This window comes from Pusillimonas caeni, from assembly GCF_003545815.1.
Taxonomy (GTDB): domain Bacteria; phylum Pseudomonadota; class Gammaproteobacteria; order Burkholderiales; family Burkholderiaceae_B; genus Pusillimonas; species Pusillimonas caeni.
The window spans coordinates 110503-166341 of sequence record NZ_PDUW01000004.1; the positions used below are offsets into that span (position 1 = coordinate 110503).

Annotated in this window: 54 protein-coding genes, 2 tRNA genes and 1 riboswitch (2 of these 57 cut by a window edge); of the genes, 22 read left to right on the plus strand and 34 right to left on the minus strand. The window is 62.2% G+C overall.

Annotated features, from left to right (window positions below):
- The 5 genes from cheA to flhD form a co-directional block, all read right to left on the minus strand.
- Nucleotides 1-750, minus strand: partial view of a chemotaxis protein CheA gene (cheA, locus tag CSC67_RS10405; RefSeq protein ID WP_118994464.1) — the 5' end (the start) only. It extends 1350 nt beyond the left edge of the window; 750 of the gene's 2100 nt are visible here — the first part of the coding sequence; it begins with the start codon at nt 748-750; the stop codon falls past the left edge of the window.
- A 47-nt stretch (nt 751-797) separates the two neighbouring features.
- Nucleotides 798-1748, minus strand: a complete 951-nt coding sequence (gene motB / locus CSC67_RS10410) for a flagellar motor protein MotB (RefSeq protein ID WP_118994465.1) — start codon at nt 1746-1748, stop codon at nt 798-800.
- Nucleotides 1749-1760: 12 nt separating this feature from the next.
- Nucleotides 1761-2636 (minus strand): flagellar motor stator protein MotA, encoded by an 876-nt coding sequence (gene motA, locus CSC67_RS10415; protein ID WP_118994726.1) that lies wholly within the window; start codon nt 2634-2636, stop codon nt 1761-1763.
- Nucleotides 2637-2815: 179 nt separating this feature from the next.
- Nucleotides 2816-3397 carry a flagellar transcriptional regulator FlhC gene (gene flhC, locus CSC67_RS10420; protein ID WP_118994466.1) on the minus strand — a complete coding sequence of 194 codons (582 nt, stop codon included), beginning with the start codon at nt 3395-3397 and terminating at the stop codon, nt 2816-2818.
- An 18-nt stretch (nt 3398-3415) separates the two neighbouring features.
- On the minus strand, nt 3416-3772 hold the full coding sequence (gene flhD / locus CSC67_RS10425; protein WP_118994467.1) for a flagellar transcriptional regulator FlhD: 357 nt from the start codon (nt 3770-3772) through the stop codon (nt 3416-3418).
- Between the two features lie 633 nt (nt 3773-4405).
- Here flhD and CSC67_RS10430 point away from each other — a divergent pair.
- Complete coding sequence (locus CSC67_RS10430) at nt 4406-4819, plus strand: C40 family peptidase (protein WP_245220198.1); 414 nt, start codon at nt 4406-4408, stop codon at nt 4817-4819.
- Nucleotides 4820-4878: 59 nt separating this feature from the next.
- Here the strand turns inward: CSC67_RS10430 and CSC67_RS10435 are convergent, their stop codons facing one another.
- The gene (locus CSC67_RS10435) at nt 4879-6465 is read right to left on the minus strand and encodes a glycerol-3-phosphate dehydrogenase/oxidase (protein ID WP_167752841.1); all 1587 of its coding nucleotides are present in this window, start codon (nt 6463-6465) and stop codon (nt 4879-4881) included.
- A 113-nt stretch (nt 6466-6578) separates the two neighbouring features.
- Here CSC67_RS10435 and glpK point away from each other — a divergent pair, with 113 nt between their 5' ends.
- From glpK to CSC67_RS10455, 4 genes are all read left to right on the plus strand, one after another.
- A complete protein-coding gene (glpK, locus tag CSC67_RS10440) occupies nt 6579-8087 on the plus strand; it encodes a glycerol kinase GlpK (RefSeq protein WP_118994470.1) in 1509 nt (502 codons plus the stop codon).
- Nucleotides 8088-8208: 121 nt separating this feature from the next.
- Entirely contained in the window at nt 8209-9312 is a 1104-nt protein-coding gene (locus CSC67_RS10445) for a 50S ribosomal protein L11 methyltransferase (protein ID WP_245220199.1), read from the plus strand.
- Nucleotides 9313-9416: 104 nt separating this feature from the next.
- A complete protein-coding gene (locus tag CSC67_RS10450; protein WP_118994472.1) occupies nt 9417-9890 on the plus strand; it encodes a TM2 domain-containing protein in 474 nt (157 codons plus the stop codon).
- Nucleotides 9891-10052: 162 nt separating this feature from the next.
- Nucleotides 10053-10256, plus strand: a complete 204-nt coding sequence (locus CSC67_RS10455; protein ID WP_118994473.1) for a CopG family transcriptional regulator — start codon at nt 10053-10055, stop codon at nt 10254-10256.
- On the opposite strand, the gene CSC67_RS10460 is transcribed toward CSC67_RS10455, so the two are convergent.
- Nucleotides 10234-11895 carry a SulP family inorganic anion transporter gene (locus CSC67_RS10460; protein WP_118994474.1) on the minus strand — a complete coding sequence of 554 codons (1662 nt, stop codon included), beginning with the start codon at nt 11893-11895 and terminating at the stop codon, nt 10234-10236. The two genes, CSC67_RS10455 and CSC67_RS10460, sit on opposite strands and share 23 nt — an antisense overlap.
- A gap of 408 nt (nt 11896-12303) precedes the next feature.
- Between CSC67_RS10460 and panD the strand changes: the two genes are divergently transcribed.
- Together panD and CSC67_RS10475 are read left to right on the plus strand one after the other, a co-directional pair.
- The gene (gene panD, locus CSC67_RS10470) at nt 12304-12717 is read left to right on the plus strand and encodes an aspartate 1-decarboxylase (RefSeq protein ID WP_118994476.1); all 414 of its coding nucleotides are present in this window, start codon (nt 12304-12306) and stop codon (nt 12715-12717) included.
- A gap of 78 nt (nt 12718-12795) precedes the next feature.
- A riboswitch (TPP riboswitch) is annotated at nt 12796-12890 on the plus strand.
- A 69-nt stretch (nt 12891-12959) separates the two neighbouring features.
- The gene (locus tag CSC67_RS10475; RefSeq protein WP_118994477.1) at nt 12960-14261 is read left to right on the plus strand and encodes a purine-cytosine permease family protein; all 1302 of its coding nucleotides are present in this window, start codon (nt 12960-12962) and stop codon (nt 14259-14261) included.
- Nucleotides 14262-14324: 63 nt separating this feature from the next.
- On the opposite strand, the gene CSC67_RS10480 is transcribed toward CSC67_RS10475, so the two are convergent.
- From CSC67_RS10480 to CSC67_RS10510, 7 genes are all read right to left on the minus strand, one after another.
- On the minus strand, nt 14325-15599 hold the full coding sequence (locus CSC67_RS10480; protein ID WP_118994478.1) for a c-type cytochrome: 1275 nt from the start codon (nt 15597-15599) through the stop codon (nt 14325-14327).
- Complete coding sequence (locus tag CSC67_RS10485) at nt 15589-16149, minus strand: (2Fe-2S)-binding protein (protein ID WP_118994479.1); 561 nt, start codon at nt 16147-16149, stop codon at nt 15589-15591. The genes CSC67_RS10480 and CSC67_RS10485 overlap by 11 nt, the downstream gene beginning before the upstream one ends.
- Nucleotides 16146-19217 carry a xanthine dehydrogenase family protein molybdopterin-binding subunit gene (locus CSC67_RS10490; protein WP_118994480.1) on the minus strand — a complete coding sequence of 1024 codons (3072 nt, stop codon included), beginning with the start codon at nt 19215-19217 and terminating at the stop codon, nt 16146-16148. The genes CSC67_RS10485 and CSC67_RS10490 overlap by 4 nt, the downstream gene beginning before the upstream one ends.
- Nucleotides 19218-19503: 286 nt before the next feature.
- Nucleotides 19504-20067, minus strand: coding sequence for a DUF924 family protein (locus CSC67_RS10495; RefSeq protein WP_118994481.1), 564 nt, complete (start codon nt 20065-20067; stop codon nt 19504-19506).
- 241 nt (nt 20068-20308) lie between these two features.
- Nucleotides 20309-24466, minus strand: a complete 4158-nt coding sequence (locus tag CSC67_RS10500) for an autotransporter outer membrane beta-barrel domain-containing protein (RefSeq protein WP_167752843.1) — start codon at nt 24464-24466, stop codon at nt 20309-20311.
- A 746-nt stretch (nt 24467-25212) separates the two neighbouring features.
- Nucleotides 25213-25587 carry a tautomerase family protein gene (locus tag CSC67_RS10505; RefSeq protein ID WP_118994483.1) on the minus strand — a complete coding sequence of 125 codons (375 nt, stop codon included), beginning with the start codon at nt 25585-25587 and terminating at the stop codon, nt 25213-25215.
- 45 nt (nt 25588-25632) lie between these two features.
- Complete coding sequence (locus tag CSC67_RS10510) at nt 25633-26322, minus strand: MOSC domain-containing protein (RefSeq protein WP_118994727.1); 690 nt, start codon at nt 26320-26322, stop codon at nt 25633-25635.
- Between the two features lie 189 nt (nt 26323-26511).
- Between CSC67_RS10510 and CSC67_RS10515 the strand changes: the two genes are divergently transcribed.
- A complete protein-coding gene (locus CSC67_RS10515; protein WP_118994484.1) occupies nt 26512-26886 on the plus strand; it encodes a SirB2 family protein in 375 nt (124 codons plus the stop codon).
- An 81-nt stretch (nt 26887-26967) separates the two neighbouring features.
- On the opposite strand, the gene alkB is transcribed toward CSC67_RS10515, so the two are convergent.
- Complete coding sequence (gene alkB, locus CSC67_RS10520) at nt 26968-27615, minus strand: DNA oxidative demethylase AlkB (RefSeq protein ID WP_118994485.1); 648 nt, start codon at nt 27613-27615, stop codon at nt 26968-26970.
- 101 nt (nt 27616-27716) lie between these two features.
- A complete protein-coding gene (locus CSC67_RS10525; protein ID WP_118994486.1) occupies nt 27717-28838 on the minus strand; it encodes a 5-methyltetrahydropteroyltriglutamate--homocysteine S-methyltransferase in 1122 nt (373 codons plus the stop codon).
- A 280-nt stretch (nt 28839-29118) separates the two neighbouring features.
- Between CSC67_RS10525 and CSC67_RS10530 the strand changes: the two genes are divergently transcribed.
- A complete protein-coding gene (locus CSC67_RS10530; RefSeq protein ID WP_118994487.1) occupies nt 29119-29655 on the plus strand; it encodes an AAA family ATPase in 537 nt (178 codons plus the stop codon).
- Between the two features lie 106 nt (nt 29656-29761).
- On the opposite strand, the gene CSC67_RS21355 is transcribed toward CSC67_RS10530, so the two are convergent.
- Nucleotides 29762-29843 (minus strand) — tRNA-Asn (locus tag CSC67_RS21355).
- 118 nt (nt 29844-29961) lie between these two features.
- On the opposite strand from CSC67_RS21355, the gene CSC67_RS10535 reads away from it, so the two are divergent.
- The 8 genes from CSC67_RS10535 to CSC67_RS10570 all read left to right on the plus strand — a co-directional run bounded on the left by CSC67_RS10535 (nt 29962) and on the right by CSC67_RS10570 (nt 35966).
- The gene (locus CSC67_RS10535; protein ID WP_118994488.1) at nt 29962-31260 is read left to right on the plus strand and encodes a tyrosine-type recombinase/integrase; all 1299 of its coding nucleotides are present in this window, start codon (nt 29962-29964) and stop codon (nt 31258-31260) included.
- A 29-nt stretch (nt 31261-31289) separates the two neighbouring features.
- The gene (locus tag CSC67_RS10540) at nt 31290-31700 is read left to right on the plus strand and encodes a hypothetical protein (RefSeq protein WP_118994489.1); all 411 of its coding nucleotides are present in this window, start codon (nt 31290-31292) and stop codon (nt 31698-31700) included.
- A 13-nt stretch (nt 31701-31713) separates the two neighbouring features.
- Nucleotides 31714-32073 carry a Rap1a/Tai family immunity protein gene (locus tag CSC67_RS21235; protein WP_135227458.1) on the plus strand — a complete coding sequence of 120 codons (360 nt, stop codon included), beginning with the start codon at nt 31714-31716 and terminating at the stop codon, nt 32071-32073.
- A 569-nt stretch (nt 32074-32642) separates the two neighbouring features.
- Nucleotides 32643-32987 (plus strand): hypothetical protein, encoded by a 345-nt coding sequence (locus CSC67_RS10545; protein WP_118994490.1) that lies wholly within the window; start codon nt 32643-32645, stop codon nt 32985-32987.
- Nucleotides 32980-33525 (plus strand): hypothetical protein, encoded by a 546-nt coding sequence (locus CSC67_RS10550; RefSeq protein WP_118994491.1) that lies wholly within the window; start codon nt 32980-32982, stop codon nt 33523-33525. The genes CSC67_RS10545 and CSC67_RS10550 overlap by 8 nt, the downstream gene beginning before the upstream one ends.
- Entirely contained in the window at nt 33518-33763 is a 246-nt protein-coding gene (locus CSC67_RS10555; RefSeq protein ID WP_118994492.1) for a hypothetical protein, read from the plus strand. Before CSC67_RS10550 ends, CSC67_RS10555 begins: the two co-directional genes overlap by 8 nt.
- Nucleotides 33764-34219: 456 nt before the next feature.
- A complete protein-coding gene (locus CSC67_RS21240) occupies nt 34220-34507 on the plus strand; it encodes a hypothetical protein (protein ID WP_135227459.1) in 288 nt (95 codons plus the stop codon).
- Between the two features lie 769 nt (nt 34508-35276).
- Entirely contained in the window at nt 35277-35966 is a 690-nt protein-coding gene (locus CSC67_RS10570) for a hypothetical protein (RefSeq protein ID WP_118994495.1), read from the plus strand.
- Nucleotides 35967-36222: 256 nt separating this feature from the next.
- Here CSC67_RS10570 and CSC67_RS10575 read toward each other — a convergent pair.
- Nucleotides 36223-36298: transfer RNA gene (locus CSC67_RS10575), tRNA-Asn, on the minus strand.
- A gap of 174 nt (nt 36299-36472) precedes the next feature.
- Here CSC67_RS10575 and CSC67_RS21360 point away from each other — a divergent pair.
- Together CSC67_RS21360 and CSC67_RS10580 are read left to right on the plus strand one after the other, a co-directional pair.
- The gene (locus tag CSC67_RS21360; protein ID WP_167752844.1) at nt 36473-36622 is read left to right on the plus strand and encodes a hypothetical protein; all 150 of its coding nucleotides are present in this window, start codon (nt 36473-36475) and stop codon (nt 36620-36622) included.
- Nucleotides 36623-36774: 152 nt separating this feature from the next.
- Nucleotides 36775-37029 carry a hypothetical protein gene (locus tag CSC67_RS10580; RefSeq protein ID WP_118994496.1) on the plus strand — a complete coding sequence of 85 codons (255 nt, stop codon included), beginning with the start codon at nt 36775-36777 and terminating at the stop codon, nt 37027-37029.
- A 45-nt stretch (nt 37030-37074) separates the two neighbouring features.
- On the opposite strand, the gene ligD is transcribed toward CSC67_RS10580, so the two are convergent.
- The gene (gene ligD, locus CSC67_RS10585; protein ID WP_118994497.1) at nt 37075-38058 is read right to left on the minus strand and encodes a non-homologous end-joining DNA ligase; all 984 of its coding nucleotides are present in this window, start codon (nt 38056-38058) and stop codon (nt 37075-37077) included.
- A 190-nt stretch (nt 38059-38248) separates the two neighbouring features.
- On the opposite strand from ligD, the gene CSC67_RS21365 reads away from it, so the two are divergent.
- Nucleotides 38249-38422: a hypothetical protein gene (locus tag CSC67_RS21365; RefSeq protein ID WP_167752845.1), complete on the plus strand. Its 174-nt coding sequence runs from the start codon at nt 38249-38251 to the stop codon at nt 38420-38422.
- 13 nt (nt 38423-38435) lie between these two features.
- Here the strand turns inward: CSC67_RS21365 and CSC67_RS10590 are convergent, their stop codons facing one another.
- A complete protein-coding gene (locus tag CSC67_RS10590) occupies nt 38436-39323 on the minus strand; it encodes a DNA/RNA non-specific endonuclease (RefSeq protein WP_118994498.1) in 888 nt (295 codons plus the stop codon).
- Between the two features lie 186 nt (nt 39324-39509).
- On the opposite strand from CSC67_RS10590, the gene CSC67_RS10595 reads away from it, so the two are divergent.
- Nucleotides 39510-40574, plus strand: coding sequence for an FUSC family protein (locus CSC67_RS10595; protein WP_118994499.1), 1065 nt, complete (start codon nt 39510-39512; stop codon nt 40572-40574).
- Here the strand turns inward: CSC67_RS10595 and CSC67_RS10600 are convergent.
- The 12 genes from CSC67_RS10600 to CSC67_RS10655 all read right to left on the minus strand — a co-directional run bounded on the left by CSC67_RS10600 (nt 40571) and on the right by CSC67_RS10655 (nt 52364).
- Nucleotides 40571-40843: an I78 family peptidase inhibitor gene (locus CSC67_RS10600; protein ID WP_118994500.1), complete on the minus strand. Its 273-nt coding sequence runs from the start codon at nt 40841-40843 to the stop codon at nt 40571-40573. The genes CSC67_RS10595 and CSC67_RS10600 overlap by 4 nt on opposite strands.
- A 252-nt stretch (nt 40844-41095) precedes the next feature.
- Nucleotides 41096-42436: a TRAP transporter large permease gene (locus CSC67_RS10605; RefSeq protein ID WP_209304309.1), complete on the minus strand. Its 1341-nt coding sequence runs from the start codon at nt 42434-42436 to the stop codon at nt 41096-41098.
- Nucleotides 42433-42939, minus strand: coding sequence for a TRAP transporter small permease subunit (locus CSC67_RS10610; RefSeq protein ID WP_118994501.1), 507 nt, complete (start codon nt 42937-42939; stop codon nt 42433-42435). The genes CSC67_RS10605 and CSC67_RS10610 overlap by 4 nt, the downstream gene beginning before the upstream one ends.
- Nucleotides 42940-43080: 141 nt before the next feature.
- The gene (locus tag CSC67_RS10615; RefSeq protein ID WP_118994502.1) at nt 43081-44139 is read right to left on the minus strand and encodes a TRAP transporter substrate-binding protein; all 1059 of its coding nucleotides are present in this window, start codon (nt 44137-44139) and stop codon (nt 43081-43083) included.
- Between the two features lie 48 nt (nt 44140-44187).
- Entirely contained in the window at nt 44188-44589 is a 402-nt protein-coding gene (locus CSC67_RS10620; protein ID WP_167752846.1) for a RidA family protein, read from the minus strand.
- Nucleotides 44590-44684: 95 nt separating this feature from the next.
- Nucleotides 44685-45296, minus strand: coding sequence for a DUF1989 domain-containing protein (locus CSC67_RS10625; RefSeq protein WP_118994504.1), 612 nt, complete (start codon nt 45294-45296; stop codon nt 44685-44687).
- 106 nt (nt 45297-45402) lie between these two features.
- On the minus strand, nt 45403-46056 hold the full coding sequence (locus tag CSC67_RS10630) for a GntR family transcriptional regulator (protein ID WP_167752847.1): 654 nt from the start codon (nt 46054-46056) through the stop codon (nt 45403-45405).
- 165 nt (nt 46057-46221) lie between these two features.
- Nucleotides 46222-47199 (minus strand): bile acid:sodium symporter, encoded by a 978-nt coding sequence (locus CSC67_RS10635; protein ID WP_118994506.1) that lies wholly within the window; start codon nt 47197-47199, stop codon nt 46222-46224.
- Nucleotides 47200-47375: 176 nt separating this feature from the next.
- The gene (locus tag CSC67_RS10640; protein ID WP_118994507.1) at nt 47376-48959 is read right to left on the minus strand and encodes a DHA2 family efflux MFS transporter permease subunit; all 1584 of its coding nucleotides are present in this window, start codon (nt 48957-48959) and stop codon (nt 47376-47378) included.
- A 2-nt stretch (nt 48960-48961) separates the two neighbouring features.
- Nucleotides 48962-50158, minus strand: coding sequence for an HlyD/EmrA/EmrK family protein (locus CSC67_RS10645; RefSeq protein ID WP_167752848.1), 1197 nt, complete (start codon nt 50156-50158; stop codon nt 48962-48964).
- A gap of 16 nt (nt 50159-50174) precedes the next feature.
- Nucleotides 50175-51572 carry an efflux transporter outer membrane subunit gene (locus CSC67_RS10650; protein WP_118994509.1) on the minus strand — a complete coding sequence of 466 codons (1398 nt, stop codon included), beginning with the start codon at nt 51570-51572 and terminating at the stop codon, nt 50175-50177.
- Nucleotides 51573-51827: 255 nt separating this feature from the next.
- Entirely contained in the window at nt 51828-52364 is a 537-nt protein-coding gene (locus CSC67_RS10655; RefSeq protein ID WP_118994510.1) for a MarR family winged helix-turn-helix transcriptional regulator, read from the minus strand.
- A 171-nt stretch (nt 52365-52535) separates the two neighbouring features.
- Here CSC67_RS10655 and CSC67_RS10660 point away from each other — a divergent pair, with 171 nt between their 5' ends.
- Entirely contained in the window at nt 52536-52781 is a 246-nt protein-coding gene (locus tag CSC67_RS10660) for a hypothetical protein (protein ID WP_118994511.1), read from the plus strand.
- Between the two features lie 67 nt (nt 52782-52848).
- On the opposite strand, the gene CSC67_RS10665 is transcribed toward CSC67_RS10660, so the two are convergent.
- Both CSC67_RS10665 and CSC67_RS10670 read right to left on the minus strand, forming a co-directional pair.
- On the minus strand, nt 52849-54855 hold the full coding sequence (locus CSC67_RS10665) for a ligand-gated channel protein (protein ID WP_118994512.1): 2007 nt from the start codon (nt 54853-54855) through the stop codon (nt 52849-52851).
- 211 nt (nt 54856-55066) lie between these two features.
- Nucleotides 55067-55839 carry the 3' portion of a glycosyltransferase family 39 protein gene (locus tag CSC67_RS10670; RefSeq protein ID WP_118994513.1) on the minus strand. It continues 787 nt past the right edge of the window, so the window shows 773 of its 1560 coding nt (coding positions 788-1560); the start codon falls outside the window, past its right edge; the stop codon is at nt 55067-55069.

A 55839-nucleotide genomic window follows, 5' to 3' on the forward strand; every position in this document is an offset into this window, starting at 1 on the left:
CTCCGGCGCCACGCGGACCTGGTCCGCGTTGACGATGAAGCAGCACACCGCCTCGAGATCGTCGGTGCTGCAGGTGGTGCGCAGCCAGACCGAGAGCGTGCCCGCGCCCTGCTCGTGGTGCAGCACTTCGCCCAGCAGTCCCATTTCCGTCAGCAATGCCTGTGCGTCGTTGGGCTGGATGCGCTCGATATGCACCCGCAGCGGCAAGTCGCCGCTCGCATTCGACCCGACGGCCTCACCGGGCTCCAAGCCGGCGCCCGGTTCGAGGCCGGTCTCGGAGGCAGCCGCCGGCATGGAGGACGCCGCATGCCCGGTCACAGCCGCGGCCGCGGCGGCCGGCGCATCGCCCTTGTGCTCCAGCGCCAGCTCCCGCAATTGCGCGCAGATGCGTTCGTAGGCCTGCTGATCGGGTTCCTGAGAATTCCGGTATGCGGAGACTTGTTCTGTAAGCACGTCCTTGGTTTCCAGGAAGAGGTCTATCATGTCCTTGCGCAAGGCGAGCTCGCCTTGCCTGAGGGCGTCCAGCAGGTTTTCGAGAAGATGGGTGGTATCGGCCAATTGCCCGAAGCAGCCGAATGTGCCCGCGCCGCCCTTGATGGAATGGGCCGCGCGGAATATGGCGTTCAATTGATCCGGATCGGGATGGTCGATGTCGACATTGAGCAGAATTTGCTCCATGTCGGCCAACAGCTCGTCGGCCTCGTCGAAAAATGTCTCGTAGAACTGGCTTAAATCGACACCCGCACTCATGTTCGTTCCTATGACGACGCCAAAAGCCGCGGCGCGGCTTCCCTGTTTCAGCGCTGTTGAGCGGCCTCCCCGGCCTCGTCGCCGGGCAGCGGCGAAAGATGCTCGTCCACCGGCGCAGGCTGGAGCGCCTCGTAGAAGCGAGGATCGGAAGAGCCGGCCGCGTTCTGGGCGTCTATACGCTCTTCCGCCACCCGGTTCAGCACAACAATGCTTATACGGCGGTTAACGGCAGCGTTCGGATCGTCTTTAACCAGGCTGACGGTGGACGACAGGCCCAATACCCGCTTTATCTTCCTTTCTTCCATCCCGCCGGCCACCAGTTCCTGGCGCGCCGCGTTGGCCCGGTCCGCGGACAGCTCCCAGTTGCTGTAGAGCCGTTCGCCGGAGGCATACTGCACGGCATCGGTATGACCCGAGATGGTGATGGAGTTGGGCAGGCGGTTGAACACCGGCCCCAGCTCGCGCAGCACGTCGCGCATATAGGGCTGCACCTGCGCGCGGCCGGTGGCGAACATGGGACGGTTCTGCCGGTCGACGATCTGTATGCGCAGGCCGTCCGGCGTCATGTCCAGCAGCAGCTGCGGCCGGAACTCCTGCAGGACGGGATTGGTGTCGATCAGGGCCTCGAGGTCGGTCTTGAGGTCTTCCAGCCGCTCGGTGTCGCGCCGCAGCTCCGACCCCCGGCTGCTGTCGACCGGAGGCTGGGTGATCGGATGCTTGCTGGGGATGGGGCTGGGCGAAGCGCCCGGTATGACGCTGCTGCCCGTATCGATGTTCGGTCCGCCCTGGATGGCGGTCATGAGCGGCATGCGGAAATACTCGGCGATGCCCGTCAGGTCGTCGCGCGGAATCAGCGACAGTATCCACATGATCAGGAAAAAGGACATCATCGCCGTCATGTAGTCGGCGTAGGCGATCTTCCAGGCGCCGCCATGATGGGGCTGCTCGGGCGCGCGCTTGCGCCGGATGACGATGCGGTCCGTGGCGGTAGGCTTCATGGCGCTTGGAACCTATGCGGCCTTCTTGAGCGGCGCCTTGGTCTGCCGGACATGGTCCTCGAGCTCGGCGAACGAAGGACGGATCATGGCATACAGCACCTTGCGTCCGAATTCGACCGCGAGCTGGGGCGGATAGCCGTTCATGCTGGCCAGCAGGGTGACCTTGATGCATTCCAGCACCTTGACCGACGCCACCGTGCGGCGCTCGACCGACTGCGCCAGGGGCGAGACGAAGCCATAGGCCAGCAGAATGCCCAGAAAGGTGCCCACCATGGCCTTGGAAATGAGGTCGGCCAGGATGGCCGGCGGCTGGTCCACCGATGCAAGCGCCTTGATCACGCCCAGCACCGCGGCCACGATGCCGAAGGCCGGTAGCGCGTCGGCCACCGACGCCAGGGCGCGCGCCGGGATATTGCGTTCGGTTTCGTGCGCTTCGATTTCCTGGTCCATCAGGGTTTCGATTTCATAGGGGCTCATATTGCCGCTGATCATCAGGCGCAGATAGTCAGTGATGAACTCGAGCAAATGCGGATCGCGGACGATGCGCGGATACTGCGAGAAGATAGGGCTTTTTGCCGGATCTTCGATATCCGATTCGATGGCCATCAAGCCGTCGCGGCGCGCCTTGTTCAGCAGTACGTACAGCAGGGCCATGAGCTCCATGTAGAGCTCTTTGTCGTAGGGCGTGCTTTTGAACACCGAAGGCAGCGCACGCACCAGCAGGCCGACCGACTTGCCGCTGTTGGACGAAATATAGGCGCCCAGCGCGGCGCCGCCGATCAGAATGAATTCGAAGGGCTGGTACAAGGCGCCCATATGCCCGCCCAAAGCCACAAAACTGCCGAATACGGACAATATGACGATGACGAAGCCCAGAAGAATCAACACGAGCGTATCCTCGATAAATGCATAGTGCCCTATGATCGCCCCGAACGGCTGCGACAAAAGCGTCCGTCAACGGGGTTTTTCGAAGCTAGATCAGCGTTCTGGCCGCCGCGGGCGGCCGCGCCCACCCCCCGGCCTCGGATCCACAAGCGTTTGCGCGCCGGGAGCCGGCGGCGGTCTGGTCAGACTGCGCGCACCCGGCTGCGGGTCTTGCCCGCGCGCGGGGGCGGCCGGCAGATGGCGCAGACGAAATTCTGCTGCGGATCGTGCGCGTGCGCGACGAAGCCGCCGGTGCAGCGCGTGCAATGAGAGAGCTGGATCATGCCGCTTTCAACGAAGCGGATCAGCATCCAGGCACGGGTGAAACTGAGCACGGGCTCGTCGAGAGCCTCGGCCGGCCGGCCCACCGACGCCTGCTCCAGATAGAGGCGGTAGGCCTCGATCAGGGCGCGCGTCTTTTTGGCGGGCGTATAGGTGTCGAGATAGCGATAGACGCCATAGAAGACGCTGGAGTGGATGTTGGGCAGCCAGGTCATGAACCAGTCGACCGAAAAAGGCAGCATGCCCTTCGGGGGAGAACACCCCTTGATCTCGCGGTACAAGCGCGAAAGGCGATCATAGCTGAGCGAGGTTTCGGCCTGCAGCACCTGCAGGCGGGCGCCCAGGCGGATCATGTCGCTGGCCAGCAGGATTTCCTCTGCTTCCCTGCTCACGCTTTTGCCGGCGCTTTTCGCGGCGCCGGGATTTACGCTTTTGACGGTCATGGGGTTTCCCGGCAGCGCCTAGACGGCGGGTTCGATAATGGTTTCGGGGGCGCGCTGGGAAAGGAGAATGGTGGAATGGGCCTGCTGCAGGGCCCCGCCCAGCACGTCCTGGCTGAGCGCGGAAAGCAGGCCATAGTCGTCGAGCCGGAAGCCGCAGATGAGCAGGCCCGAGCTGGCGAGCTTGACGATCTGCGCCGGCGAAAGCTGCATGACGGTGGTGGCGACGTCTTCACAAAAACCAAGACGGAACATCCCTGCCGCGAAATTTTCACGCAAGAGACGCTGGGCAAGCATCAGATAAGTAAGGTTGACTTCTTGGATATCTTTTAATGCCGAGCTGCTCTCGTATGGGGGCAGGTTGTCGCTGCTGGACACGATGTACTCCTTGGAGGGTGCGGAAACCGAAAAAATGTAACTGCTTATACCGAAAATGAAACGGTACGTTTGAATACAAACGTTGTAAATCTAACCCGAAATTATGAAAATGTCGCGTCAGAATCGTATGGTTACTTTATTGAAAATAGCAGTTACCTAAGCTCTGAACTGATAAATTTCTGATAAACGGCTTTTTATCAAATATTTAGGCCGAATTTGCGTTAAAAAGCTGGCGAAATAATACAACTTGCCGAGTTTCTGTATTTTGACAATTATCAATCCGTCACAGTTATGACTGCATGGATTTTGTAAGTAAACGTATAAATAACGTAACTTTGTACGAATTTTAAGGAAGTTTGTGTCAATATAACGTAATTAAGCGTTCATACAATAAAAAATTGATCAGGATTTACCCCTATTTTTATATGTAATTGTATGAAAAGGTGTCTTTATTTGGACGCCCTGGTGTGAACCGCGGCCAATTCCGCAATTGACGAGGGCGTCTTGCAAGCCTAATGTTGTATTTTCAACTCACGGCCCGCCATGCGAACAAAGCTATTTTCATTGCTGGCTGCATTGATCGCCTTATTACTGGCAGGGTGCGCCGGCCCGAGGCCTTCCTCCGTAGACGGAATGAGCCGTCACCCCGCCATCTCCGTCGATCCCGCCAAGCGCAGCGAGGTCGCCATGGCGGCGCTATCCCTGCTCGACACACCTTACCGCTATGGCGGCCGCTATCCAGAGCAAGGCTTCGACTGCAGCGGCCTGGTGGCGTATGTCATGCGTTCCGCCGCCGATGTGCGGCTGCCCCACAACAGCGCCGAGATCGCACGGCTGGGCCGACCGGTATCCAGCCGCAAGCTCAATCCCGGTGATCTGGTGTTCTTCAATACCCTGGATCGGCCGTTATCGCATGTCGGCGTCTATATCGGCGAAGGCCGGTTCGTCAACGCGCCGTCCAGTGGCGGCCGGGTGCGTATCGACAGCCTGGCCAATCCCTATTTCGCCCAGCGTTTCGAGGGTGCGCGCACGCTTTTCGCGGAATAGGCCTGCCGGCCACCGCCGCCGGGCCTCCCGTTGCCTTGACGGTCCCGCCCGTACCGGCTTCAAACCATGCCCAGGCCGTAGCGCCGGGCGAGAAGCAGAAAATCGTCCAGCCCCGCATCCACTCCGGTTTCGGATTGCAGGATACGGGCCGCGTCGGGTGCCGCCCGCGCGGCCAGCGCCGCATCGAGGAACAGGAGCCGCGAACGCCTGGCCAGCACGTCTTCGACCTTGCGGGCGTACTCGTGTCGTGCGGCATGGCGGATCATGGCCGGCGTCAAGCCCGCCGAGCCGAGCACATCGCCTCCTCGCTGCGCTCCATGAGCCGGCCCGGCCCGGGGTCCGGCCGCGGCCGCAAGAACGAAGTCCTGCGTGCGGCAAGGCGGCAATGTGGCCAACAGGCCGGCGCGGGCGCAGGCTTCCAGCGCGTCCTGCGCCATGGCGCGATAAGTCGTCCACTTGCCACCCGCCACGGTGACGAGTCCGGCGGCGCTGATCTCGACGGTATGTTCGCGGCTGATGCTGCGCGTCGCCACGGGGCCGGCGGCGGCGCCCTCGGCCGCCGGATCGACCAGCGGCCGCAGGCCGGCCCAGGCGCTGCGGATGTCACGCCTCGCAGGCTGCACCTGCAGGTAGCGGCCGGCCTCCTGCAGGATGTAGTCGATTTCGGCGTCGTCGGGGCGAGGCTCGCGCGTCAATTCGTCCGTCGCCACGTCGGTAGTACCCAGCAGCACCTTGCCCAGCCACGGCACGGCAAACAACACGCGGCCGTCCGCCGTACGCGGCACCAGCAAGGCCCGGTCGGACGGAAAGAAAGACCGATCGACCACCAGATGCGTGCCGCGGCTCGTCCTGATCAGGTCTTGCACGGGCCGGTCCGAAGCCTGGGCGTCGAGACGGCGAAGCGCGTCGGACCAGACCCCGGCGGCATTGACGACGCAGGGCGATCGCAGCATGAAGTCCTGCCCCGTTTCTGTGTCTTGCGCCCGTACGCCCGCCACCCTGCCCCGTTCATGGATCAGGCCCGTCACGCGAACATAGTTGAGCACCACCGCGCCCGCCGCCTCGGCCGCGCGTGCCAGCGCCACCGCCAGTCGGGCATCGTCGAACTGGGCGTCCCAATACTCGATGCCTCCGACCAGACCCTTCATGCATACCCCGGGCAGACGCTTTCCGGTCTGCCGGCGGCTCAGCACATGGGTCGCGCCCAGTCCGTCGCGGCCGGCCAGCACGTCGTACAGGCTCAGGCCCGCCGTATAAAAGGGGATCTCCCAAAAGTGGTAGGCGGGCACGACGAAAGGCAGCGGCCGGACCAGTTCGGGCGCGTTGTGCAATAAAGCCGAACGCTCGCGCAAGGATTCGCGCACCAGGCCGATGCGGCCCTGGGCCAGATAGCGGACGCCGCCGTGCACCAGCTTGGTGGCGCGGGACGATGTACCCTTGGCAAAATCATGGGATTCGAGCAAGGCTACCTTCAGCCCTCGCAAGGCGGCGTCCAGGGCCACGCCCAGGCCCGTTGCGCCTCCGCCCGCCACCACCAGGTCGAAGGGCCCGTTGTCCAGACGGCCCAGCATGGACGCCCTGCCGGTCGCCGCGCCGGACGACGGGCCAAGAGGCGCCAGGGAGTCCGTAGTGGTGGATGCCGTCATTGTGATCCCGCCCTCGCAGATGCCTCCGTTCACAGCTTCCCTAGCGTAACACCCCGAGCCGGGTTACGCTTGAGCCGTCACGACGGCCATCACAACATCGCTACCACACCGCCATGCCATATATCCTCGCTCTGGACCAGGGCACCTCCAGTTCCCGCAGCATCGTGTTCGACGACCAGGGCCGCATCGTGGCCAGCGCCCAGAAAGAGATCCGCCAGATATTTCCGCGCTCGGGCTGGGTCGAGCACGATCCGGCCGAACTCTGGCAGACGCAGCTGGATACCGCGCGCGAGGCCATCGACAAGGCCGGAGTCGGCGCCGCCGGCATCCACGCCCTCGGCATCACCAACCAACGCGAAACCACCGTGCTCTGGCATCGCGACACCGGCGAACCGCTGGGCAATGCCATCGTCTGGCAAGACCGCCGTACCGAACCCCTGTGCGCGCGGCTGCGCGAACAGGGGCTGGAATCGCGCATACTCGACAAGACGGGCTTGCGCATCGATGCCTATTTTTCGGCCACCAAGCTGCAATGGATGCTGGACGAGACGCCCGACGCACGCCGCCTGGCTCAGGCCGGCAAGCTGGCTTTCGGCACGGTCGACAGTTGGCTGATCTGGCGCCTCACGGGCGGCGGCGTGCATGCCACGGACATCACCAATGCCTCGCGCACCATGCTTTTCAATGTGCGCGAAGGCCGGTGGGACGACGAGCTGCTGCGTCTTCTGGACATTCCGGAAAACCTCTTGCCCGACGTGCTGCCTTCCTGCGGCGAATTCGGCGTCACCGACACGGCCTTGCTGGGCCGGCCGATTCCCATCTGCGGCGTGGCCGGCGACCAGCAGGCCGCCCTGTTCGGCCAGGCCTGCTTTCAGGACGGCATGGCCAAGAACACTTATGGCACCGGCTGCTTCGCCCTCATGCACACCGGGGAACGCTTCCAGGTCTCGCAGAACGGCCTCATCACCACGCCCACCGCGCAGGCCGGCGCGGTGCGCCACTACGCGCTCGAAGGCGGCGTATTCGTCGGCGGCGCCGTGGTGCAATGGCTGCGCGACGGCCTGCACGCCTTCGAGAAGAGCCCGCAGATCGAGGCGCTGGCGCACAGCGTGCCCGATTCGGGCGGCGTGGTGCTGGTCCCCGCCTTCACCGGCCTGGGCGCCCCCTACTGGCAGCCCGACGCCCGCGGCACGGTGACGGGCCTTACGCGCGGCACCACCATGGCTCACATCGCGCGCGCCGCGCTCGAAAGCATTGCATTCCAAAGCACCGCGCTGCTTCAGGCCATGGAGCGCGACGCCGCGGCCGCGGGGTCGGCGCCGCTGTCCGAAGTCAGGGTCGACGGCGGCGCGAGCGCCAACGACCTTCTCATGCAGTTCCAGGCCGACCTGCTGGGCTTGCCCGTGGTGCGCCCCGAAGTCATAGAGACCACGGCGCTGGGCGCAGCCTTGCTGGCCGGCCTGGCCAGCGGCGTGCATTCCGGACTGGATGAATTGAGCCGGCTGTGGCGCGCCGAAAAAACCTTCACGCCCCGGCTCGATCGCAAGGAGGCCGCCGAACACATGCAGCGCTGGGAGCACGCCGTGCGCCAAACCTGCCTGCCCAGGGACGCGGTCGATTGAAGCCGTTGCGGAATGCTGCGCACAAACGCCGGCCTTCCCATACAATCACGCTTGTTTCGTCACGGCCTCTCGTTCCATGCAGACCCAGTCTCGTCCAACTCCTCCTCTTCACGTGTCCTGGATGGAAAACGGCGAATCACGCACCGCCTTGTGGCTGGGCGAACATGCGGGCAATCCGCCCCGGCGCATCGTCGTGGTGGACGACACCTTGACCGCCGACGCCGCCTTTCAATTGGCCAATCAGGGCGCCCACATGCTGTGGCGGGGAGACTTCCACAACGCCCGCCAATTGCTCGACGCGCTCGCGCGCCGGGTCGACAAGAAAAAACGCAGCAAGGCCGCCGTGACGCCCCAACAGGCTTTCAACCAGCACCGCCTGGCGCAGTCCCGTCGCGCGCGCCTGCTCGGTTCGCTCTTGCTGCCTCTGGATGAAGGCCTGCGCATCCCGCTGCGCCGCGCGCCCGACGTCCAGGCCGCCTGCGGCGCCGTGCTAGGCCGCATCGACGAGGCGGCCCTGCTGCCGCTGCGCGTGCTGCAAGGCATACTGGGCGCGGCCGAATGGCAGCGCAAGGGAGTCATCATCCCGGCCCTGCAGCAAAGCATCCATGTCCATTACGGCGTCTTCTCGCCCATACGCGGCGAATACATCGACCTGGTGGCCAACGCACCCCTGCCGGACACCCGGCTGGCCTTCGACATCGGCACGGGCAGCGGCGTGCTGGCGGCCGTGCTGGCGCACCGCGGCGTAGAACGCGTGGTCGCCACCGACGTCGACGAGCGCGCACTCGCCTGCGCCCGCGACAATATCGAGCGGCTCGGGCTGGCCGACCGCGTCGTGCTGGAACATGCCGACCTGTTTCCCGAGGGCCGCTGCGGCCTGATCGTCTGCAACCCGCCCTGGCTGCCCGCGCGTCCCACATCGTCCATAGAAACCGCCATCTACGATCCCGACAATCGCATGCTGGCGGGCTTTCTGGGCGGGCTGGGCCAACATCTGCTGCCCGGCGGTGAAGGCTGGCTGATACTTTCCGACCTGGCCGAACACCTGGGGCTGCGCAGCCGCGACTTCCTGCCCCAGGCCATCGAAGCCGGCGGGCTCAAAGTGCTGGGCAGGCTGGACGCGCGTCCCAAGCACCCCAAGGCACTGGACCCTTCCGACCCGCTGCACGAGGCGCGCGGCGCCGAAGTGACCACGCTGTGGCGCCTGGGGCGGCGCGGTCCATAGTGCGCCGCGCTATGCGCGCCGCCGTCCGGCGCCCTGCCCGAGCAAGCGGCGGCGCCCCATGATGCACGTATACTGAGAGCACCCTCTGCAAGCCCACAGCCGCCATGCTAAAGAAAATCTCCCTGATCATTGCCGTATTCCTGATCGTCCTGGTCGCCCTGACCTTCGGCGAAACCATTGTCCATCAGGCCCTGGCATGGTTCAGCTATCTCACCGGCATCGTGTTCCACAATTTCGCCGACCTGTACTACGCCGTCCATGACTACGTGCTGCGGCACAGCGGCAAGATCCTCATCGCGTTGGCGCTGACCGTGCCCATCAGCTACTGGATCATCAAGAACAAGGACAGCGAACTGGGACGGCGCTACAGCCCCCGCAAGATCGCCATCGTGCTGGCCATTTTTCTGGGCTGGCTGGGCGCGCACCGCTTCTACCTGGGCCAGATAGGCTGGGGCATCATTTACCTGATCATTCTGTATGTGTTTGCGCCGCTGGTGGTGGCCCTGGCCCTGATCGACGCGGTGCGCTATCTGTTCATGACGGACGAGGATTTCGTCGTGCCCGCCGCCCGCCGCTAAGCCCGACGCACGCCCCGCTTTGCGTCCAGAGCGGCGCCAGACACCCGCGCCAGGGCCGGTCCGGCCGGATGAGCGCTTGCAGGCCGGCCGGGCGCCGGGACAATGGTCGCCTGCGATGCGCATTGAATTACAATGGCAAGCACATCATCGTCCCTACACGCCATGGAAAACAAGACCGCCCGCCTGACCGTCCTGATCGACCCGCGCAAGAAAAAAGCATTCGAACAGCTCTGTGCCAGCCAGGATCTGACCCCGTCGCAGGTGGTGCGCCAATTGATACGCGACTACCTGGCCCAGCACGGCGTCAGCTACGGCGCCCGCGGCGCCCTGGACAACCCCAAGCTCAAGCGGCCCGATTCTCGATAAGCCGGCCCACCGCCTGTTCGAACGAAGCGCCCGGATCCCCGCCCTCGATCTTCTCGATCAGGCCCATGCGCTGCAGCTTGCTGCGGACCCGATCGTTGGCCTCGGCCAGCACCACCCTTCCGCCTTTTGCACGCTGGGCGTCCGCCAGGTTTTCCAGCGTGCGCAAGCCGGTCGCATCGATGAAGGGCACGCGCCCAAGCCGGATCAGCAATACGGCGGGCGCGCCGCCCGTGTCGGACAGCGCCTGCTCGAAGGTTTCGACCGCGCCATAGAAAAGCGGGCCATCGATCTGATAGATCATGATGTCGTCGGGCAGGCGCGCCAGGCCGCGGTCCCGCAGCAGGCCGGCCAGCTCCTGATCGAGCGAGGGCCCGCCTTGCCGCGACACCGCCACGCTGCCCGCCATGCGCCGCAGGAAATGCAGCATGGCCAGCACCACGCCGATGTTGACCGCCACGACGAGATCGGCGAACACGGTCAGCCCAAAGGTGACCAGCAGGATCACCACGTCGGCGCGCGGCGCGCGCCGCACCATGCGCAGGAAGTGCCTGGCCTCGCTCATGTTCCACGCCACCACGAAAAGGATCGCGGCCAGGGCGGCCAGGGGCACATTGGCCGCATAAGGCGCCAGCGCCAGGATGATGAGCACGAGCGTGACGCAATGCGCCACGCCCGCGATGGGGCTGCTGCCCCCGTTGCGGATGTTGGTCGCGGTGCGCGCAATGGCGCCGGTGGCCGCGATTCCGCCGAACAGCGGCGCAGCCATGTTGGCGATGCCCTGGCCGACCAGTTCCTGGTTGGAGTTGTGCCGGGTGCCGGCCATGCCGTCGGCCACCACCGCCGAAAGCAGGGACTCGATGGCGCCCAGCATGGCGATGGCGAAGGCGGGTCCGATGAGCTCCACGACGCGGTCGAGCGTGACGGGCAGCCATTGCATGCGCGGCAGCTCGCGCGGGATTTCACCGAAAGCGGATCCTATGGTGGCCACGCCCTCGAACTGGAATAAAGCCTGCAGCACAGTGGCCGCCACCAAGGCGACCAGCGGCCCCGGCACACGGCGCATGCCGGGCAGGCGCGCCGAATACAGCACCAGCAGCAGCGACAGCACGGCCACGCCCGTCGTGGCCAGGTGCAAGGAAGGCAGGGCCTGCGCCAGCGTCCACAGCTTCTGGTGGAAATGGCCGGCGGGCGACACGGGCAGCCCGAAGAAATCCTTCCACTGCCCCACCCAGATGATGACGCCTATGCCGCTGGTAAAGCCGATGATGACCGGACGCGGGATGAACTTGATGGCGCCGCCCAGCCTGGCCAGCCCGAACAGAAGCAGTATGACGCCCGCCATGAAAGTGGCGATCTGCAGGCCTTGCACACCATGCTGGGCCACGATGCCGGACAGGATGACGATGAAGGCTCCGGTCGGCCCGGCGATCTGCACGCGGCTGCCGCCCAGCAGCGAAACCGCCAGCCCGGCGATGATGGCAGTATAAAGGCCCTGCTCGGGCTTGACGCCCGACGCAATGGCGAAGGCCATGGCAAGCGGCAGGGCGACCACGCCCACGATGACTCCCGCCACGATGTTGGCGTACCAGTGCTTCCAACCCAGCAAGCCCGCGCGCTGCGCTTCCAGAAGAGCAATCATGATGTCCGTTCCATGGGATGTGCCCTTGATTATAATATGGTGCACATGCTCATCGTCGGCCGACATGGCCGACCCCGTACGGAACACGGACTCGAAAATGCCCCCGCGTTGCGCAGACTGCGCCTGCTTGCTGTCCGCCTCGCGGCCTGCATGCCGCTCGGATTCGCCAGGCGCCGAACCTTGGGGCGGCCCGGCGGCAAAAAAGCCCCCACGCTGCGCAGGCTCGCGCCTGCTTGCTGCCCCCGAGGGGGCGCTTTTTGCCTTGGGGCGGCCCGGCGGCAAAAAAGCCCCCACGCTGCGCAGGCTCGCGCCTGCTTGCTGCCCCCCGAGGGGGCGCTTTTTGCCTTGGGGCGGCCCGGCGGCAAAATAACTACAATAACGGTTGCATTCATTTCTTCTGAGATCAACGTGAGAAAAGTCGTACGGGGCAAGCTCCATGGCATCCGCGTCACCGGTGCCGACCTCAACTACCATGGTTCCATCACGCTGGACCCCGACCACTGCGAAGCCGCGGGCATTTTGCCCATGGAGTTCGTCGACATCTGGAACAAGGCCTCGGGCGCCCGCATCAGCACCTACGTCATCTACGGAGAACGCGGCTCGCGCTGCTGCATCCTGAACGGCGCGGCGGCCCGCACCTGCCAGCGTGGCGACGAAGTCATCATCTGCAACTCGGTCTACGTCACCGAGCCCGAAATCGAGCAGATCAAGCCCGTCGTCCTTACCTTTCACGACGACAACCGCATCCACGAGCGCCTGGGCTACGACGTCTCGCGCGACGATCAGGGCCGCCTGGCCTTCAACATCGTCAAGTTCGATTAGCCTTCGCGCCGCCGCCCGCTGCACCGGCCCATGGCCTTCGGCCGGCAAACTGGGTACAATCTGGCGCTGATTCATCCAAGCATTCGCTAGGGGTGCCGCGTTTCACCGCGGCTGAGACAGTCCCTTTGAACCTGTGAGATCATCCTCGCGCAGGAAAGCGACCATGCACGCCGAAGCACCGCGCCCGCGCGCACCCGCTTCCCGCCATGCCTGCCGCTCCTGCCTTTACGGACGGCAACGACATGACAAGCTCCACCTCTTCTACATCGGGCAATCACGCCCTGACTCCCGTTTCGGCACACGAACGCGTATTCGGCTGGCATGAGCACGCCTCGCTGTGGTTCAGCCTGGGCGTCGGCCTGCTGGTCATGCAGGTGGGCGCCTACCTGGTGCCGGCCACCGGCCTGCGCGAAGCCGTATTCGCCATCCTGCTGGGCTCCCTCCTGGGGGCGGCCCTGCTGGCCTGGGTGGCCAAGCTGGGATGCGACAGCGGGCGGTCCAGCGCGGGGCTCATGCACCGCAGCTACGGCAGCCTGTTCGCGCGGCTGCCCGTCTTCCTGAACATCGTGCAGCTGCTCGGCTGGACCACCTTCGAGCTCGTGATCATGCGCGAAGGAACGGCCGCCATCGCGCGTGAGGCCTTCGGCCTGAACCTGGGCGCGCTCGCCGCCGTCGTGTTGCCCACCTTGCTGTGGGGCGGGGTGCTGATCGCCCTGCTGTCGGGCTCGATGATAGGGCTGGTGCGGCGTTTCGTCGCCCGCTTCGGCCTGCCGCTGGTCGTGCTGTCGCTGATCTGGCTGAGCTGGCAGTTCGCGGGCCAGCTCCGCGCGAGCGGCCTGGCCGAACTCTGGCACCGGCCCGGCGACGGGAGCATGAGCCTATTCTCGGCGCTGGACCTGGTCATCGCCATGCCGGTTTCCTGGCTGCCCCTGGTGGCCGACTACGCCCGTCACGGCCGCAGCGGCCGCGGCGCGCTGGGCGGAGTCTGGCTGGGCTATGCCGTGGCCAACATCTGGTGCTACGGCCTGGGCGTGATGATCGTCAGCGCGGTAGAGCCCGAGACCGGCCTGGTCAGCGCCCTGCTGCTGGCGCAGGGCGGCCTGATCGCCCTGGGCCTGATCATGATCGACGAACTGGATAACGCCTATGGCGACATCTATTCGGGATCGGTGTCGGCCCACAGCTTGAAGCCGAAATGGAGCATCAAGCGCTGGGGCCTGGCCCTGGCGGCGCTCAGCATCTGCCTGGCCATGGTGCTGCCCATGCACAGCCTGGAGCCCTTTCTGTTGACGCTCAGTTCGGTATTCGTGCCGCTCTATGGCGTGATCCTGGGCCGCCTGTCGCTGGGCGGCAATGTCGATGCACCGACGCGCCGCATCGAACCCATTTGCGCCGGGCTATGGCTGCTGGGCATCGCCTTTTACCATGGCCTGGCGCAATGGGCGCCTGGCTTCGGCTCTGCCCTACCCACGCTGGCGCTCACCTTCGTGCTGGCGCTGGCGACCCGCCGCGCCGGCGGCCTGCGGTCCGCGACGGCGGGATAACGCCTGTCGCCGCGGACGCCTCGGCGAGCCGCTACCGCGGGTGCCGGCCGGCGCAGGGCGGCCTCAGCGCAAGGCCCCCACGTCCCCCGGCTGCACATCGCCCTTCTGCCCGCCCCAGCGCGTGCGCAGATGATTGGCCAGCCTGGCGATCTGCTCGTCATCGAGTTCGCCGGCGAATCCCGGCATGGCCTGGCGGTCGCCCTCGGGTAGCGAGCGGGCTTCCAGGCCGTGCAGTATGACGTGGACGAGGTTGTGCGCATCGGCATTGCGTAGGGTCGAATTGCCCTTGAGCGCCACGGTGGCGCCCGGCTTGCCCTCGCCGTTCATGGCATGGCAGCCGGCGCATACCGCCAGATAGATCGACCGGCCAGTGGTCAATCCGGCCTGCGGCGCCTCCTGCTGGTCGGCCGGCGCGGGCAAGGCAAGCGGCGGCAACGGCTCATCGCCCGTCAGATAGGCCACCATGGCCTGATTGTCGTCCTTGCTCAAGTGCCGCGTGCTGAAGTGGAAAGCCTCGTACATATCGCCATAGGCCGACCCCAGCGGCGAAATGCCCAGCGCCAGAAAGCGCTGCAGATGTTCCGGCGTCCAGCCGCGCCGTGCCAGTCCCTCCGGCGTGATGTCGGGTGAATTCAGGTCCCCCAGCGTGCCGCCTTCGAACGAAGCGCCCAGATCCAATTGGCCGAAGGCGCCGCGCGGCGTATGGCATTCGGTGCAATGCCCCAAAGCGTTGGTCAGATAGCGCCCCCGCAGCCATTGCTGCGACTCGCCCTTGGAAACGTCGGGCAGTTCGTCCTTCAAGAAAAGCAGATTCCAGCCGCGCATGAGGAAGCGCATATTGAAGGGAAACGGCACTTCCGTCGGTTTGTTGGGCACCGCAATGGGCGGCACGCTGCGCAGATAAGCGTAAAGGGCGTCGCTGTCCTCGCGCGACATGCCCCGGTAGGTGGTGTAGGGCATGGCCGGATAAAGCGGATGCTCGGGCGCCAGGCCGTCGTGCAGGGCACGGTAGAAGTCGGCGGAAGTCCACTGTCCTATGCCGTACTGCTTGTCGGGCGTGATGTTGGTGCCGTAGATGGTGCCGAACGGCGTCTCTATCGGCACGCCCCCCGCATACAGCGGCCCGTCCTGAGCGGTATGGCAGGCCATGCAGTCGCCCGCCTGGGCCAGATATTTGCCCCGATCCAGCATTTGACGGTCGGCTGCCTCCGGACCGTCGGCGGCGCCGGTTTCGTAGCGCGGGTCCAGCAGGCCGGACAGTACGACGGCAGCCCCGATACCCAGCAGGATGACGACGACCAGCACAATACCCCAGCGTTTGCGTGTCTTAGCTCGCATCGGCGTTCTCCCTGGTCAGGCCCGGCGTGGCGAGAATCAGGTCGCGCACCGCGCTGTGGTATCGAACGTAGCCCGTACAGCGGCAAATATGCTCGTTCAGCGAGTCGGTCACGACCTGCTCGACCCGGCTGCGTTCGATGGGCTCGCGCTGCAGTCGTTCGATCAGCACGGTGGCCGCGTTGACGAAGCCCGGCGTGCAATAACCGCACTGGAAGCTGTAGTGCTCGAGAAAGGCCTGCTGTACCGGAGACATAGGCGGGGCGGCGCCTTCGCCGCCGGCTTTGGCGTGTCCCTCGACGGTGCGGATGCTTCGGTTGGCGAAGAAGCCCACTCCGGTAATGCAGCTGCGCACCGTCGCGCTGCTGCCGTCCTCTTTGTCGAGGATGACTGCACAGGCGTGGCATACGCCCTGCCCGCAGCCCAGCTTGGTACCGGTCAGGTTGGCGTACTCGTGCAGAAAATCGATCATCATCAGGCCTTCGGGCACTTCGATCGGCCCGATCTTCTCGCCGTTGATGGTAAGGCTGATTGGTATCGTGCGCAGGCTCATCCCATGGCCTCCTGTATCTGCTCCGGCGTTACGGGGAGGGTGTAGAAACGTAATCCCGTGGCATGCGCGATTCCGTTCACGATTGCGCCCACGATGGGAATCATGACCACCTCGGCCATGCCTTTGGGCGGGTCCGTGTCGGAAAGTGGCGGGAGCACTTCCGCGGTCTGCGTCCACAACGCCACTTCCTTCGCGCGCGGCAGATGATAGCGATTGAAGTTCCAGGTACCGTTGCCCGGACCGTCCTCATAAAGCGGCAGGTGTTCGTACAGAGCGTGGCCGATGCCCATGGCGATGCCGCCCTCGATCTGGCCCGACACCAGTTGCGGCGAAAGCAGGTTGCCGCATTCGATGATCGAATGGTGGTTCAGCAGTTCGATCTCGCCGCTGCCCTGGTCGACCGACACTTCAGCCAGGGTGGCCATGGCGGTGTAATAGGTGACGGCCGCGTTGTTGCGCTGGACCGGCGGGTAAAACACCTTGCTGCGGGGAATCACCTGGTACGACAGCCCGGTGCGCGAGCGGGTCGCGATCAGGGGATCGACGCCGGTGTTGGTGACGTAAGGCAGGCCGGACTGGCCGGGCGGGTTCGGCGAAGTGGGCGTGTCGTCCCCTTCTTCAGTCGTGGAGCCGCTGTCCTGCCCCGCATCGCCGCCTCCTGCGCCGTGTCCCGTCATCTGGCGCGTGTTGGGGCTTTGCTCCTGCGCTCCGGCGGCGGCGCCCCCTCCGCCGGCTGCTCCGTTCGCGCTGCCCGTCTTCGTCCCGGCAGCCCCGCCGCCTGACCCTTCCGGCTGTCCATAGGCCAGCGCCAGCGCATCCAAGGGCAGGCGTTCGGCGGCGTCGCCGATGGGAAAGTCGGCCTCGGCCCATTGCCAGCGGTTGAAGGCGTGAACCACCGCGCCCACCACCAGTCCCATCTCGTGCGCCTTGGCGGCGAGCTGGGCCAGCGTCAAGGGCTGCATGCCGGCGGCGGTAAGGCGTCCGGCCTCCCAGCGGGCATCTTCCTGTCGCAGTACGTAAGGCGCGGCCTGCCCCGAGCCGATGCCCTGGCTCCAGATGGCCACCGCGGCCGGCCACAGGCCGTGCCGGAATATCAGGCGACAGGCCTCGCGCGTCGTATGGGTGTAGTAGTAGGCCGAATTGGAAGCGCTGGCCGGAGAGGCGTAGGCGGGCGTCCAGGCCGGATCGGCGGCAAGCCTGTCCTGGTCTTCCTGGCTCATGGTATAGGGATCGCCGCTCGAATAGATAGGCAGATCGGGCCAGTCGGTCAGGGCAAAGCCCACGTCTGTCGCCGGCGAGCCCAGCCACTGCGCACAGGCCAGCGCCTGCGACGTAACGGTGCCGGTGCCGATTTCAGTGCCCGTGTGCCGCAGCATGACCTTGCCTTCCCGCGTGAGCTCGACCTTGGCCAGTGATGATTCCGCCCCGGTGCCGAAGTCTTTCTGCACACAGGCAAAGCCTACGCCATACAGGCGTCCCGGGTGGTTCGCCTCGTAATCCGCTTTGCGCCGCTGCCGCTCCTGCCAGATCGGATGCCGCCTGGCCTTCTCCATGACTTCGTCCGCGCGAAGAGCTCCGGCGGGTATGGCGCCCTGGGTGTTCTTCATGCCGGTCTTGAACACATTGCGCAGGCGGAAGTCGATGGGATCGAAACCCAGCTTGCCCGCGACCTCGTCGACCAGCATCTCGGTGGCGGCCATGGATTGCAGCGTGCCGTAGCCCCGGGCCGAGCCGGCATCGATTGCGCGCGAGGCGTCGGCCCGCGCCGTCAGATCGGACTGCGGAATGTAGTAGACCGATTGCGCGGCCGTGGCGCCCACCATCACGACCGAAGGCGAAAAATTGCATCGCCCGCCCCCATTCGCCGTCATGTCGGCCACGAACGAGCGGATCTTGCCTGTCTTGCGGTCGACGCCGATACGGTAGTCGATATGAAAGGCGTGGCGCTTGAGCGAGGTTTGAAATTGCTCGTAGCGGTCGTTGGCGATGCGCACGGGGCGGCCTTCGCCGTACAGCGCACAGACCAGGCCGTAATACGGCATGTTGAAGTGGTCTTTCGAACCATAGCCCACGGTGTAGCAGGGATGCAGCACCAGCGTCTGAACGTCGAACGAGGACTTGCCCAGCATGGTCGCGGCCGTGGCCGCCACCTCGCTGGGCGACTGCGTCGGCACCACCATGTGCATCACGCGCGCCTTTTCATCGAACCAGCAGTTGGCGCTGTCCAGCTCCATCGATGCCGTATCGATGGACTGCGTCTGGTAGCTGCGGTCCAGCACCAGCCAGTCTTCGGGCGGGTCGTCCAGGCGGGCCCGTATCTGCTGCGCATGGAACATGCCCTCTTCGCCCAGCTCGCCATGCGCCTTGCCATCGGGCCACACCGGAAGCTGCTTGCGCATCTGGCTTGGAAACACCGGGGCTTCCTTGAGGCTGGAGAACACGTCTTCGTCGAACGGCGTCTCGCCGCCCACCCTGACGAAGCGGAACGTACCCCAGGGATCGCGCTGCAGCGGCCCAGTGCGCTCGCCATAGTGCAGCACATCCTGCCGGAATTTCAAGGCGTCCTTGGCCAAGCGGAAGCGCGCGAAATCGTGAAAGATCAATATGGCCACCGCATGGCCCAGGTAGGCCGGCGTCTTTCCTTCGGGCAGCAGCATGTCTTCGCCGTAATACTCCGTGAACGCCACGCCGTCCCTTTCGAGATCGGCGGCAGTCACGATACGGTCGGGCGCCAGGTCGGGCTCGAGCCTGGACAGATCGAAGCCCTGGTAGGGCGCGTCGGCCCGGGTCGCTCGCAATATGAGCGCGTGGCTTTGATGCTGAGGCCAGTGCGGAAGATCGCGGGCGCGCACGTCCAGCGCGAATATCTTGCCGCCCCGCACCTTGGCCGGCCCGTCGACGCGGAAAGAAGACAGACCCGTGCGTTCGTCCCAAGGCACGGGCTCCACCAGCTTCTGTTCGAACAAGGCCGCATAGGCGCTGCTGCCGAACGGCGCGATGTAGGCCGTCAAGCCCGCGATGCTGCTGGCTTTGAGGAAACGACGGCGCGACGGATCGAGTTTGGCCATGAAGTCTTCCCGGTATCGATAGAGGGGCGGTGACATGATTTTGCCACCGCCCTCATCAGCAAGGGACAGGCCAGCCGGTACTGACGGCAAGCTTAAATGCCCGTGGCCGGCAAGCCCATTCCGGAAAATGATTTACGCAGCATACATCACAAGCTCATGTGCGAGCGCATGCGCTGATTCAGCTGACCGCAAGAAAGCGCTATACGCATCGGCATGCCGCCGGGATGTAATGCGTGCACACGCGCACTGCAGAAATTACATGCCCATGCTGTGGAGCAGGCATGGTTCAGCCGGCAAAGCCGCCGTCGTCCAGAAAGGCCTGCTCTTCGGGCGTCGTCTCGCGCGCCAGGCTGGCATTGCGATGCGGGAAGCGGCCGAAGCGCTTCACGATGTCGAGATGATCGACGCCCCAGGCCAGCGAGTCGGCGGCGTGCTCTCGATACAGCTGCAGCGACAACTCCTGGTCGGCAAGGTCTTCGGAATGCGTGAAAGGCAGGAAGGCGAACAGCCGCAAGGGCGGATCGAGCCGCATGATGAACCCTGCATCGAGCAGTCTTCGGGCATAGAGCCTGGCCAGCGGGTCGGTCGCAAACATGTGCGCCGTGCCGCGAAACGCATTGCGCGGAAACTGGTCCAGCAATATCACCAGTGCAAGCGCCGACTCGGGCTGCGAGCACCAGTCCTCCAGTTCGCGCCGGGCCGCCGAAAAATGCAGTTCCCGAAACCGCCGATTGAATTCCTCGTCGAATGCGGTGTCTTTGGCAAACCACTTGGCCGGCCCGGCCTGCCGCCAGAACTCGATGACGTCCAACGCTTGAGGAAAACGGGTTTCAGAACGGGCTGCATCCATGGCGGGGCTCCTGGTCGAAGTGTATGGAATAGTGCCAGCATAGCAGCGTGGGCCCGCGCTGGTACAGTCTCTTGATCGACGGCCAGAACGCAAAAAAGGCCTGCAAGCGCATGCTTGCAGGCCTTTGGGTTTGCTTCGACGGACAGCTAAACGATTGAACTCGGGCTGTCCATTGACCACGGTGCAGCCGCCGGCCAAGGCGTGGGGCGCCAAGGCTTTTCGGCCTCGGCGCCCAGCTCCGTCAGAAGCGGGTGCGCAGGTACAGCTGGCCGCTGTGGTCGGTGTTGTCGTTGCCGTACTGGCCGCTGTAGCCCAGCCCCATGGCCGTGTTGCGGCCCACGGACATCTCAACGCCCAGGTCCAGCACCGCCGCGTTCTTGGCGATCGGCGCGCCGGCCACGTTGAACGCCGCCCCGCCGCCTTGCACGAACGACACCCGCCGGCCCGGGTCGACATCACCCGAGGCATGGCGCCAGCCCAGGCCGGCAAACACATGCGCCGGGTTCGCGCCCACGTTTAGCGCCGTCTTGCCCCGCAGGCCCAGCGTGAAGGTCGTCACATCGTCCTTCTGGCTCTCGCCCTGCAAGGCGGCCGCCCCGCCCTCTTCGGTAAAGCCCTTGGCCTTCTGGCTCAGCCAGGCCAGGCCCAGGTAGGGCTCGACCACGCTGCGCTCGCCCACCGGCACCGCATAGCCCAGCTCGGTAAACAGCTGCGTGGTATGCGCCCGGTAGTCGGCCTTGAGCGTCTGGCTGCCGCCCACATTCACCGTGCGCCGCGAGTCGATGTCGTGATGGCTGTAGGCCGCGCCGGCCAGGAAGTTCAGCGTGCCGGTGCCCTGGCGCCAGCTGTTGCCACCATACAGCGCAGCCGTGAAGGTGCTGACATCCGACTTCGAATCGCGCTCGTCCACCTTGATGCGCCCGTCGGTATAGCCCAGGGCCCCGCCCACGCGCCAGCCGGCGCCCACCTCGGTGTCGCCGCCCAGGAACAGGCCCGCGGTATTGGTCTTGACCTTGGCTGCATTGCCGTCGCTGTCCAGCGTGTTCCAGTTGCCCACCACCTGGGCCCACAGCGGATAGGCCGCCGACCTGGGCATGGCCCCGGCCACCGCGCCGCCGGCCTGCGCCGTGGGCGCGCCGGGCAGCATGCCCGCGCCCAGGTTGGCGCGCAGGCGCTGGGTCAGCGTGCGCGAGACCAGGCTGCTGGACTGCAGCAGGGCCGCCTGTGTGCTGCCGTGCAGCTCGCCTGACAACTGGTTCAGCGCGTCCTTGCGGGCGTCCGGCTGCATCAGCATGACCGCGTCGGCCGAGGCGTTCTTGCCGGCCACCGACAGCGCGCCGTCCAGCGTGGCGTTCTGGTTGGCCGAGTAGCCCGTGCGGTCGATGGCTTCCTGATCTACCGACAAGCTCACCTTGACGTCCTGGGCGCCGTACTTGACCGGGTCCAGCTTGACCAGCGTACCGGCAAAGGTGTCGCCCAGCTGCTCGCTGTCGAACTCGTTCACCACGTTGCCGGCTTCGGTACGGATGATGGTGTAGTCGTGGTCAAGGCGATAGCCCTGGTACTGGTCCACCTTCAGCGCCGCGCCCTTGAGATCGGCGTCGCCGTTGCGCACCACCAGCAAGTCGGCCTGGCCGTTGCCGTCGACTTCAAACTCGAACACCGAGCCTGCGACGGAACCAAGCGAATCGGCGGTGATCGTGCCGATGGAGTTGCCCGGAGCAACGAAGGAAAGGATGCTGTTCAATGGGCCCTGGATGTTCAGGTTGCCGCCCAATGTCGTGCCGCCCGTTACGTCGACGCCGCCGCGTACGTTGATCGGCTTCTCAATGCTGCCGCCCCCAATCGACGCCAGCTGTGTCCGGCTTTCCGGCGCCAGCGCCAGAAGCTGTGCCCGGGCCTTGGCGAGCTGGTCTTGAATCTGCTGTTCGATCTCTGCCTTGCGCGCCTGAATTTGAGCGATCAGGTCGGCAATGTGGGCATGCAGGCCGGTGTACGAATTATTATCCAGGCTCAAGGAACCGATATTGGTCGTCCCGCTACGGCTGAAGGCGAAGCTGCTGCCGCTGCCCTGCACCGGACCGTCGATGGTGGTGTTGCCGTTGAAAACGAACGTGCTGCCCACGCCATTGACTGCAAAGCCGCCCTGCTGGCCGGTGCCTTGTCCCTGGATGTGAACATCGTTGTTGAAGGTCACATTCGACTGCGGCATGCCGAACAGGCCGCCCACAATGGTGGTAGGCGAACCTGCGAACAAGAAGTTCGAGCCCAGGGTTGTCGAGACGCTGCCGCCGATGCTGGACACGTTCTGGAACGAAACATTGGAGCCGTCCGGCGCGGTCACGTTACCCGCCTGGCTGCCCGTGACGGTGTCGCCCGACTTCGCCACATTGGTCTTGTCGTCCATCATGACGCCGACCCAGGACGAGGTGCTGTCGACTTCTATATGGGTATGCTCCGAAGAACCCAGCTTGCCGTCGCTGCCATAGTTCTCGATGTTGCCGATGGCGACCGTGCCATCGCGCAGGTTGACGGCGATCTCACCGTTCTCGCCGCCTACGCCACGCGTTACGTGCAGGAACTGGCTGTTGTTCAGCGTGAAGTTGGAGCCCCTGAGCTCCACCGTCTGCTCCGGCTCGGCCAATATGCCCGAACCGTCGACCGTGCCGAAGTAGGAACGGATGGACGGGCCGTTTGCCTGGACCGTGACGCCATCCAGCTCGATGTCGGCGCCGTTCAGCAACTGCAGGCCGGCGCTGCCTTCTCCGGAAGCGGTGATGGAACCGCCCTTCATGAAAATGTCGCTGTCGCCGTTGTAGGCGCCAAGGCCGACCGCATCCTTGCCGGAAACGTTGATGTGGACGTTGTGGAGCTCGACGCCGGAGGACGCGTAGCCGACCGGGCCGGCAGCCATGGTGGTGACTTTGTACTCCACGGGCTCTGGAACCAGCACGGCCGCGATCACGCCGTCGGCTCCCTCGCCGCTGGTCGTGATGGTGGTATTGGCAAGCCCGATCAAGCCGCCATTGAGCGCCACGGCGCCCATGGCGTCTTCACCGCTGGTCTTAATGGAACCGCCGGTGAAGTTCAGCTTGCTGCCGCTGCCCCATTCTTCTGCTTCGTAGTCGTAATTCGAGCCGTAGGCCGTAACGCCGTGCGCTTCCTCGCCGGAGGTCTGCACGGTGACGTTGTTGGCCACTATGGTCGACGCAGTATTGAGCTCGTTTCCTGCGGCGCCGTCGTTCTCGGCGCGCAGCCCTTCCGCATACTGGCCCTTGGTAGTGACCGTAGTACCCGTGATGGTTACGGAGCTCTTGTTCTTGGCCAGCACTCCGTAATTACCGACATCGACCGGGTAGCCATTGATCACATTCCCTTGAACGCCTTCGCCATTGGTCGTAATCGATCCGCCCTTGATGTCGAGCACACCTTCCTTATAGGCAAACGCACCGAAACCCCATGTGCCTTCGGTCGTAATGTCGACGTTCTCCGTCGCGATTTCGCCCGAGTTCTGCGCTGAAAGACCGTACGACTCAAATCCTTGAGTGGTGACTTGACCGCCCGTAAGGTTAACTTTGGGCTTCGTTGATAAGTCTGAATCACCCCATGCGTGCACGGCATGAGAGTGATCGCCTTGAGTGCCGATGTCGGTGTTGTGAGTGCGGACTGTAGCATCCGACATGGCAAGAATGCCGCGCGTATAGGCAGCGCCTTCGGCGGTGGCATTGATGGAACCGTTCTCGACTGTAACGTCGGCCGAGTTTGATGCGCGCAAGCCGGCGACCGGGCTGCCCGAGGCGCCCGTTGCGTTGCTTACGATATCTGTATCGGTGAATTCAGCGGTCGAACCGTCGACGACCACGCCGTGATGCTGCTCGGACACCAGTTCGGAGCCCTTCACCACCAACTTGCTGCCATGCATGACGCGAGCGGCTGCGCCCGCGTGGGTAACACTGGAACCAGCACCCGACGCCAGCACTTCGCCGTTGGTAAAGGTGATGTCGCCGGCGGTCTTCTTGCCTCCCGCTCCATCCTCGTCACCGGCCATCAAACCCACGCCTTGTTTAGATTCGACTTGATATCGGTCCAGAATGATGGAGCCCTTGGAGGCGCCATCCTCATTTCCACTGATGGCGCGCGCGCCGGCTGCCCCGGCGCCGTTTGTCACGATGGTGCTAAGGCCCTCTGCGCCCTGCAAGCTGATCTGTCCGCCGCGATCGACCTCGACGCCTGAGCCGTATTGCCCACTGGTTTCCACGTCTACAGCAGTTCCCGAGATGGACGTTCCTTTCTGGGCCAGGACGCCCACTGCGTATGCGTCAGACTCCGTAGTGACTGTGGAATTGTTGATCGTGATGTGGCTGCCGGGCAGTGAAGTGTTGGACTGGTGGCTTTGCACACCATGTCCGGAACCGCCGTTCGTTGTGATCGTAACGCCTTCAAGCGTGATGTTGGCGCCATTGTCGGCCAGAACGCCCCTAGCTTTATTTGCTCCCTCGATCGTCGAACCTTGTACGGTAAAAACCGCCTCATTCGAACCGCGTACTGCAGCCTGGACGCCACTGGAGCTATCCCGGAAATAGCGCTCCGCAATGTATGGACTGTCTGTGCATGTACTGGCGTTACCGCAGTCTAGCGGCGGGTCAACCGGCGTCGCCCCCGCAACCCCATAAACTCCCATCAAAGCCGCCGTCAGTGTGGTAACCCTGAGCAGCGAAGCCTGCTTGTTCCAACTCTTCATTAAAAGCTCCTATCCACCTTCTTTATCGTTAAAACGCAAGAGAAGCGCAGCAAATATGCCCGTTCTTCTTTTTCAAAGCCAATGTATCATCCGTTACATTTAACCATGAAAGAAGAAAATAGAAACAAGAGAGAGGAAATTAAAATCTAGGGAAAACTCTAGTTCCCAGGGCAATCGATTAAATGCGAATACACCCAAATAGCCGGAAACGGCTCCTATCTACCAGTGTTCTGTTCACAGATCGGTGCCAGACGAACGTAAGCGAAATAGAGAATAAATTCTTTACAAGCAATTAAAACCTTGTCGAAAAACAACATTTCCACCCAATAAAAAGCCGGTGCGGCGGAACTGAATCAGTCCCGCCGCACCGGCTTCGACAGCGATCTTATATAAAGCGAAAGGCTTTAGCGCCCTGCCTGCTTGGCAGTGATGCCGCCGGCCATGCCGATGTTTTCCTTGGGAAAGTCGGAAAGTCTGGCGCGGATCTCTTCCTCGGAAACGCCCGTGGTTTCGTGGGCAACTTTGCTCAGGCCATGGATCAGCCTGGCCTTGGCCTCTTCCGTACGGCCCTCGATCATGTCGATGTCGAACAGAATGGCGGGCACGTCGAATTTGCCGCCGCAAAAATAACTGCCCTGGGGCATTTCCTGCAGCAGGATCCGCACTGAAGGCAGGGAGGCGGATAGCGCCTCGATAATGGTATCGCTGGTACGCTGCAGCAACTGCTGCTTCTGCTCGGCCGAAAGGGGCTGGGTGGTCGTGATGTTTACGAATGGCATGAAGCACCTTCTAGGTGTGATGAATTTGATTCGGAACGGCGGGAGTCAGGCCCCCGTAAGGCGGCGGGTCCAGTCTTCGACCGTCATGGACGACAGGCGCCTGGCGGCCAGTTCGCGCAACCGCGGAGAAAGCTCGGCCATGTCGGCCAAGGCTGCAAGCTCGTCGCCCTCGAGCCGTTCATGATACAGGGCGCGCAACACGCGAGCCACCGTCCAGTCGGGCTGCGAGCGCCCGATGCGCCGCAAGGGGTCGTCGGGTTGCACCCAACCGGTTTGCAGTACGCGGTAATACCAGCCGGTGCGCCGGCTGGTCTGCACACGCAGTGCCATGTCGGGCACATTGAAGCGATGGTTCAGTTTCCAGCAAGGCTGTCGCGGCTGGGAAACCTGAATCACCGCATCGCCCAACTCGAAGATATCGCCGATGGCCACCCCTTCTTCGGTCAGGCCAAGGGTGGAAAGATTTTCGCCGAACCCGCCCTCTTGCAAATTCTGTACGGGCAGGCCCGCCAGGTCTTCAACCCATCTCGGGTAGTGCTCGGCCGCATAATGATGAACGGCTTTCTCGGGCCCGCCGTGATGGACCGTGTCGCCCTGCTGGTCTTGGCGAAAGCGGTGTTCTTCGAGATATTGCGCGCGGGAAACCGGTTGCTTGTCGATGGCGGTAAGCTGATTGCGAGGTCCGGCCACCGCCGAACCCACCCGTAACGACAAGAGAGACCAGTGGGGATTCATGATGTTTTCGCAGACAAACCCGGACAAGACGACGAATAATAAAAGAAATTCAGGAAAAAAGAAGTGCTGTTAACCCCTAACGGCAGCTCGTTTCCCGCGGGCCGGCCGGAAGATTTGGTACGCTAATGGACCAGTTGCCTGCCCCATCGGCAGCCGTCCACTTCTCCTTTATACATCTTTCATCCAGCCATGCTCTATCTCTACATCAAGCACCTGCACGTCACCGCGGCCGTCGTCAGCATCGTCCTCTTCATCATACGCGCCTGTTGGTCCGTCAAGGGTTCGCCTCTGCTGCAATCGGGCTTTGCGCGCATTGCTCCCCACATCATCGACACCATCCTGCTGCTCGCGGGCATTTACCTCGCCAGCGTTCTTGGCTGGCACCAGCCCTGGATAGCGGCCAAGATCGTGGGCCTGGTTCTGTACATCCTGGTCGGCACCCTGGCCATCAAGCGCGGCAAGACGCCCACCAGCCGGACGGTTGCAGCCATTGTGGCGGTCGTCATCTTCCTGTATATCGTGGGCGTGGCCATGACCAAGCAACCCATGTCGTGGCTGGCCTAAGGCCTGGGAGCAGGGCGGCTATTTCCGCGCCCGGCCTTCTGGCTGGCCGCGCAAGTTGTCCGGTCGTCTCGGCCAGCGGCCCTACCCCGCCTTCCTGAAGGTCAAATTGATGCGCCGGGACCCCATGGCAGGATGCTCGGCCGGCTTCAAGGGCGCGACCCCATGGAACCGCATCCTGTCTTCCCCGCCCCAGACGACCACGTCGCCATGAAACAGCGGCACCCGCCGCGCCTTGTCGCCGCGGCGATGGCCGCCGAATAGAAATACCGCCGGTATGCCCAGCGACACCGAGACAATGGGCGCGTTCCGATCCATCTCGTTCGAGTCCTGGTGCAGGCCCATTCTTGAGCCGGGCACATAACAGTTGACCAGGCAGGCGTCGGGATCGAACGGCCCCACGCCCGCGGCGTCCGCAGCGCGCCGCGCCAGCCGGCGAAACGCATCGGGCATGGCCGGCCAGGGCCGGCCCGTGTCCGGATCGATGGCCGCATAGCGGTAGCCGCGGCGATCGCTGACCCAGCCGCGTTCACCGCAGTTCGTCATGGCGGCCGACATGGTGTGCCCGCCCGCCGTCATCATGCGACGAAACGGCGACTCGCGCTCGACAGCGTGCAGGGCCGGCATGAGGTCCTCGATGAACGCCAGGGCAAAGCCGCGCAGCACACAAGCATGCCGGCCCAGTCCCTCGGTTCCTTCCATGGCGGAGGGGGCGAATAGTTCAAGATTCACAGCGTTGGCTCAAGGCTCATGCGGCGGCTTCTAGCCCGGGGCGCCGTCCGACGCGGCACGGCAGCCCGCCGCTACGGGCGGGCGGCGCCCGCGGACCGGGCTCAGGCGTCTCCCCAGACCTCTTGCGCGGTCTCGATCACCAGGCGCAGCTTGTTGCGCTGGTCTTCGAAGGCGATGTCATTGCCGTGCACCGTGCTCGAGAAGCCGCATTGCGGCGACAGCGCCAGCTGCTCGAGCGGCACGTACTTGGCGGCCTCGTCGATGCGGCGTTTGAGATCGTCCTTCGATTCTATGGCGCCGAACTTGGTCGTGACCAGTCCCAGCACCACCAGCTTGCCCTTGGGCAGGAAGCGCAAGGGCCGGAAATCACCGCTGCGCTCGTCGTCGTACTCGAGGAAATAGGTGTCGACGTGCATTTCGGAAAGCAACGCCTCGGCAACAGGCTCGTAGTTGCCCGATGCTGCGTGCGTGCTCTTGAAATTACCGCGGCACAGGTGGATGCCCAGGGTCATGCCCTCGGGCCGCTGTGCGACCACGCGGTTGATGAAGCTGGCGTAACGGTGCGGCAATTCGTTGGGGTCGTCGCCCCGGTTGCGCGCCGCCTCGCGCATGTTCTCGTCGCACAGGTAAGCCAGGTTGGTGTCGTCCATCTGCACATAGGTGCAGCCCGCCGCCGCCAGCGAACGCAATTCGTCGCCATAGGCATCGGCCACGTCCTGGTAGAACGTCGGATCGAGTTCGGGATAGTGCTCTTTGCTGATGCCGCCCCGGCCGCCACGGAAATGCAGCATGGTGGGCGAGGGAATGCAGACCTTGGGCGTATGACCCTTCGACACCTGCGACTTCAGGTATTCGAAATCGGCCTTTTGTATGTCCTTGACGTGGCGCACCTTGTCCACCACGCGGATGGTCGGAGGCGCGAGCTCCATCGTGCCATCGGGCTTCTGGAACGCGAAGGGCTCGTCGCTTTGCACGCCTCCTATCTGCTTCAGGAAGTCCACGTGGAAGAAAGTGCGGCGAAACTCGCCGTCGGTAATGGTCTTGAGGCCCACGTCTTCCTGGAACTTGACGATCTCGGTAATGGCCTTGTCTTCGACTTCGCGCAATTGTTCAGCGTTGATCTCGCCCTTGGCGAACTGCGCACGCGCATCCAGCAGATATTTCGGGCGCAGGAAGCTGCCTACCTGGTCGAAGCGATATATTTGGGGAGTGGTTTGCGTCATGGCGATGGGTACCTGAAAAAGTAATGAAGGCCCGTGGCTGCCGGGCAGCCGCCGGGCAAAGCCAATTCATTCTAATAGAGAAGGCGTGGAAGCGAAACACGCCTTCTCAGGCGTCGGCCCGCGGCTCTTTCCACGCCAGGCACGCGCGGGATATGCAGGCCAACGCGGCGAACACGAACGCTGTAGCCACAGCATGCGAGTATTCCCACTGCCGCCGCAAATCCATCCGGCTATCGGGTGCGACCGCCCGCGCGGCAGGATTTACTGTAAAAAGACACCGATGGATCACTTCATCATCATTTCCGGCTGCTCAGGCGGCGGCAAATCGACCCTGCTGGCCGAACTCCGGCGGCGTGGCTATGCCGTTATCGAAGAACCCGGACGGCGCATCGTTCAGGAACAAACATGCACGGGCGGCCAGGCCCTGCCCTGGCTCGACCTAACGGCCTTTCTGCGGCGAGCCATCGACCTTGCGGTGGATGACCATGCCACTGCGCCACGCGACAACTCGCAATGGGTGTTTTTCGACCGTAGCCTGATCGACGCGGCGGCTGCACTCCAGGAACTGACAGACGAACCTGTCCTGAACACTCTTTGCCAGAAGCACCGCTACCACCCGCGCGTTTTCTTAGCTCCGCCGCGGCCTGAAATCTATGTTCAGGACGAGGAGCGCCGCCATGGTATGGGTGCGGCGCTGGAGGAGTTCGAGCGACTCCTGCGCATCTATCCGGCCCTGGGCTATGCGGTATCGCTGTTGCCCAAGGTCGGCGTGGCGCAGCGCGCCGACTTTGTACTGAACACTTTGGCAGGTCGCTGACCCGCCACTTCCCGCTTGGCCAGATCGGCACGAGCCGCACACCAGGGGCGATAAGAAAAAGCCCTTGGCGACGAATCGCTAAGGGCTCGATTTCTTTAAACTAGTTTGGCTCCCCGAGCAGGGCTCGAACCTGCGACCTGCGGATTAACAGTCCGTGAAATGCAACATTGTTTAAAATTGATCGGCGTTGAGAAATTCGTTAATTCCCTTATTTTTCAACGGTAATTTGTGAATTTCCCAAGATGGTGGGTAGATTTAAATTGATTAATATTGCATGATTCGGGGTACACAGGGGGTACACGGACAATGCAACGAATCAGGCTGACACCGGGCCGCATCCAATCTTTTTCATGCCCGGCGGATAAACAGCAGGCGTTTTTACGCGATGCCGAGCAACCCGGCTTGGGCGTGCGCGCCACCGCCGGCGCCAAGGTGTTCATTTTCCAGGGCAAGCTGGCTGGCCAAGTCATCCGCATGACCATTGGCGACGTGTCCACATGGACGCTGCAGGATGCCCGCGCCAGGGCTCGCGAACTCAAGTCAACTATTGATCAAGGCCGCGACCCGCGAATTATAAAATTAGAGGCTCAGGCGGCCGATGCAGCCAAACGTGAGAGCGCCAAGCGCGAGCGCCAGGCCCTGGTCGAAGCCCAGAAGTACACCTTGGAAAAGCTGCTGACAGCCTATTGCGACTATCTTGAAAAGAAGAAGCGCAGTTCTCACAAAGATGCACGTTCAATATTCAGGCTCCATGTGTTTGAGGCATGGCCCCAGCAGGCTCAGGCGCCGGCGGTCGACCTTACGCCAGAGCAGGTTGCCGACATGATGCGCAGGCTACTGGACGCCGGCAAGGGCCGTACAGCCAACAAGCTGCGTTCATATATCCGCGCCGCCTTCCAAGTCGCCAAGGACAGCCGTTTTGATGCCCGTATACCGGTCGCCTTCAAGGCCTTTGGTGTCTCGATCAATCCCGCGGCTGAAACAGTGCCAGATGGTACCAAGAACCGATCCGGCAAGAACCCCCTCAACCATGACGACCTCATCATCTACTGGGGCTTGATCAAGGACGAACCGGGCCTGCGTGGAGCGCTTCTTCGCCTGCACTTGCTCACCGGGGGCCAGCGTATTGCGCAGTTCGTTCGCTTGCGTTCGCCCGACACCACCGCCGACACCATCACGATATTCGATAACAAAGGCCGACCAGGCCAGGGTGCGCGCCCTCACCTGCTGCCCTTAATCCCGGAGGCCAAGAAGGCCCTGGACGAGGCTGCATCTGGGGGCGAGTACGTTCTGTCAACGGATGGCGGAAAAACCCACCTTAGCGCGTCTACGCTGACCAAATGGGCCCAGGAGATCGTGGGCGAGACAATCTCTGGATTTACCGGAAAACGCATCCGCAGCGGCGTGGAAACCCTGCTGGCTAAGCACCGCGTGGGCAAGGACGTGCGGGGCCGCCTCCAGTCACATGGCATTACTGGCGTTCAAGACGTTCACTACGATGGCCACGATTACCTGCCGGAGAAGCGCAAAGCGTTGATGATTCTATACAGGGCCCTTGACCAGAAGAAGGCAAAGGTCATGCAATTGCGCAGCAATGCGGCCTGACCACATCGACAATTGAAAGGGGGAGGAAGATGAGAGATGTCTATGCACTGATGGCTGCTATAGGCCTGTTCAGTCTATCGGCTCACGCTCAGCAGTACCCGGCTAGCTGCTGGATGCTGCATGACCTGAGCGGCGTAGGGTATTTTCAAGATGACGGGTATTCGCCTCAGATAGACAAGTTCTCCAAGCCATTGCGTTTGATCCTAAACGGCGATGGCACAACCGTTGGCGAAGACTCTCTTGCCATGATGCAGTTGGACGAGTTCATGGCGGTCGGCATGGGAAAGACCGATACCTTCACGACAGTGGAAACTTACCAAGTTGATCCCACTCTAGGCGTCGCGTTATACACAAAAGCAATTTACGGAAAAAGCGAGTTTAGCAACATGACTGGCGCCAGAACGTTTACCGGCCGCGCGGTACGCTGTCAGGCCAAGTAGAAGAGGAAAAAGAATGAGACTGCCCCTTTTTTTAGCCGCCGCTCTCTTTGCCTCACCTGCTGCATCGCAGAGTGATGAAAGCATGGTTTCGCTAGTGTCAGGCAACCACGTGTACCAACTATGCGAGCCGAAAGCGAGCGCTGTAAGAAAGAATAGCTGCTCTTGGTATGTGAAAGGCATCATTGAGGGCGTGCAGGTACATGCACAGCCGTCGCAACTGGGCTATTCATTGTTATGCATGCCGGATGACTTGCCTGGCGCCCAACTGACGGGCGTCTTTGGTAAATATTTGGAAGATCACCCGGAGCAGCGACATGAGCCGGCCCTCGCCCTTGTAGTCCGCGCAATGACGGCGGCGTTTCCATGTCCTTAGTGGATTGTGGATAACTCTTTTTTGGGTCCAAAATAATTATTGGTTAATTATTATCCAAATCGGCGCGCACCCGCAAAGTCGCACGGATACTTGGTTTCTCGTTTGCGTACAAATGTTGTCCACACGGGCGCTGTCGCATAATGGGTCTTATGTTAATTTATGCGTACATATAAACAAAAAATGATTGCATAACGAGAATTTAGGGGTTAGCATGAAACCTCATTCTCGCCCGCGCGAGCCAGAAAACCCATACGGTAAGCAGCATGACACCAGAAGAATTTACGGCCGCACTCAATACCCTAAGTTGGAAGCAAAACGATTTCTGCCGTATGGCGGGAGTTAATAAATCCACACCCAGTCGTTGGATGGCAGGCGACAGCCCCATTCCCGAATGGGTGTCCAAGTTCTTGGGTATGGCCCAAGAGGTCAAGAGACTGCATGACACATACGTAATCCCGCCCAAACCGGGCAAGAAAGCCGACGCCTGACGGTATCAGGCAAAAGCGGGGGTAGATGGTATTGCAGTACCAAACGCCCCCTAACCATCATTGACTGAGAAGGAGTGAACGATGGCTATCGATGATATTAGCGTAGCGAGCGCCGATCCCTACAGCGCTGGCCAGTCCCTGCAGCAGGCAGAGGCGCCCTCCCCTGAGCTAGCCAAGGCGATAGCTCAACAGAAAGAACCGGTTAGCACCGAAATGATTGTCTGGCTATTTCAGCTAATGGAACGGCAAAAAGAGCAGGTAGATGCCCTGCTCCTGGTCATCAAAGACCAGTTGGACAGAGGCACTTTCGCCTACACCCTTGCTGACTTGGCCAAAAGCATCCAAGAGGACCATAAATGCTGGTACGAACTGCAGGATAGGCTTGGTATCAGTGAGCGGATGAGTACGGAGGTGAACCATGGCTGAAAGCACCTACATCCTCTGCCTGGACGAAGGCCATGGGCCGGTCAATTCAGCGCCTAATGATTTCGAGGGAACTACCGCCTTGATGGTGAACCCATCTGCCTCGCAATCGGTGTTGCTTGATGCCACTATATCCCGAGTAGCGCGCATTATCGACGTCACAAAACCATGGCTGGATCTGGAAAATGAAGACTTCGATTTTCCGCGCGAAGATGCCATCCGCATGCTGATCACGCTCTGCGCCATGAGTCAGGAGGTGCACGCTCTGTTGAAGCGGGCGCAAGATAGCAATGTACCGCAATTGACTTCGCCCTCAACAAAAGGCCCGCGCTGGGCCTGCGATTTGAACGGCATGCGTAAAAGCTACCTCCAGACGGTCGAGGCAGCGGAAGCTTTGGTCAACGCCGTCAACATTCAAGAGTTGGATCGACTGCCTGGCAACAAGGAAGCTGCTATTGTCGCCGCTATCTTTGAAATGGAAGGCCACCTAGGGGCTGCCCGGAATGATTTTCTTGGCGTTAAGGAGGTGTGCCATGAGTAATCATCATCTTATTGTCGATGCCCATACGCTTGCCAATCAGCAATTGGAGCGCTTACGCATTCTCTTGTTAAGCCTCTCAAATAGTGACGACGTTCGAGGCATGCTTCCAGATTGCCAAGTGAGAGAGTTGGACGGGTGGATGTTTGATTTGGTGTGTCAGGCACAAACACACCTCGAAGCTGCTATTGAGTACGCCGCCCAACAGAGAGACATTGCAGTAGTGCCAAAGGAGACATGATGATGGTCAACCATGGCACGTCAAAGATGGCGGTGTCACGTGAGCATTCTGGAATGCTTGCAGGCACAACGATAATCCCAGCCTCCATGGGCTGCTGGTATCCACCCTCGGTTGAGGCTGAGGACCTACTACGGGTTGATTTCGATAAGCGGGCTGTAGATGCGGATGGGTTGTATTTGGTCGAGGAGATGGCCCCGCATGGCGTCGTGTGGCGGGGATGCCGTCGATTCTGCATTCAGCCTTCCGGTGTTCGGTTCGACGCCTCAGGCACTGGCGACTGGATGCCGGCGCCCCCAAGTACGACTTTAAGAATAGTTGGGTTCGTAGAGCGAGTATTTCGACCTGTGTAGCAATGCCTTACGCCAGCGCCTAGCCCGACGGGGCGAAAAGCCGGATACCTTCACCGGCCTGGCGCTGGTACCTGTTTTTGAAGGCCGCGGGGAAGGGGCGGAAACTATGGGCAATGAAAATAGACCGGGAGGCAGCGCCAATCTGCACGAACTGGTCGCGGAAATAGCGGCCGAACTGGCGGACGCCCATCCCGGAGGTTGGCAGAAAGACGGGCAAGACAATGAATTGCGGCGGGCAGTGGCAATGGCCATCAACCAACATGGGGTGGACTCTGCCGCGATCTTACCGCTCATCAAGCGTGCACTTGAAAACGGAGACATTACGGCATTGAGTACTTTCAATGGCCTACCAGTGAGCAATTGTCCAAGCTCAACACCATCAAAGACGACCTAGTCAGGCTAGATTTCGCCAATAGTTCAAATCGGGTAGGTTCTGACACGGTGCAGAAACTGGCCTTCAGCAACATGCTCAATCAGGCGGGTATCCCGAGCGCTATACGAAACTTCGGGCCGGCAGGAGTTGTCGGGAGCTTGCTTGAGCGAGGCGGCCAGGCTGTGTACGGGGGCGCCAATAAGCAGATGACCGCACAGCTTGCCGAGGCGTTGCTAAACCCGCAAAGTGCGGCTGACCTTATGGCGCCTTCCGCGATGGCCACACCTAAAATGCAGGCGCTGGCGACAGCCTTGAGGGCGCTGGAGACCACGGGATATAGGGCGGGCCCAGTCCTGGCGGCACAGTAAGGTTAAGGTCGTACTCGTAAAAGGGCCGTCATGGGCACGGCCCTATTTTTCTTCCTCCCGCTACCGCTTGCGTAACAAAAATAGATCGCTCATCCGAGATAACATTTTTGTCTAAATTAAGACACGCATTCGATCTAAATTAGCATCGGGTAGATAACATTAGTGCTACACCAAGAGACATTTCAGCGGCCAGCGGGACCAAAAAAATGTAATCGAGACTTTTGGGTGGTGGCGCCACGTCTCTCCCTTGCTGCTATGCCCCGCGGTCGCCCTCAACTCTCCGCGCGATATCCCAAAGCTTGCCATGGTTGGTTCGAGCGATGCACTATTACAAGCGCCATTTCGCAATTGACCTCAGCAGGTCTCATGGCGGAGGGGAAGGGGTATGATTCTCTGGCGCCAGGGTGGCGCAGGGAGAAGACATGCGATACGCCGAATGGGTGGTCTGCATAATTGCCGGCTGCGTTGCGGGGTGGCTGTGGGGAGAGCGGCCCGACGTTTTGAATTTCGTCAGCGCCCTTGACGTACTGAGCACGCTGGGAACAATCGGCGCGGCCCTGGGTGCTTTCTATGCAGCTCGGGTCGCGCTTCGCATTGGTCTAACCGAAATCAAACGGCACCGAGACGACGGAAAAAGGAAGTCTGAGTTTTTGCTTAACTCGATCAGTTATGAGCTCAAAACTCTTGACGGGACGCTCGGAAATCTCTTGGCTACGCTAGAGACAAGCATTAACGCCGCTCGAAAAATGGCAGACAAGGGCAAATCATCGTTTTACACGGAGAATGTCGCCAGGACTGTAGCTGCATGTAGAAAACGACTCGGTACGCCTACCCTGGATAGATTTTGGCCCGACCTAAAGGATCTAAATAATGGTCTCGGGGTGGATGTCGTTTATCTAATCACTGAAACGAAACGGCTTGACGAATGGCTTTCATGGTTGCCGGTTCATGATTCCATCATGGATACGGACGATGGAATCTTCCATCACTCTCTGTTTTGCGCCGACACTGCCGCCGAAATAGGCATGAGGGTTTGCAAAGTGCTTCGTGCACTTAATCCAGCAAAGAGCGATCGCCAGTACCGTGAATATCTCGACTCGAGAGAGAAATAGCCTACTTGATCCGTAGCGACACCCCTTGCGCCGGCTTCGACCAGACAGTTCACGTAGGACGCCATGCCTAGCCGTCAATACGCAATGTGGGTTTTCCATGTCAAAGCGCTCGGATGCGAGTTAGAAAGAGGCGTCCCGAATAAGTTAGGTGCCAAGTTAGGTGCCGAATTGAGGCCAAAGGGGTACACCCGGGGTACATGGCGCCACAAAGCAAAAACGCCAACCCCGAAGGATTGGCGTAAGTGCTTGAATTTATTGGCTCCCCGAGCAGGGCTCGAACCTGCGACCTGCGGATTAACAGTCCGTCGCTCTACCGACTGAGCTATCGGGGATCAAAGAAGAAAAACTATAGCATAGTTTTTTACACTCGCGCAAGCGCTCAACCTGCTGTTTCCTTCCGTTTTGAGGACTTTTCCTACCCGGGCACGCCATATGCTCAAAGAGGTTCCCATATGCCCGCTGGCAGCTCTTCGAGCAACCCGGGAAATGGATGCAAGGAGCAGACTATGCCGCAGAACCAGTCCAACCAGCCCGGAAAACAGCAAGCTCCCGGGCAACAGCAGCAAAGCAAGTCCGGACAGCAGCAAGCGGGGCAGCAGAAGTCCGGCCAGGGTCAGTCCGGGCAAAAATCCGGGCAGCATAACCAGAGCAAATAGCCAGCCGCTTAGCGTCTACCGCGACTGACTAGCTCGCCGGCGCCCCGAAGGCTGGATCGTCATCCGGCTTTTGGGGCACAGCCGACCGGTGAAAGGATTTGTCCCGGAAGCGCACGATGCAAGGACTTGCCTCGACTTGACAGGACCCAGCCATGACAAAGCCGATTCCAGACACTGATCCGTTAAAGCGCGAACCGCCCGGAGAGCTCAGCAAAGTGCCCGACAATGACGTCGGCGAGGCCGGACGGCCGGCCGGCAAGCCGGGGGAAAAAGGCATCGATGTCCCGGCGGAGCCGGGAAGGCCGACGCCCTATCCCACCAACCCCGATCTGCCCGGCAACCCTCCGGAGCCCGTCGACCCCGGCAAGACGCCAAGCCTTGGCGGGCGCGGGCCGGTCAAACCCTAGGGCCGTGGCCGGCCAGTGTGGCTGCCCTTTTAGCGTCAACAGGCCCTAGGACCTGGAAAAGCCGAAGATCTTCATGGCGGCGGTCAGCGGGCGGGCCGATTTCGCATAAGAGGCCCACGGCGCGTTGCCCACCGCAAGGCGATCGTGGACGTTGACGACATTCCACTGGTCCGAGGCACTCAGCGTTTCGACTTCGTCCCAGCCGATGGGCACCGACACACCCATGCCGGGACGAGCGCGCGCGGACCAGGCGCAAACGGTGGTTGCGCTCCAGCCGTTGCGCAAATAATCGATGAAAATCTTCTGGACGCGGTTGCGCGGACCGCTCTTGGCGGTAAAGCGCTGCGGAAATGTCTGCGCCAGTTGCTGGACCATCAACTGGGAAAAGTCCTTTACAGTGTCCCAATCGTGCCTGCGCTGCAAAGGAACGACGACGTGAAGCCCCTTACCGCCGCTGGTCTTTACGAACGGAACCAGTTCGAGCTTTTCCAATAGCGTCTGCATCAGCAGCGCTGCCTCCTGAGTCGCCGGCCACTGCACGCCTTCGCCGGGATCGATGTCGAATATCATTCGATCGGGTTTGCCGATCGAGGTTTTCGTGGCGTTCCATGTATGCAGTTCAATGACGTTCATCTGCGCCGCGGAGAGCACGCCGACAGGCTTTGCAACCTCTATCATGGATTCGTGCCCTGGTCGCAGCCGTTCGGGCAGCGCACGGAGGCCATCTAGTTCGCCTTCCAGATGCCGCTGAAAGAAGAGCTCCCCCTGTATGCCCTCCGGCGCACGCACCATCGACACCGGCCTGCCCTGCAGATGATCGAACATCAAAGCGGCCGCCTTGGCGTAGTAAGACACCAGATCGACCTTTTTAATGTCGGCGGTGGGGTCGATGACCCGATCGGGGTGGGTGACCGTGAACTTCTCCGGCAATGGCGACACCTTGCCTGTTCGAGACGCTCTGGGCGCGTCCTCGCGGCGTATCCGGCGTGGTGACTTATCCGCCCGCTTCCCCGGCAGCGCACTCTTCATTGCCCGTATCTCCGAGATTGAACGTCTTCTCACTCCAATATCAAGCAACCCGCAGGCCCGGCGAGAATCGTCTTGATTGCTTTCAATTAAACGTTAGGAGGCGATCGAGCGGCAGCGTATCGTGTGAGGATATTAGCCAATGACAGTCAGCCATACGGGATCTCTTTCGTAACTGACGAGGAGATTCTTTATGGCCGCCTCGCTCCAGCCCGCCCTGCCTTTATCGGGCCAGGGAAACAACATGAACACTCCGCCCAATCCCCCTTCGCCGGCGGACGACGACGTGCGCAAGCGCCGGGCGGCGCTTCTTCGTCATCGCATCGTGCAGCAATTGAAACGCACCTATCCGGGCTTGCCTTACTGAAAGTTTTCTGTGGCTATCGCAGCCACTGCAGACCGCTGCGCCTTGCGAACTCTTCATGACTCAATGGCGCACCCGCCCGGGCGGCCGCGCTGTTTGCCTGCCAATGCACCCATGCGCGCCCGGTCGTCGCATCGTAGACGGCCTTGTACAGATGGGTGGGCACGGCGACCTTCCCGTCCCCTATCGTTTCCAGCGGCTCCGCATACACCGGTCCTGTAAGGACGAACACGTCTCCCCGGGCGCGCATCACATACTTGCGGGTGTCCTGCTCGATCTTGCTCCATGAGCCGGCATTGTGGCGCTGGTCCTGCGGAACCATATTGGCAAGCGAAAAACTTTGCGCCATCGCCGCGTCGGACGGCATATCGGCCGCCGGCGCCATATGGCCGCGCGAATAGCTCGACCCCCGATAATCATCCAGCTCGCCGCGTTCGGCTGCGGGCAGGCGCGCCTCGGCATAGAACCTGTCCTTGCGCCCTATCTCCCGGGCCTCGACCAGCATCCGGCGATTCAGGCGCTGGGCGACGAAGACGGGAGTTTTCGTCCGGCCGCTGTGCAGGATGGCAAAGGACTCGAAACACAGTTCGCGCAGCGCCGGGCCCGCCGGAACAATGGGCGGCCTGCCGCCCGGGAAGAAATGCGGACAATGCTCGAACCGGGTCTGGACCCGCGGGCCTCGGGCTTCCAAACGCGGAGCCGGCCGCTCCTGGACGGGCAGCCCGAGCTGGGACAGGATGGGCTCGAGCGGGATCTGCTCGCGCAGATGGGGGTTGAGCGCGCAACTGCCTATGCCAAAGGCCGCAAGGGCGGAAACGGTAAACGCCTTCAGGAATCGCTTGAAGCCGCTCGGTTTCCTGCCTCTGGAAGTACGTTTCTTCGGGGTGGTTCTCTTCTTCGTCATGCGCCGCCATTGTAGGCGACGCCCATGCCAAGCCCTGCCTAGAATCCGCAGTCCCCTTTCGCCCTCGGCGGGAACCGGACTTGCTGTATCGGAAAGCCGGCTGGAGGCGAGCATGCGCAGACAGCCCGAGCGGACGAAAAACGCTAATGACCATAAGGAAAAGCGCCGGGCGACCCTTGGCCAGCAATGCAAAACTATCTTCAATTACTCAAGCGGATCAGCGCGCGTCTTCAGGCGGACGAGGCGCGTATTCCGATCCAGACCGCCTCCGCGGTCCTCATGGCCTACCTCGCGACCAGTTTCATGGACAAGGAAGATGTGTCGTGGGGCGTGTTTTCGGCGCTTTTTGTCGTACAGGCGAGCATAGGCGGAACCATAGGCGCCGCCCTGGGGCGTATAGCGGGCGCAGTGCTGGGGGCCGTCATCGCCGTGGCTCTGGTCATTCTGCTTGGCGCCGCCGAAGACTGGGGCACCCCTGTCGCCCTGTTGACGGGCGTGGGCCTGATGAGTTTTCTAGCGGCAAAATGGCCGGTGCTGGCATACGGGCTCGTCACCGTCACCATCATTGCCGTCGCGCCCGACTTTCACGTCGTGGAAGGCGCTTTCAGGAAAGTACTGGCGATCGCAATTGGATCGAGCTGCGGAATGATTGCCGCGTTTGCGGTGCTGCCGGTGCTCGCCAGACGCACGGAACAGCAATATCTGGCCGCGGCATTGCGCCATTGCGGCGCTTATGTACTGGAGTGCACGGCATGCCTGGTGCGCGACAAACAGAACAAGGACAAGGCGACGCTGGACTCCATACAGTGGTCGATCGAACGGGCCCGTCTCATGGCGCGCGAAGCGCGCATAGAAGAAAAGACGCCCGCCATGGGGTTCAGCCCCTTTTCGCAGGCCCTGCTACCTGAAATCGAGCGCTTCGCCTATACGCTTACCCTGGTGGATCGTTTCAGCGACAGGCCCATGGCCGAAACGCTATGTCACGACACCAAGGAGGCGCTTCTGGACCTGGCCGGCGCAGTCAGGGCCTGCCTGGAACAAATCGCCGACGCTATAGAAGCCGGCAAGGCCTGTGAGGAAATCGACGAGGCGCAACAGGTTTACGAGGCGTTCGAAAAAAGGGTCGAGGAGTCCATCGAACGCGAACGCCTTCCCGCCCAAGACAAAGAACACATGGTCGCCATAAAAAGCGCATATGGTTCTGTGCTAACGAATCTGGCGGAATTGGCCCGGCAGGTGCAGGAGCGCTAGCCGCAACTGACGCTTTCGATCTTGCCCGCCTTGTCCACCATTACGTTCAGGCGGTCGCGCCGGTAGTCCATCGTGGCCACGCTGTCCGGATACAGCACCCTGGTGCCCTGGGGCAGCGTCGATTTATCCAGTTCGGATGCCGGAGTTCCGACCCAGTGCTGGCGGCTCTGGGCCTGGCAAAGGTCGTCCGACGCCGAATCCGTCGTCGTGGAGGGGCTCTGGCATGCGGCGAGCAAAAGCATGGAAGCGGCAATGGCGATGTGTTTCACAGTTTCTCCTGCTGGTTGAATCGTCCCCATTATGCAGGTAAACGCCGGACGGGCGTGTATCCAGCTGTTCGCGAAGCGCCTGTCGCCATGGCTCGCCCGTCGCCTGCACGGCAGCAGGGCCACGCGGCATTGCCCGGGCATGCTTCTTGCTGCAGCCTTGCCGGCGGCCTGTCGAGTGCTTGGTCGCCTCAACCCGTTGCTTTGTCTACTTTGGCCCCTTCACAGGGGCTTTTTTTTGCCTCAAAGTCGTCTTCAAAGCCCCCGTCCCAGAACGTTGGGCAGCCACAGGATCAAGTCGGGGAAAGCGGCGCACAGGCCGAGCACGAGCATCTGCAATCCGACATACGGCAACACGGCAATATAAATGTCCCGCATGGTGACGTCCGGCGGCGCGACGCCGCGGAAATAGAATACGGCCAGGGCGAAGGGCGGGGTCAGATAAGAAAGCTGCAGCGCGACGATGATCATCGTTGCGAACCACACCGGGTCGAAACCCAGCGTTGCCGCGATGGGCGTAAAGATGGGCACGACCACCAGCACCGTGGGAATCCAGTCCAGGAACATGCCCAGCACAAAGACGATCAGCAGCATGACAACGAACACGCCCCACTTTCCATAAGGCACCTGAAGCATCAGGTCTTCGACCACGTCGCCGCCTCCCATCGCCATGAATGTGGAGACGAAGAGCGTGGCGCAGGCGGTCATGGTCAGAATCATCGACGTGGTGCGCAGCGTCGACTCGCAGGCATCTCCGACCATCGACATGCTGAATTTCCGATAGCAGGCGGCCAGGACGATGGCCGCAAAGGCGCCGACGGCGGCCGCCTCGGTCGGGGCGGCGATACCCAGGAAGATGGTTCCCAGAACGGCGAGGATCAGCACGACCGGCGGGAAAAAGGACGTGGCCAGCACCCGGGCTCTTTCGCGCATCGTGATCCGGGCGTATTCCTCCGCCGTCATCGGCGGGCCGAGGCGCGGATTGATCGTGCACCGGATCAGTACATACAGCATGTAGGCCAGCGCCAGCGCAAGCCCGGGCCCTACCGCGGCCATGAACAGGGTGCCCACTGGAATGCCCGCCACCGGGCCGTAAACCACGATCATGATGCTTGGCGGGATGAGCACCCCCAGGCATCCTGCCGCGCAGATCAGGCCGGATACGAGCCGCTTGTCGTAGCCGCGCTGCAGCATTGCAGGCAGGGACAGCGACCCCATCGTCACCACCGAAGCGCCCACCACGCCGGTGCATGCGGCGAAAATGGTGGCAAGTATGGTCGTCGCCACGGCCAGTCCGCCCGGCAGCCGACCGCTCAGGATGTAGATGGCGCCGAACAACTTATTGCTTATGCCCGAACGCTCCAGGACGTTGCCCATCAGGATGAACAGCGGTATGGCCAACAGGACGTAATTCTTCATGACGGCAAGAAAGTTCAGCGCGAACGAGCCGAGAAAATTCATGCCGAACAGGCTCAGCCCGAAGAACAGGCCGATGCCCGCCAGCACGAACGCGATCTGGTAGCCAAGAAGAACGCCCGCCAGCAACATGCCGAACATCAGCAAGGTATTCAGTTCCGTCGAGAATTCCGCAATCAAGGTTTTTCTCCCCGGAAAATGATTTGAATGCTGCGCACGAATTCCGCCAGCCCTTGCAGGAACAGGAGCACGACGCTGATCAAAAATACGGTCTTAAAGGGATAAATAGGCGGTCGCCAGAAGCTTTCCAGCGACTTTTCCCACGTTGCCCACGAGTCGTAGACAAAGGGGACGAGGTAATGGATGAGTAGAGCGAAAGTCGGAATAAAGAAGACAAGCGTCAGGACGACGTCGATGATCGCCTGCGTACGCCTCGAGAACAAGGAATAGAAAACGTCGACGCGCACATGAGAGCCCTTCAGCAGCGTATACCCCATGCCCAGCGCAAAGAAGGCGCCGCCCAGCATATAGCTTATGTCGAAGACCCAGATCGTCGGGGCGTTGAACGCATATCTCATCACCACGTCGTAGGTCATGATGACCGCGATCACGACGATGAGCCATTTGCTGAGCCCGCCAACCCAGATATTCAATCTGTCGATGCCATGCAGTAACCTGTTCATCGCTTACCATCCTTTGATGCCTACGTCGGAAAACCGCTCGGGCGCGCCGCCGGGGCCTACAGGGCGGCCGCCTTCCTGCCGGCGGCCGATCGCGCGGCCGTCAATGGGCGCAGCCGGAAGGCGGCCTTGAAGCAGCTCCGCTCATGCAGCCGGCGGAGGCACCATATAGCTTGCCCACCCGGTGTACTCTTTCATGACTTCTTGCTGAGACTTGTAGGCGCGGGCAAAGAACTCGTCGCTTGCGGTTTTCTCCTTGTAGTAGTCTTCTGCGTGCTTTCTCAAATCGGCAATGAATTCGGGTGACAGCTTGACGAATTCAGTGCCGTGCTCCTTGAATTTCTGAAGGGCCTTGTAGTCTTCGAGAATGCAATGCCCCCAGCTTTCGAACGTGGTGGTTTTTGCGGCCTCTTTGACAATCGTTTGAAGCTCGGGCGAAAGCTTCTCCCATGCCTGCTTGTTGAAGATCACTTCGGAAATGGTGGTCGGCTGATGCACGCCCGGCACATGGACGTATTTGCATACCTGATGGAAGCCCGTGACGTAGTCCGTCGAGGGGTTGGCGAACTCGGCGGCATCGAGCACCTTCTTTTCGAGCGCGCCGTATATCTCTCCGCCGGGAAGCGTCATGACGCGTGCGCCGAGCTTGGAGACGATCTCGCCCCAATAGCCCACCGTGCGTATCTTCAGCCCTTCGAAGTCGCTGAGCTGGCGGATGGGCTTGTGCGACCAGAGGAAGTCTTCCGCAGTGTTCAAGCCGCAGGCTCCGACAAAGCCGAAGTTGTATTTGGAGTACATCTCCTTCCACAGATCGAGCCCGTCCCTTTGGTAGAACCAGATCGTGTACTGCAGGGCGTCCATGCCCAGCGGGATGGCCGCAAACAACGGCGCGGAGGGTTCCTTGCCAAGCCAATACGATGAAATGCTGTGGGAAATGTCGATCACGCCTCGATCCACGGCATCGAAGACATCCAGCCCCCCGACGACGGTTCCCGCGGTCAGGCTTTGAATCGTGAGCCGCCCATTGCTCAGTTCGCTGACCTTCTTGGCGAAAAGGTCGGCGTGATATTGGGATTCGACTCCCTTGGGCCAGCTGGACTGCATCCGAAGCCGGATTTTTTCCTGTGCCGACGCAATCGCCGGCGCGCCTACGATGGCCGCGGCGGAAACCGCCGATTTATTCAGAAATGATCGCCTGTTCATGTCTCGTCCTCGCTTGATGGTTGAGCAACGTTGTCTTGCTTTATCGGGTCAAACAACTGCAACCGCTTTGATCTCGATCAGCGCATCCGGATGCACGAACCCGGATACCCTGACCAAGGTGCTTGTCGGATAAGGAGGGTCGAAGTACTTCAGGCGCACTTCGTGCACGTGCTTCAGACCCGTCATGTCGGTCACGAACACGGTGACTTCGACGATGTCGTTCAAGGTGGCGTCCAGCTTCTCGAGCGCGGCCTGCAGGTTCTTCACGCATTGTTCGGTTTGCGCCGCAATATCGCCCTTCCCCACAATGTCGCCCTGCTCGTCGAAGGCAATCTGTCCCGACAGCCAGATCTGCCTTTTGACGGTCGACATATCCACCGATATGGCATTGCAAAATGCCACCTCCATACCCATTGCATCGCCAAAAGGAACCGCCTGTTTCTTGATCATTTTCATTCCCTTCAAAAAAGTTCACGATTCATGAAGCCGATCTCCGGCCTCAGCCCTTGCCGCCGCCGCAATCCCGTTCATGGCGAACGGAGCAATCATTGATCGTAGATACGGACCAGGATGTCAGTGATTTTTGAGCCGCCGATCGGATTGAGATCCATGGGACACGCGGAAACCGCCCCGATCAATTCCATCTCGGCTTTCAACAGAATATGGTCGCCCGCACGAGTGGGCGAAGCTTGCTGAATCAAAGTGCCATCGGGCTCGATGCGCGTGCTCTGGAAGAAATTGAACGGCTCCAGGAACATGTCCCGGCCGATGCCGTAGGGCTGCAAGGCCTCTTCGATATTGGCCACGCAGCTTCTGTGGTTCAACACGCCGTAATCGACCAGATAGCGCCGTTCGTCGCAGGCGGCAATCAGCAAGTCGTGGATTTTGGCCGTGTCCTGCACGACTTCGAACATGGGATTGCGCCAGTTCGTGCGCAATGAGTCGCCGACCTTGATGGCCAGGGAGCGAAGCGAGGTCCGCGTGTGCGACGGGGAAAGCCGCTCGGCATGGTCCTGCTTTCTGAAAGCAAAGAAATCGGCTACCTGCCGCCCTTCCACGTCGACGATTTCAAGCAGCTGGCCCTTCCCGACTTCGAACGCGCGCCCGTGTCCACCCGGCACGATGAGCTCTGTGATGAGTTTCCCTTTACTGATCATGGCATTCCCCTCGTCGTAAGAATTACCTGCAGGAAAACGGCGTGCCCGATGAATCAACCGAATGCGATGAAGCCTTGCCGACCTCTTTGGCTAGGGCCTGTTGACGCTACAGCGCTTTGAGCAGGCGCGCTGCGGTATGTTCGCAATGGATTCTTCCAAGCTGCCCCAGCCTTTCGGCATCGCCCGCCAGGAAGGCTTCGTAGATCTGCCTGTGCTCGGCCTGAGCGCCGTCCATGGTGAGGCTGACCTCGACCCGTATGTACGGCTCGACCATATCCCGCAACATGAGTGCTACGCGTGAAACATGCCCCAAGCCCGCGCTTGCGAAGATGCGCTGGTGAAAGGCGAGATTCAGTTCGAGCCAATCGGAGGCGCTTTGAGTGGAGGAAACAGTGATCTGTTCCATTTGGCTCAGTATGGCCAGAACCTCTTCGATGTCCTGGTCGGTGCGCGCCAAGGCGGCGGCGCGACCCGCGTGTTCTTCAACCACTGCGCGCAGCGCGAAAATTTCCTGGATTTCATCCGGCTTCAGCGAGATGACCGAATAGCCCCGACGGGGTTTGAGTATCAGCAAGCCCTCGGCTTCCAGCCGGGTCATGGCCTCGCGCAAGGGCACGCGGCTGGCTCCGAAACGGTGGGCGAGTTCTTCCTGGCGCAGGATCTGCCCGGGCGGAAACTCGCCTCGCAGAATTCCCTCGCGCAGCCGCTGGTACAGCAGTTCCGATATGGAAGGCACCTGAGTGCCAAGGTCGCTGATCATGCTCATGGATCAATTGAAAACAAAGTCGGTCGGGCCAACGCTGCATCGCCTCCATCCACTACGGTCAGCGTGAGCGTAGCAATTTTGAATACAATATGCAAGATGTTTTTGGCGCGCATCGAAATAGACCCGCCGGCGGGTTCAAGGGTATGAATTTCCGGTGTTTCACTCGGCCGGGCCGCGGTCCTCGGCATGGCCCTCATCGGGAAATACCCGTCCGGGAACCGCCCACATATAAAGCACCATTCCAAACAGCTCTACCAGCGACTGCGTCACGATGACGAGGGCCGTGGTTTCCCAGCCGGCCGGCAGGGAAAGCGCCAGAGGAAGGACGACGAAAGAATTGCGGGTGCCGAAGCTGAAGGCCAAGGTGCGGCCCTGGCGGGCCGGCAAGGCCAACCACCGCGCCATCAGTTTCGCCAGCAGGACGGCCAGCATCAGGAACAGCACGAAGGCGGGCACCACGCTTGCCAGCTGCGCCAGCGCGGATGCCACCTCTCCCACGTGGGCGGCGGCAATCAGGAATACAGTCAATCCCAGCAGCGGCACCGGTCCCCACGCCGCCATGTTCCTTGCCGGCTCCAGACGGGGATGCCTGCCGATCAACGACTCGGTGAGCGCGGCCGCGGCAAGCGGGGCCAGCACTACCAGCACTGCGGGCAGCAGCTCACCCATGCCCCACCCATCGAGGCCGGTCTCATCGGCCATGAGCCAAAGGTAGGCGGGCAGAAGCAGCAATTGCAGAATGAGGTTGAGCGGCGTAGAGGCGACGGCCCTGAGGGTGTCTCCCCTGCCCAGTTGGCTGAAGGTGATGAACCAGTCGGTGCATGGCATGAGCAGTACCAGCAGCACGCCGAGGCGGGTCGCGGGATCGAAGCCGAACAGCTCGACCAGCCCCCACACCAGCATCGGCAGCACGACGAAGTTGCCCAGCAGCATGGCCAGGGCGAAGCGCCGGTCGCGCAAGGCCCGGCGCAGGCGCACCAGGGGCATTTGCAGGAAGGTGGCATACAGCAGCAGGACCAGCGTGGGCCAGAGCAGGCGCTCGAGCAGGGGCCTGACCTCGGGGAAACCCGAGCCCGTCGCCAAGCCAAGCAGAATGGTCCCCAGGTAGACGCCTGCCTGGCAGCGCTCCAGGGTCATGCGAGTCACAGGCGATGCTCCGCCCGGCTGGCGTGCGCATTGGCTGGCGTGTTCATGAGGCGTTCCTTCAACGGTGCGCTCAAGTTTACCGAACTCGCATGGCCATGCCCCGGGACATGACAGCACTGCGACTTGCCTCCGGTCAGCTCATCAGGGCCTGTCGACGTTAACAGGCCCTAATGCGCTCCCGCGCCGGCGTCGCCGGCCTTGCCGACCTGCGGTCTGGTCACCCATATCAATGCGATCATCACCAGGAACAGCACGCCCGATGCATAGAAGATGTCGACCGCCGACAGGGTGAAGGCCTGCTGGTTGATCAGCCGGTCGACCAGCGCCGCGCCGTGCTGGGGGTCCACGCCCTTGCTCTGCAGGCCGGCCATGGCGGCATCGAAGGCGGGCTCTCCGGGGCGCGCGACTTCCGCCAGCTGCGCATGATGCAGGCTGGCCCTGTTTTCCCACAAGGTGGTGGTGATGGAGGTGCCGAAAGCGCCGAACACCAATCGCACGAAATTCGACAGGCCGGCGGCGGCGGGAATGCGATGAGGTTCCAGTCCCGACAGCGAAACCGTGGTCAGGGGAATGAAGAAAGTGGCCATGGCCGCGCCCTGTATGAAGGTGGGCAGCATGATGGTGCCGATGTCCACGTCGGTGCTGAAGTCGGCGCGCATGAAGCTGATCAGCGAGAAGGTCAGAAAGGCGAAAGTGGCGATGATGCGCGGGTCGTGCCTGGACAGCATCTTGCCCACGATGGGAGAGATGATGATGGCCAATATGCCCACCGGCGCCGACGCGATGCCGGCGTCGGTGGCGGTGTAGCCCAGCGTATTCTGCATCCACAGGGGCAGCAGCACCACCGTGCCGAAGAACACGCCGTAGCCGACCGAAATGGTGACCACGCCCGCGGTGAAATTGCGGGACTTGAATAGGGTTAGGTCCACCACTGGATGCTCGGCGGTCAGCTCCCAGATGATGAAGAAGGTGCAGGCCACCACGGCCGTCACCGCCAGCACGACGATTTCAGTGCTGGCGAACCAGTCCAGCTCCTTGCCCTTGTCCAGCATCAGCTGCAAAGCGCCCACCCACAGCAACAGCAGCATCAGGCCGACCGTGTCGATGGGCAGCTTGGTCCGCACGGAATCCCTTTCCTTGTAGATCTGCCAGGCGGCCCAGCCGGCCACCAGGCCCACCGGCACATTGATGTAGAAGATCCACGGCCATGAGTAGTTGTCCGAGATCCAGCCTCCGAGCAAAGGCCCCACCACCGGCCCGACCAGGATGGTCATGGACCACAGGGCCAGCGCCATGCCCGCCTTGTCCCTGGGGTAGGAACCCAGCATCAGCGATTGCGACAGCGGTATCAGCGGACCGGCGACGGCCCCCTGCAGAATGCGCGCGACCACCAGGGACTCGAGCGACCACGAGAAGCCGCACAGCCAGGACGACAGGACGAACAACAGCACCGAAAGCACGAACAGCCTCACCTGGCCGAAGCGCTGCGTCAGCCATCCGGTCAGCGGCACGGTGATGGCGTTGGCCACCGCGAACGAGGTGATGACCCATGTGCCCTGCGTCGCGCTGACGCCCAGATCGCCCGCGATCGTGGGAATGGACACATTGGCGATGGACGAGTCCAGCACGTTCATGAACACCGCGGCCGACAGGGCGATCGTGCCCATGGCGCGCGCCCTGCCCTGCAGCGGCGGGTGGGCGGCCTGAACGGGCCGCGCCGATTCCGAAGTGGCTTCTTCGTGGTCCGGCATGATCAGGAACCGCTGTTGTCTTGGATGATCTTGGCGATCAGGGCCTCGGCCTGGCCGATCGGCTCATCGAAGACGGACGTGCGCAGGCTGCCCGCGTCGGCGATGGCCTGCGCTTTCCGGACATCTTCTTCGGCCGGCTCGCGCAGGTCGACTTCGACCTGCATGGAAAGCCCCACTCGCAAGGGATGCTGCGCCACCTCGTCGGGATCCAGCACGATGCGAACGGGCAGACGCTGCACCACCTTGATCCAGTTGCCGCTGGCGTTCTGCGCGGGAAGCAGCGAAAAGACGGCGCCGGTGCCGGCGGCCAGCCCCTGCACATAGCCATGGTAGACCACGTCGCCGCCATAGAGGTCGGCGGTGAGCGTCACCCTCTGGCCGGGCTTCATGCGCCGCAGCTGGACTTCCTTGAAATTGGCCTCGACCCACAGCTGATCGAGCGGCACGATGGTCATCAGCGCCGCGCCGGGCACGACATGCTGGCCCACCTGCACCGAGCGCTCGGCGATCATGCCGTCCACCGGCGCGCGGATATGCGTGCGCGAGCTGGCCAGCAGCGCCTCGCGAAGCTGGTCTGCCGCGAATTCGACATCCGGATGATGCTCGGCCGATGTCCCGGCGGTTCGGGCCAGATTGGTCTCGAGCTGGGCGCGCGACACGGCCAGTGCGGCGCGCGCCTGCGACACGCCCGACTGCGCCGCCTTGACGGCCGTCTGCGCATGCAGGATCTCCTCGCCGCTGACGCCGCCCGACCGGGCCAGCGCCTGGCGCCGCTTCAGATCGCTTTGCGCCTTGGACAGATCGGCCTGCGCCCGTTCGACGTCCGCCTTGCGCGCCTCGATGTCGGCGCCCAGCGCATCGTTCTGGGCAAACAGGCCGCGGGTCTGGCGCAGCGCCTGAGCAAGGGCCGCCTCGGCCTTGCGCGACGCCAGGTCGGTGTCGCCGCTGTCCAGCGTGATCAGCTCCTCGCCGCGCTCGATGCGCTCGGTTTCGTCTGCGCCGATGGCCACCACCGTGCCCGGTATCTGCGCGGTCACCTGAACCAGATTGCCCTGCACGTAGGCGTTGTCGGTGTCTTCGAAGTGCGAGGCGTACAACCACCACCATACGGCGTAGAGGATGCCCAGTGCCACGAAGACCAGGGTGGCGATGATCAATAGCGATTGGCGTCGAGACGCCGGTTTTCCCTTGACTCTCATGAATGTTTCTCGTGACTCAATGTTTGGCGGGGTGAAGATAGCCGCCGCCCAGAGCGGTGGCCAGTTGCGCGTCCAGCTCATAGGCCCGCGCCCGCATGTCGGCGGCCAGAATGGACTGCTTCTGCACTTCGTTCTGCGCCAGCAGCACCTGAATGAAATTGCCCAGACCCGACCGATAGCGATCGACGGCAAGCTGGTAGGCCGCGCTGATGGCCTGCAGGCTTTCAGCCTGGTCCTTGGCCTGCTCTTCCAGCGCCTGAATGGAAGCCACCGCATCGGCGGTTTCCCGCAGCGCCGAGAGCAGGGTCTGGTTGTAGTCGGCAATGGCTGCGTCGCGATCGGCGCGCCGCTGGCCGAGCTGCGCATTCAGCGCGCCGCCATGGAAGATGGGCAAAGACACCGCTGGGCCCACGCCGTAGGTCTTGCTGCCGCCTTGCAGCAGGCTGTCCAGCCCCAGCGACATGAAGCCCGCGAAAGCCGCGAGATTCACATTCGGGTAGAACTCGGCCTTGGCGGCCGATATCTGGCTGGCGGCGGCCAGCGCGCGCTCACGGGCTGCGATCAGGTCGGGCCGGCGCGAAAGCAATTCCAGCGGCAGCACCGCGGGCACGCGCGCAGGCATGCCGTCCAACACGACCTGCTCGATATGGCCGCCGCGCTCCGGGCCTTCGCCCAACAGGGCGGCAAGCTGGTTGCGCAGCAATTGGGCATTGTTGCCGGCCTGGCTCCACTGCACGCGCGCCGACGCCACGGCGGATTCGGCCTGCCTTACCTCGATCCGGGTATCCAGGCCGGCGCCGACACGCTCGCGCGTGATGTCCAGCACCTTTTGCTGCTGCTTGGCGATGTCTTCCAGCACGGCTTGCTGCGCCAGCGCGTTCTGCAGCTTGTAGTAGCTTTGCACCACCGCGCTCACCAGCGTGTTGCGCGCCATTTCCAGATCGGCACGCGCCGCCTCGCGGCTCGACACCGCCGCCGCGAACCGAGCCCGGTTGCGCCCCCACAGATCCAGATCCAGCCCGACGTCCAGCCGCAGGTTGGCGTCGGTCAGCATCGAGCCGCCATAAGGCGGCGGATAAATATAGTTCTCGGAAAAGCGCTGCCGTGTGACGTTCAGCCCGGCATCCGCCTGGGGCAGCCGCAGCGCCCGCGCCCCGCGCACCGCCGCGTTCGCGGCGTCCAGCCTGGCCCGGGCCGCGTCCATCGACGGGCTGCCGGCCAGCGCCGCATCGACGAGGCCGTCCAGCTGCCCGTCGCCGTAGCGGGTCCACCAGCGGTCGGTGGGCCAATCGATTTCGTGCTGTTGCAGGCCCAGCCGGGCCGCATCGATCTGGACGGTTCCGGGCTTCCCGGGGTCCATGGCCGCGCAGCCTGCCAATACGGCGGCCAGCAGCAGTGATATGAGGGCTTTCATGATTTCGTAGCGTGGCAAACGTTCAACGTGCAGGCTGACAGCAAGCTGAATATATCTGCCTAGTTAGTAACTGCCTAGGCAGCTATTATATAGAAATATTCCGGCCAACGGCAAGAGCTTCGCCCGGCTCGCGGCGGCCGCCTCGGTATCCGGCTCTGTCGCGGGTGCAAAAGAAAGTGTTTTTCGGAAAAGACCCCGGCGTTTGCCCAGGGCCTGTCAACCTTAAAAGGGCTGCCCTTTTAGGGTTGACAGGCCCTAGGGCGCCTTGTCTCCATTGCCCAACATGCGCAGTACCATGCTGATGAAGAGTTCGACCTCGTCCTTGCGGAACCCCTGCAAATGGGTATTGAGGGTGGCCGCCACTGCGGGAAGGATCTGCTCGGCCACCTCATTGCCGGCTTCGGTCAATTCAATGCGCACGCTGCGCCGGTCGTCCGCACTGCGCTGCCTGGTGATGAATTTCTTGGCTTCGAGCCGGTCGAGCGCGCGCGTCATGGCGCCGGTGTCGATGTCGGCGCGGCGCGAAAGCTCGGCCGGGGTGTTCACCTGGTGATAGCGGATAAGAGCCAGAGGACGCCATTGCGTGGCCGTGAGCCCCATTGGCGCCATGCGCTGGTCCATCATGCGCGTCAGCGAGGCTTGAAGCTGCTTGACCAGGTTCCCGATGCTGACCTCCGGATCGAGCGATTCGGCGGTACCGCGATAATAGCCGGCAGCCTCAGGCCGCTTGGCGGCCTGCTTTCCGGCGGCAGCCGAGCGCTGCCGCGGTATGGATGGGGCTGATTTGCTCATGCGGGCATTCTAACGCCAAAGCCGCCGGCGGGCGAAGGACAACGAGCACGAGCAAGCCGGCCTGCCCGGACGCGAAGTCCCCGGGCCGTTTCTTGCTGTTGAGTTTTTCCACGATCCCGCTAGCATAGAGTCGACGACCCTCGCGGGGCGGCAACACAACAGGAGGAAACCATGTCTCAAACCATCTGCATCGGCGGCCACCTGCATGGCAAGCGGGTCCATATCATGTCGCATCCTTCCGAAACCAGCGACATGCTCGACGAGCCGCGTTATTCGCTGCGCATCCTGTCCAAAGGTGAAACAGACCAGCCGTCGGAGCAGCGGCGCTTCTATGTCTTCGATGAAATCTCCGACGGCGAGGCCACCATACTGGCCGCTCACCATTGGAACGACGGGGCCGGCGCCGAAGAAAACTGACAAGCAGGCGGCCCGCGTTCGATTCGAAAGGGCCGGGCTCTACGCCCGGCCTTTCCCGCAGGCGGTCTTAGAAACCCACCGTCAGTTGTGCCCAGTAGCGCCTGCCGTCGTACACGGCGTCGAACGTTTCGTCCGTGACGCGCTTGTCGAACACGTTATAGATGCCGAAGCCCAGGCTGGCATTCTTGTTCAGCCGGTAATTCAAGCCCACATCGACGAATGTGAACGAAGGCGTGCCCTCGGCCATCGAAGTGCGGCTCAGGTATTCGGAGGTCTTGCCGCGGAAATTCACGCGCGACCAGAATCCGAGCCGGGCATTGGCGTCCCAATCCAGCGTGGCGTTGAACATGTGCTTGGGCATCTTGTTCAAGGGAAGGCCCTCGAAGTCGCCGCTCTTCTGCTTGGACTGCGTGTAGGTGTAGTTGGCCGACAGGCGCAGGTCGTCGCGGGCTTCCCAGGTGGTGGTGGCCTCGATGCCCCGGATATTGGCGCGGTCGACGTTGACCCGGTCGCTGATGAATTTGTATCCCTGATCGCCCGGATTCACGTGGCAGGTGGGCAGGCCGTCGGGGTCGGTGCAACGGCGCACTTCAGATATCTTGTCCTTGAAGTCGGTGTTGAAGAACGTCAGGCTGCTGACCCAGCCCTGGCGGTCGTCCCAGATGACGCCGAGCTCCTGGCTGACGCTTTTCTCGGGCTTGAGGTTGGGGTTGCCCACGATGATGGCCGGCACACCGCCGCCGCCCGTGATCTGGCCCCAATCGGCCACCGCCTGACGCAGCGATGGCGCGCGAAAGCCCGTCGACACACCGCCCTTGAAACTGAGATTGTCGGTGGCGTGCCAGACACCATACATGCGGGGCGTCCAGTGCGTGCCGTAGTTTTCGTCGCGCGTCATGCGAACGCCGGTCGTCAGCGCAAAGTCCTCGGTGATCGACCACTCGTCTTCGGCGAACAAGGCCCACTGGTACCGGTCGAGCTTGGTAAGCGCGGCATCGTACTGGTTGCCCGCATCGCTCAGGCTTTCTTTCTGGTAATGGAAGCCGCCGCTTACCAGGTGGTTGCCCAGCGGCAGGTTCCACTGCGTATTGAATTCCGTGTTCTTCAAGTACATGTCCCGCGACGGATTGTCTATCTCCTCGCGCTGCACATAGGTATTGGACGTCGCAAGGCCCCAGCGCCCGATGTGGGTCAGCGAATACACGTTCTTGTCGTACTTCGTGCTGGAGGCCGTATTGGGACGGCCGCGGCTGTCGAGTTCGGCCATCGACTTGCCGGGCGTGGAAGCGCGCTCCTGCAGGGTGCGCGAAAACTCGGCGATCAGATCGTGGTCTTTGTTGGGCGTCAGGGCAAGCTTGACCGTGCCCGACGTCATGTCCTGCTTGTTGAAGCCGTTTTCGATCCGGTCTTCCTGGCGGCGCGCCTTCTGGCCATATACCTGCAGGCCCAGCTTGTCCTGCATGAGCGGCCCGGCCAAATAGAAATTGCTCTGGAAAATATCGCCCGAATCGGAATCTTCCTGAACCGTCACTTCATTGCGCAGGCTTCCCGTCCAGGCGTTCGGCACTTTGCGGGTAATGATGTTGATCACACCGCCCATGGCATCCGAACCGTATAGCGATGACATGGGGCCGCGCACCACCTCGATGCGTTCGATGGCCTGCATCGGCGGCAGCCAGCCCTGCTCGATGCCGGGGCCGTCGCTGTTGGGACGCGTCTCGCGCGAGTTCTGGCGCCTTCCATCGATCAAGATCATCGTGTAGGTGGGCGCCATGCCCCGCACACTGATGTCGCTGGAGCTTCCGCCGCCCGTGATGACCACGCCCGGGACGTCCTTCAAAGCGTCCGTGACGTCCTTGAACGCTCTTTTTTCGAGTTCCTCGCGGGGAATGACGGTAATGGATGCCGGCGCGTCTTCGACCATCTGCTCGAAGCCGGTGGCCGTCACGACCACATTATCCAACTGGGCGACCGGCGCTGTGGCCTGGGCATGAACGGAAGAGGACAGAAAAGTAGCGGAAAGTGCGCAGACGGCGACAGCCACGGGCTTCAGCCGGAAGACAACGGGGGACATGCGTTTCCTTTTTCAACAAACAGTAAGGCAAAAATGAGAATGATTATTGTTTGTTTACGCGTCCACTGTCAACGAAGCATGGCGGAATGAGACTGGCGGGGAATGCTTTTTGCAGACGAATTACAACATCGTCTTCATAAACGAATGGCAACGCCCGCGTACAAGCGTACGCGGGCGTGTTAGCGGCGTGGTATGTTTTGTGCCGCCCGTGCTATTGGGCGCAGGCCTCCGACGGCGGAATGATGCCCCATTCGATCTCGATCAAGGGGCTCTTCTCCGAAGACCAGCGCAGGCTTTCGACCCCTTTCCAGCTTGCCTGCTCATGCAGGCGCAGCAGTGCTTCGGCCAGATAGCCGCGCGTGTCGCCGCTATAGGCGACCAGGACGCCGCAGTCCAACGCCGTGTCGGGAAAGAGCCAGGGAGATTCCGCATAGCTGCCGTTGATGAAGACCTGCGCCACCGGGTGGAGATTGATCGCGATGTTGCCGCCCAGCCAGGTGTCGGACGCGACCAGGCGCAGCGGCGTGCCGGGCGCATGCGCCTCCCAGTGCTGCTGCATCCGTTGCGCGATCTCGGGGCCCGGAAAGGTCGAGCGGGCGGTGCGCCCGGAATAATGGGCAAGGGGGCCGCGCGCCGCCGCATAGCCCACTGCCATCAACACATGCACCGTTATCACCAGAATGGCCGTGCGGCGGAGCGTCGCGCGGGTGGACCCCGACAGCCACCAGAAAGCGAAGTAGCCGTACAGGATAAAAAACGTAGTGCCCCAGGAAGCCACCAGGCGGGTGCCCAGAACAGCCGACATCAACAGGGTGGCCAGGAAAGGTCCCAGGCCGACCCACAAAAGAAATGCGCGGTCCCACTTGGCGAGTTCCCCCGCGTAGGTGTCGCCCCGCTGCGCGATCGGCCGCCGGCGGTTCCACACATACAGGGCCAGCCAGACCAGCAGCATGGGGCTGAGGCGCGCCAGCTGGTCGATCGAAA

Excerpts from the sequence above, each read along its gene's own strand:
- CSC67_RS10480 (WP_118994478.1), bottom strand. The coding sequence starts at position 15,599 with ATGCGAGCTAAGACACGCAAACGCTGGGGTATTGTGCTGGTCGTCGTC.
- CSC67_RS10510 (WP_118994727.1), bottom strand. The coding sequence starts at position 26,322 with ATGAATCCCCACTGGTCTCTCTTGTCGTTACGGGTGGGTTCGGCGGTG.
- CSC67_RS10625 (WP_118994504.1), bottom strand. The coding sequence starts at position 45,296 with ATGATCAGTAAAGGGAAACTCATCACAGAGCTCATCGTGCCGGGTGGA.
- CSC67_RS10615 (WP_118994502.1), bottom strand. The coding sequence starts at position 44,139 with ATGAACAGGCGATCATTTCTGAATAAATCGGCGGTTTCCGCCGCGGCC.
- motB (WP_118994465.1), bottom strand. The coding sequence starts at position 1,748 with ATGAAGCCTACCGCCACGGACCGCATCGTCATCCGGCGCAAGCGCGCG.
- CSC67_RS10630 (WP_167752847.1), bottom strand. The coding sequence starts at position 46,056 with ATGATCAGCGACCTTGGCACTCAGGTGCCTTCCATATCGGAACTGCTG.
- CSC67_RS10530 (WP_118994487.1), top strand. The coding sequence starts at position 29,119 with ATGGATCACTTCATCATCATTTCCGGCTGCTCAGGCGGCGGCAAATCG.
- CSC67_RS10540 (WP_118994489.1), top strand. The coding sequence starts at position 31,290 with ATGAGAGATGTCTATGCACTGATGGCTGCTATAGGCCTGTTCAGTCTA.
- CSC67_RS10545 (WP_118994490.1), top strand. The coding sequence starts at position 32,643 with ATGGCTATCGATGATATTAGCGTAGCGAGCGCCGATCCCTACAGCGCT.
- CSC67_RS10555 (WP_118994492.1), top strand. The coding sequence starts at position 33,518 with ATGAGTAATCATCATCTTATTGTCGATGCCCATACGCTTGCCAATCAG.
- CSC67_RS10550 (WP_118994491.1), top strand. The coding sequence starts at position 32,980 with ATGGCTGAAAGCACCTACATCCTCTGCCTGGACGAAGGCCATGGGCCG.
- CSC67_RS10445 (WP_245220199.1), top strand. The coding sequence starts at position 8,209 with ATGGAAAACGGCGAATCACGCACCGCCTTGTGGCTGGGCGAACATGCG.
- CSC67_RS10570 (WP_118994495.1), top strand. The coding sequence starts at position 35,277 with ATGCGATACGCCGAATGGGTGGTCTGCATAATTGCCGGCTGCGTTGCG.
- CSC67_RS10580 (WP_118994496.1), top strand. The coding sequence starts at position 36,775 with ATGACAAAGCCGATTCCAGACACTGATCCGTTAAAGCGCGAACCGCCC.
- CSC67_RS21240 (WP_135227459.1), top strand. The coding sequence starts at position 34,220 with ATGGGCAATGAAAATAGACCGGGAGGCAGCGCCAATCTGCACGAACTG.
- flhC (WP_118994466.1), bottom strand. The coding sequence starts at position 3,397 with ATGACCGTCAAAAGCGTAAATCCCGGCGCCGCGAAAAGCGCCGGCAAA.
- CSC67_RS10525 (WP_118994486.1), bottom strand. The coding sequence starts at position 28,838 with ATGACGCAAACCACTCCCCAAATATATCGCTTCGACCAGGTAGGCAGC.
- CSC67_RS10620 (WP_167752846.1), bottom strand. The coding sequence starts at position 44,589 with ATGATCAAGAAACAGGCGGTTCCTTTTGGCGATGCAATGGGTATGGAG.
- CSC67_RS10450 (WP_118994472.1), top strand. The coding sequence starts at position 9,417 with ATGCTAAAGAAAATCTCCCTGATCATTGCCGTATTCCTGATCGTCCTG.
- glpK (WP_118994470.1), top strand. The coding sequence starts at position 6,579 with ATGCCATATATCCTCGCTCTGGACCAGGGCACCTCCAGTTCCCGCAGC.
- CSC67_RS10640 (WP_118994507.1), bottom strand. The coding sequence starts at position 48,959 with ATGCCGGACCACGAAGAAGCCACTTCGGAATCGGCGCGGCCCGTTCAG.
- CSC67_RS10430 (WP_245220198.1), top strand. The coding sequence starts at position 4,406 with ATGAGCCGTCACCCCGCCATCTCCGTCGATCCCGCCAAGCGCAGCGAG.
- CSC67_RS10595 (WP_118994499.1), top strand. The coding sequence starts at position 39,510 with ATGCAAAACTATCTTCAATTACTCAAGCGGATCAGCGCGCGTCTTCAG.
- CSC67_RS10505 (WP_118994483.1), bottom strand. The coding sequence starts at position 25,587 with ATGCCATTCGTAAACATCACGACCACCCAGCCCCTTTCGGCCGAGCAG.
- CSC67_RS10650 (WP_118994509.1), bottom strand. The coding sequence starts at position 51,572 with ATGAAAGCCCTCATATCACTGCTGCTGGCCGCCGTATTGGCAGGCTGC.
- CSC67_RS10645 (WP_167752848.1), bottom strand. The coding sequence starts at position 50,158 with ATGAGAGTCAAGGGAAAACCGGCGTCTCGACGCCAATCGCTATTGATC.
- CSC67_RS10590 (WP_118994498.1), bottom strand. The coding sequence starts at position 39,323 with ATGACGAAGAAGAGAACCACCCCGAAGAAACGTACTTCCAGAGGCAGG.
- CSC67_RS21360 (WP_167752844.1), top strand. The coding sequence starts at position 36,473 with ATGCCGCAGAACCAGTCCAACCAGCCCGGAAAACAGCAAGCTCCCGGG.
- CSC67_RS10460 (WP_118994474.1), bottom strand. The coding sequence starts at position 11,895 with ATGATTGCTCTTCTGGAAGCGCAGCGCGCGGGCTTGCTGGGTTGGAAG.
- CSC67_RS10475 (WP_118994477.1), top strand. The coding sequence starts at position 12,960 with ATGACAAGCTCCACCTCTTCTACATCGGGCAATCACGCCCTGACTCCC.
- CSC67_RS10490 (WP_118994480.1), bottom strand. The coding sequence starts at position 19,217 with ATGGCCAAACTCGATCCGTCGCGCCGTCGTTTCCTCAAAGCCAGCAGC.
- ligD (WP_118994497.1), bottom strand. The coding sequence starts at position 38,058 with ATGAAGAGTGCGCTGCCGGGGAAGCGGGCGGATAAGTCACCACGCCGG.
- CSC67_RS21235 (WP_135227458.1), top strand. The coding sequence starts at position 31,714 with ATGAGACTGCCCCTTTTTTTAGCCGCCGCTCTCTTTGCCTCACCTGCT.
- CSC67_RS10665 (WP_118994512.1), bottom strand. The coding sequence starts at position 54,855 with ATGTCCCCCGTTGTCTTCCGGCTGAAGCCCGTGGCTGTCGCCGTCTGC.
- CSC67_RS10485 (WP_118994479.1), bottom strand. The coding sequence starts at position 16,149 with ATGAGCCTGCGCACGATACCAATCAGCCTTACCATCAACGGCGAGAAG.
- CSC67_RS10455 (WP_118994473.1), top strand. The coding sequence starts at position 10,053 with ATGGAAAACAAGACCGCCCGCCTGACCGTCCTGATCGACCCGCGCAAG.
- CSC67_RS10435 (WP_167752841.1), bottom strand. The coding sequence starts at position 6,465 with ATGACGGCATCCACCACTACGGACTCCCTGGCGCCTCTTGGCCCGTCG.
- CSC67_RS10660 (WP_118994511.1), top strand. The coding sequence starts at position 52,536 with ATGTCTCAAACCATCTGCATCGGCGGCCACCTGCATGGCAAGCGGGTC.
- CSC67_RS21365 (WP_167752845.1), top strand. The coding sequence starts at position 38,249 with ATGGCCGCCTCGCTCCAGCCCGCCCTGCCTTTATCGGGCCAGGGAAAC.
- CSC67_RS10655 (WP_118994510.1), bottom strand. The coding sequence starts at position 52,364 with ATGAGCAAATCAGCCCCATCCATACCGCGGCAGCGCTCGGCTGCCGCC.
- CSC67_RS10635 (WP_118994506.1), bottom strand. The coding sequence starts at position 47,199 with ATGACCCTGGAGCGCTGCCAGGCAGGCGTCTACCTGGGGACCATTCTG.
- CSC67_RS10610 (WP_118994501.1), bottom strand. The coding sequence starts at position 42,939 with ATGAACAGGTTACTGCATGGCATCGACAGATTGAATATCTGGGTTGGC.
- CSC67_RS10495 (WP_118994481.1), bottom strand. The coding sequence starts at position 20,067 with ATGGATGCAGCCCGTTCTGAAACCCGTTTTCCTCAAGCGTTGGACGTC.
- CSC67_RS10515 (WP_118994484.1), top strand. The coding sequence starts at position 26,512 with ATGCTCTATCTCTACATCAAGCACCTGCACGTCACCGCGGCCGTCGTC.
- CSC67_RS10535 (WP_118994488.1), top strand. The coding sequence starts at position 29,962 with ATGCAACGAATCAGGCTGACACCGGGCCGCATCCAATCTTTTTCATGC.